Raw genomic sequence first — 56059 nt, 5'->3', positions numbered from 1 at the left:
GTGAGTTTTCATAATGTTATCATACTCAACCTCAGGGAACATTAGTTGTTCATTAAGACCAAAGTTATAGTTTGCACGTCCATCAAAACCTACTTTTGGAAGGCCTCTAAAATCTTTTACTCTAGGAAGAGCAACAGAGATTAGTTTGTCCAAAAATGCATACATATTCTCTTTGCGAAGTGTTACTTTAACACCTACTGGATAGCCTTGTCTTACTTTAAAACCAGCAACTGATTTCTTAGCATTTGCAACAACTGCTTTTTGTCCAGCGATCAAAGAGATGGTATCGACGATATTTTGCAATAACTTAGTGTCTTTACCTTCTTCACCAGCACCAACACTGATAACGATTTTTTCGATTTTAGGTGACAACATAGGATTAGCAATATTAAACTCTTTAACCAATGCTGGACTAACTTCAGCATTAAATTTCTCTTGCAATCTGTTCATTATTTACCCTCTACTTTAGCCACGTTAGAGACATGAATTGGTTTTTCAAGATTTGCAAAACCACCCTTAGGATTACTCTCGCTTGGCTTAATGGCTTTTTTTACTACTTTGCAACCCTCAACAACGACTTGTGAAGTTTTTGGCAAAACTTGAACAACTTTTGCCTCTTTACCTTTATCATCGCCTGCGATTACTTTAACAGTATCGCCTTTTTTAATTTTCATCTTAGTCGCCATTATAGTACCTCCGGTGCCAAAGATACGATTTTCATAAAGTTAGCATAACGAACTTCACGACCTACTGGTCCGAAAATACGTGTACCGATTGGCTCTCTTTTGTTATCAAGAATAACAGCTGCATTTTCATCAAAACGAATCAATGAGCCATTTTCTCTTTGGATCTCTTTTTTTGTTCTTACGATAACCGCTTTAACAACCTGTCCTTTTTTCACTTTACCACTTGGTAAAGCTTTTTTGACAGAAGCGATGATAACATCACCTACTGTTGCATAACGACGTTTACTACCACCAAGAACTTTAATACACATGATCTCTTTAGCACCACTGTTATCAGCAACAGCTAATCTAGTAAAACTTTGTATCATTATTCTACTCCCACTTTTACAATTGCGCTAAGTCTAAAAGACTTTCTTTTTGAAAGTGGTCTGCACTCGATAGCGCTTATTGTATCGCCGATTTTTACTTGGTTGCTCTCGTCATGGACAAGGTATTTTTTGAAACGTTTAACGAACTTGCGATATCTCGGGTGCATTACACGTCTCTCTACCAAAACGGTGATAGTTTTATCACCAGTTTTCTGAACAACTACGCCTTGAATCTCTCGTTTTAAAGCCATTAGTTACCCCTACTTGTTTTGAGCAGAAATTGCCGTATTAATACGTGCGATATCTCTTCTAACTTCTTTAATCTCATTTGGATTAGTAAGTTGCATTGTTTTTAGCTTTTGTCTTAATGTAAACAAAAGAACCTTTTTCTCTTTTAACAACTCTAAAAGCTCTGACGCGCTTTTGCCGTTTAAATCAATATACTTCATTTTCGCTCTCTCGAGTTACAATCTTTGTTTTGAAAGGTAACTTGTGCATTGCAAGTGTTAATGCTTCACGCGCTAACTCTTCAGGAACACCGGCCATTTCAAAAATAATTCTACCAGGCTTAATATTCATAACCCACTTATCAACAGAACCTTTACCTTTACCCATACGTGTTTCAATAGGCTTAGCAGTTAATGGTTTGTCTGGGAATACACGAATCCAAGTCTTAGCTTGACGCTTAACATGTCTTGTATAAGAAATCCTCGCAGCCTCAATTTGGCGTGAATCAATACGTCCAGCTTCAATAGCTTTGAGACCGATTTCACCAAAAGAGATTGATGCGCCACTGCTGGCTTCACCGCGGTTGCGGCCTTTCATCTGCTTTTTATATTTCGTTCTTTTAGGCATTAACATTAGTTTTTACCTCTCTCTTTACGTGCTCTAGGCTTACGTGAATTCTCTTTCTCTGGTGCTTCTTCTTTTTCTGGAGCAAGACCTTTTACAAGAACCTCACCTTTAAAGATCCATACTTTAACACCGATAACACCGTATGTTGTATGTGCTTCAGCAAAACCATAATCGATTTTTGCACGAAGTGTATGAAGTGGAACACGTCCCTCTAGGTACCATTCAGTTCTTGCCATCTCAGCGCCACCAAGACGTCCAGAGACAGAAATTTTAATACCTTTTGCACCTGATTTTTGTGCGCCTTGAATTACTTTTTTCATTGCTCTTCTAAAGGCTACACGACGCTCAAGTTGCATTGCAACGTTTTCTGCACAAAGTTGTGCTGATGCTTGAGGACGTCTCTCTTCTTTAATGTTGACGTTTACATCTTTATCAATCAGTTTGGTCAATTTAACTCTTAATTTTTCAATATCAGAGCCTTTTTTACCAATAATGATACCAGGACGTGCTGCAACAACAGTTACTCTAAGCTTTTTAGCAGTTCGCTCGATCAAAATTTGACTCACGCCTGCATAGTAAAGCTCTTTTTTCAAAAATGTTCTAATTTTGTAATCTTCACCAATGCTTGTCGCTAAGGTTTGTTTACTTGGGAACCAACGTGAATCCCAGTTTCTATTAATACCAAGTCTTAAACCAATCGGATTTACTTTTTGACCCATCTTAGTCTTCCTTCTTTGCAGCTTTTGCTACTTCAACAAATACATGAGAAGTTGGTTTTCTAATGCCACTCGCACTACCTCTTGCTCTTGGCAGAAAACGTTTAAGTACCGGACCTGCGTCAACACGGCAAGAAGCAACAATAACTTCTTGTGGTTCAAATCCACCGTTAGAAACAGCAGAAGCGATCACTTTAGAGATGATTTTTGCACCTTTGTTTGGCATAAACTCTAAACTTGCCATAGCAAGCTCAGCATTCATTCCTTGAACTTCACGCGCAATTAATCTTGCTTTTGTAGGAGATAATCTGATAAATTTTAATATTGCTTTACTCATAGTCTACCTACTTACCAATTTTTTTCTGAACAGAGCCCTTATGACCCTTGAACGTACGAGTTGGTGCGAATTCACCCATTTTATAACCGATGTGGTTCTCTGTTACATAAACTGGAACAAAGTTTCTACCGTTATGGACGTTGAATGTAATACCGATCATATCAGGAATAATAGTACTTCTACGAGACCATGTCTTAATCGGCTTGTTTGATTTTGTCTCTTTTGCTTCAACCGTTTTTTTCAACAAATGAGCATCAACAAAAGGACCTTTTTTTAGCGATCTAGCCATCTATTTTCCTTTTCTTCTAGAAATAATCAGTTTGTCGCTCGCTTTTTTCTTACGAGTTTTTCTACCTTTAGTTGGTTGTCCCCATGGAGTTACTGGATGACGTCCTGAGTTGGTTTTACCCTCACCACCACCGTGTGGGTGATCAACTGGGTTCATTGCAGAACCACGAGTTTGAGGTCTAATACCACGGTGTCTGTTACGACCCGCTTTACCGATAACAACGTTTGCCCACTCTTCATTTCCAACAACACCAACAGTAGCCATACACTCTGCCAATATTTTTCTCATCTCACCACTTGGAAGTCTTACCATTACATATTGAGTCTCTTTACCCATAAGTTGAGCGTAACCACCAGCACTACGTGCCATTTGTCCGCCTTTACCCGGTTTAAGTTCAAGATTGTGTAAGATAGTACCTACAGGGATGCTTTTTAGCTTCATTGCATTACCTGGTTTAATATCAAGTCCTGCTTCTGCTGCTTGGATTTTATCGCCTACTTTTAAGCCTGATGGTTGAAGAATATATCTTTTGTCACCATCAACATAATTAATAAGAGCGATTCTACAGTTTCTGTTTGGATCATATTCAATAGCAGCTACAGTACCTTCGATATCAAATTTAGATCTTTTGAAATCGATAATTCTGTATAGCTTTTTAGCGCCCGCTTCTTTATGACGAGAAGTGATTCTACCATTGTTATTTCTACCAGCCGTTGCAGCAACTTTAACAAGGAGTGAAGGAACACTAGCTTTCGCTGTAATGTCACTTGAATCAAGTCCTGTTAAAAATCTACGACTCGGGGTATATGGTTTATATGATTTTATTGCCATGATTACGCCTCCACATTCTCTAGTTTAGCGCCCTCTGGCAACTGAACATAAAACTTTTTAAAATCATTACGTTTGCCTTCAATGCCTTTAAACTTTTTAACTTTTCCCATAACTCTAAGAGAATTGATTTTTAATGGAGTGAAACCAAAGTATTGTTTTAATACTTCTTTTAAACCAGTTTTTGTCATTCTTACTGAAGTTTGGATAACAACTGTACCATTCTCTTGAAGGCTCAAGCTCTTTTCAGTATAAAGGATTGCCTTAATATCAGTAATATCAGCCATTCTTAGCCCTCTTTTGTGATTGTTTCAAGCACTGATTTTTCTATGATTACCGCATAGAACGCAGTTGCTAAATACGCATTAAGCTCATTCGCTTCAACAAGGTAGCAGTTTTGAATATTTCTAAACGCTAGCAATGTTTTCTCATCAACCAATTCTTTAACGATTAATGCGTCTCTTGTACCAAGTGTTTTCATGATTTTTGATGCATCTTTAGTTTTACCAGATTCAACGCTCAAAGAATCAACAACAAAAAGTGCGTTATTAGCAGCTTTTTCATTCAATGCGAATTCAAGTGCTAATTTTTTTTGTTTTTTGTTAACTTTTAAATCATAATTTTTGTTAGCTTTAGGGCCAAATGCAGCACCACCGCCAACCCATACTGGACTTCTTCTACTACCAGCACGTGCACCACCACGACCTTTTTGAGCCCATGGTTTTTTACCACCACCGCTTACTTCACCTTTTGTTTTGGTGTTCGCAGTGTTTGAACGAAGCGCAGCTTGGTATGATTTGACATAAAGATATAGGTTGTGTGAATGGATCTCTTCAAAACTTGAAGGAAGAGCCAATGCACCAACATTTTCTAATTTTTCATTTAATACGATTGCGCTACTCATTTAACAATCCTTACTTTACCTAATGATCCATTTGCACCAGGAACTGAGCCTTTAACAGCTAAGATACCGTTTTGTGCGTCAAATGAAACGATCTCATTTTTTACTGTAACTTGAGTGTTACCATAGTGACCAGGCATTTTTTTGCCTTTTTGAACACGACCAGGCCATTCACAGTTACCGATTGAACCGGTTGTTCTATGAAAACGGTGACCATGTGCACCAGGACCGCCACCAAAATTGTGACGTTTAATAACACCTGAGAAACCTCTACCTTTAGTTTTCAAAGACACTTTAAGTGTTTTTGCTTCGCCCAAAGGTGCTGTATTTAAATCGCCTGCTTCTGCGTTTGCAACATCCATGGTTACAAAACGATTGAATGCAGCAGAAAGGTTATACTTTTTTTGCTGACCAACAATAGCTTTGTTCATTTTTTTGCCACTCACGTACGAAACTAAAGCGCGTTTATCTGCGTTTACTTCACATACTTTCGCTTCTAAAACTCTGAGTAAAGTGACCGGAACGCTTGGTACTGCGATTGTTCGGCTCATGCCGATTTTTTCAATAATATATTCCATCATTACCCCTTATTTACCCATAGCTCTAACTTCAACATTGACTTCAGGTGCCAAGTCAAGTTTCATGAGTGAATCAACTGTATCCGTAGTCGCAGACACGATGTCGATCATACGTGCATGGATTCTCATCTCAAATTGCTCTCTTGAAGATTTGTTTACGTGCGGAGATCTAAGCACTGTATAGCGCTTGATTTTTGTAGGCATAGGAATTGGTCCGACAATTTCGGCTCCAGTTCGTTTGACAGCTTCAACGATAGCTGCAACAGATCTGTCTAAAACTCTATGGTCATACGCCTTGAGTTTAAGTCTAATTTTTTCCATTTGGTACCCCTGTAAAGAACTTGCCACCTTGAAGATGACCTAATTAAAGGACTGTGATTTTACAACAATAGATAAAGAAAGTCAAGAAATATAGGGGTTTTCACATTATTAATATGTATTTTATTTCCTTTTAATAAGGAAAATAATAAACTATTCCCATTAAATTTTGAAGATTTTCATTAAAAAATTTTACGACTCAAGTGATAAATGTCGTTAAAAAATATTGCTTTTTAACAAATAAAAATGAGGATTTTATGCAAACACTACAAGCGCTTTACGAAACAAATTTCAAAAATAGTCTCTTTTTTGATCGAAAAATTACTATTACCCATAAAAAAACCATTCTTTATGGACCACGAAAAAGCGGAAAAAGTCATCTAATTATTGATCATTTGAGCCATTATGAAAAAGGAAGTTATCTCTATATAGATTTTTTAGATGATCGAGTTGAGCCTCATCTCGTGGCAGAAAACTTACCGCTTTTTGTGCAAAAAAATCGTATAAAGTTATTAGTAATTGAACATTTTGACTTCTCATTTGAACTGCCACGTGTGGATGAAATTCTTATTACGACGAGTTTTTCATCTAATACACTCAAAGGTTATGAGACACTTACGTTGTACCCTCTCGACTTTGAAGAGTTTATCTCATTTGATAAAAAACACTCTAACATCGAACACCTTTTCAATCTTTATGCTAACCATGGGACGTTCCCGCATATTGCACACAGTGTTGAACTGGATTATCAAAGACAAATGCAAATGATGTTGCATCTTATTTTAAATGATACCACTACTTTTTTAATCTATAAACGTCTGTGTGAGCTTCAAAGTACCAAAATCTCTTTATTTCAGATTTACAATTATCTTAAAGCATTTACAAAAATTTCTAAAGACAAACTTTATGCTATCACTTCTGAATTGATTGACCAAAAACTTCTTTTTTTTGTTGAGAAATATAATCAACCCAGTTCTGCTAAAAAAGTCTATTCCATTGATTTTGCACTCAAAGATGCATTGACATTCAAAAAAGATTTTTTGAAACGTTTTGAGAATATGGTTTTTTTAGAACTCATCAAACGGGGTAAAAAAGTCTTCTATGAAGAAGGAATTGATTTTTACTTACCGGAAGAATCTCTTGCTGTGTTATGCGTTGGTTTTGCAACTACCGAAGCTATTGAGATGAAACTTCAAAAGCTTTTGCCCACATTTTGGGCTTTGCATGTAAAGCGCATTGAAGTGGTAACCCTTAGCAGTGAAAGCGCTAAAGATATTGAAGGCTTTAGTTTTTCCATTGCCCCCTTTTGGGAATGGTCGCTACAACTCTAAGACAGGTGTGATAAACTTTTGAATCGTAATGGCATTACCTTTTTTATTGAAATAAAAATGATCTAAAAGCTTACGAATAATAACAAATCCCCTTCCATTGAACTTTTCAGCATTAATGACTATATTTTTGAGCACCATTGTATCAAAGCCTTCACCTTGATCGCTTATCGTGGCTTCAAAAAGTTCTCGCTTACCATTAGGAATAATGCCATAGATAATTTTAATCTTTTTGGCGTGATGGAGCTTTTCAAGACGTAGCATCTCATCATCAAATAAATTTTGCTCTATCAGATAATTCTTGCGCGCCTTATCGACACCGAAACTGCCATGTTCTAAGGCATTCAAAAGAAGCTCTGAGAATGTTAGCATAATCTGACTGGCTGTTTTACTATCGACATGATGGGCTTTTAGATAATTGGCAACACTTTGCAACGCCTCATCAATGGATTCATACGTACTGGCAATACGCAATACCTTAAAGGCTTTAGAGATTTCCAATTTTTGTATATAAATATAGGTAATGTCATCATCACCTTTACCAATGCGTGCGCTCACTTTGTCACGAAAATCCTTAACACAAATAGAGTCGATGAAATCTTCTTTTAAACATGAAGCATAAAGTTTTCCGCCACGAACCAAGCTTTCACTGAGTCCATCACTGTAACAAAGCATTTTAGCAATCGTAACAGAAGGTAGCGTACTTACACGCACACTCTCGGTAAAAATGCTGAGCGGAGGATTGTTGCTACGAATGGATTGAACTTCACCCTCTTCACTGATAATAAAAAAAGCGGGCATACCGCATGAAGCGTATTTGATAACGGATTCGTGAATATCATACTCCACAAGCACGATGCTCATGATCTCTTCATCAAAAAGGTTTTTCTGTAAAAACTTGAGCGTCTTGTTGATCCAAACATCAAACACAAAACCCTCTTCCTCTTCAAGCTCTTCAAAAAAATAGTTCAAAAAGCGGGTAATCGCCATCGCGCTCATAGCCGCAGAGAGCCCTTTACCCATCGCATCAGCTATAAACCCGACGAGTCTTCCATCGTTTGTTTTACGCAAAGAGTAAGTATCGCCACTGAGTGTACTGTGTGGGATGTACGAGATGTCCACACGTAAAAGTTCTTTTTTGCCATTTTTCGTTAGATCGATCTGCTGATAGTAGAGATCGTTTTTGATAACAAAAAGTTCTTTGTTAAATGCTTTTTCAAGGTCTTCTTTTTCGTGGAACATGGCTTAACTCCTCTAATAGACTTCTTTCCTAGCTCTTGAAAATAATAAAGAGTTTGCTTAGAGTGCGTTAATTTTTGAAACTCAAAATTGAGTCATAGCTAAAGCTATAATGATCTTTTTAGTTTTAAAAAGTGATGTGCTATAAGCGATACTCTTTTTTCAATGGGCTAGGAAAGAAGTCTACTATTTTAGCAAATCTACACTAAACTTCGTTTACATATAAGATGGCTTGAAGGAGTTTGAATGTTATGCGGTATTGATGAAGCAGGGCGTGGGTGTTTAGCTGGTCCTTTAGTCGTGGCAGGTGCTATTTTAAAAGAGCCTGTTTCAGGGCTTAACGACTCAAAACTGCTCAGTGAAAAACAACGCGAAACTTTTTTTGAAATACTTCAAAGCAAAGCAGACTTCAAAATCGTCTTTTGTGATCATGCTATGGTTGATACAAAAGGTTTAAGTGCGTGCCTCAAATATGCTATTGAAACAATCAAAGCACATTTTCTGGGACATGATATTTTGATGGATGGAAACTGTAATTTTGGAGTACAGGGCATTACCACTATGGTTAAAGCCGATGCAAAAATCCCTGAAGTCAGTGCCGCAAGTATCTTGGCAAAAGTAAGCCGTGATAGGTACATGTACGAGATTGCTTCCACGTATCCGCACTATGAATTTGAAAAACATAAAGGGTATGGAAGTGCTTTGCATATTGAAAAGATTAAAGCCTTTGGATATTGTGAAATTCACCGCAAAAGCTTCAAACTCAAATCACTTTCACAAGCTACTCTCTTTTAATAATCGTTCTTCCACAATCCACTTACCTCAACAAGTTGATAGCGACAATCAAAATAAAGCTAAGTCAAAGCTTTATTAACCTATTATTTCAATAACAATTATCAAAACATTAACGACCCGTTATCTGTTTGGATGAAAAAAGGAGAAAGAATGGTAGATTTGTCACAAATCAACAAAAACCAAAAAGCGCTGATTACACACATACACGCTCAACACATACTGAAAAAACGTCTTTTATCTTTAGGCCTTAGTATTGGTAAAGAGGTTGAAGTCGTCGAAACGAGCCTTCAAAAAAATACAATTAAAATAGCCCTTGGATTTAGCTCTGTTGCACTTCGTTTTGATGAAGCAAAACTCATCGAAGTAGAGGTAGCGTAATGAACAAAATAGTTATTGCGCTTGTCGGACAACCCAATGTTGGCAAAAGTCATCTTGCCAATGCCATCAGTGGCTCAAACCTCAAAATCGGAAACTTTGCAGGTGTTACGGTTGAAAAAGCCATTGCACGTTTAAGCACAGAAGATTTTGCGATTGAATTTATTGATCTTCCTGGTCTTTACTCATTAGAAGATTTTTCAGCAGATGAAAAAGTGACTAAAGACTTTTTGCTCACTGGCGAGTACGATCTCATTTTGAATGTCATCGATTCCACAAACTTAGAGCGAAACCTTATGCTTACCACGGAGCTTATGGAACTTCAAAAAAAGATGGTTATTGCTTTGAATATGGACGATGAAGCGATTAAAGAAGGCCTAAATATCGACACTGAGATTATGAGTAAAAATCTCTCAATTCCTTGTGTCCGTGTTTCCTCTAAACATAAAACAAACATTGATGCATTGGTCAATCAAATTTTACAGGTAACGAAAAACCCGCTCATTGCACCTAAACTGATATACAGCGATGAAGTGGAAGAACAACTGCAAACAATTGTCCGCTTTTTGGATGACAAACATTTTAAAATGCCCTCCTTTACCAATCGACAAATCGCGATGGGGCTTTTATGGCAAAAAAAAGAGATTTACGCTCTGATGCATGAACAGCCATTGTATGTTGAACTTCACCCTATTCTCAACAATGCTCTTGGACATGTTTACATGTATGCACAAACAGAAGAAATTGAAGAAGTCATCAATCGTCAACATAGTGCTTTTTCAGCAGGCTTATGCGCTGAAGTACTGCATATAACTAAAAACACACGTAAAAATCTAACACAAAAGATCGATACCATTTTGATTCACAAAATTTTTGGTCTTCCTATTTTTATCTTTTTGATGTGGGGACTTTTTCAACTCACGTTTACCTTAGGGCAAATCCCTATGGATTGGATTGAAGCAAGTTTTGGATGGCTTGGTGAAACAGTTGGAAGTACTATTAGTAATGAAGCGCTTAAATCGTTGATCGCAGATGGCATCATCGCAGGTGTTGGTAGTGTCATTATGTTCTTACCAAACATTATGATTCTTTTCTTAGGTATTGCGTTGCTTGAAACAACAGGCTATATGTCAAGAGCTGCCTTTTTATTGGATGGTTTCTTTCATAAATTTGGTTTGCATGGAAAAAGCTTTGTACCGCTCGTTACAGGTTTTGGATGCTCAGTTCCAGCCTACATGTCAGCACGTACACTTAAAAATAAAAAAGACCGCTTGCTGACAATGTTCATCATTGGTTTCATGAGTTGTGGCGCACGTCTTCCTGTTTATGTTCTTTTTGCAGGTGCTTTTTTTGAAGAAGATATGGCGGGTAATGTACTGTTCGCTATCTACATTTCAGGTGCGCTTTTAGGGCTTATCGCCGCTAAAATTTTGCGTGTGAGTGCTTTTAAAGGCGAAGATGAACCATTTGTTATGGAAATGCCAAAATACCGTTTACCAAGCTTAAAATTGTTGTGGTTTGTGGTTTATTCTAAATCAACCATGTATATTAAAAAAGCAGGAACATTTATCTTGATGGCTTCAATGCTTATCTGGTTTATCAGTTCATACCCCAAAAATAGCCTTATTGAGGAAGAGTACACTACTAAAATTGAAGCACTACAACCAAGTGCAAATCTCGATCAACCGGTAATTGAAGAGGAACAAAAAGAGGCTCCTGAAACGATTGATGAAGATAAGAGTGCGTCTATCGAAGATGCGATTAAAGCTTTAGAAAATGAAAAACGCGAAAAATTAATGGAACAAACATACCTTGGTATGATTGGTAAAACCATTGAACCTGCCTTTGCACCGCTTGGTTTCGACTGGAAAATGAGTGTAGCAACCTTTAGTGGACTTGCGGCTAAAGAGGTTATTGTTTCCACATTAGGCGTTCTTTATTCTTTGGGCGATAGTGTGAAAGAAGATGATGGCTCACTTCGTGCAATCATAACAGCCAACATTAGCTTTCCTTCGGCAATGGCATTTATCGTCTTTGTTATGGTCTATCTTCCGTGCCTTGCGGCAACAGCAGTGTTTGCAAAAGAAGCAGAAGAAGCTCGTTATACCGTTTATCTAGTGATTTTCACCTTTGCAACAGCATGGGTTCTAGCATTCATTACATACAGAACTATTTTACTCTTTAGCTAACCGCGATGTGGCTACATTTTAGTAGCCACACCCCTTCATAACCTTCACAAATAGATACGTTTAAGTTGTTCCATATTGGAGCCAAGATTTAAAAGCAGTAAATCAGCAATGACTAAAGCAGCCATTGACTCTGCCACAACGCTACCGCGTACAGCGATGCATGGATCGTGTCTTCCTTTGAGATTGCACGTAAGTTCATTGCCATCTGTATTGATCGTCTCTTGTGAGATAAATATAGAAGGTGTGGGTTTAAAATAGACTTTACAGGTAATGGTATCGCCATTGCTCATACCACCTAAAATGCCTCCGCTGTGATTGGTTATAAACCCTTTAGAAGTGATCGCATCATTATTTTGGGAGCCTTTAAGTGAAGAAGCATGAGAACCTTCACCAATTTCTATACCTTTAACGCCATTAATGCCCATCATTGCTTCGGCTAACAGAGCATCCAACTTATAGTAAATCGGTTCGCCAAGCCCAGCAGGTGCACCAACAATCTGAACAAGTGCCACACCGCCCACAGAATCATGCGCATTTTTAGCCTCTAAAATAGCCTCTTTTTGGGCTTCTTCGACACTGGCATCCAGCGCATAAATCTCACTTTCACTTACACGCGAAAAATCAAAGCTCTTAGCTTCAATGCCACCAATCGCGCAAATACCACTTTGAACTTTAATAGATAAAGATGAAAGAAGTAGCTTAGCAATAGCACCAGCTGCCACACGTGCTGCTGTTTCTCTCGCACTTGAGCGCCCGCCACCACGGTAATCTCTTATGCCGTATTTGTGAAAATAGGTAAAATCCGCATGCCCTGGACGAAAAAGGTCTTTAACACTGTCATAGTCGCCACTTTTTTGGTTTTCATTGAAAATAACCATTGCAATGGGTGTCCCTGTACTTTTGCCTTCAAACACACCGCTTAAGATCTCGATTTTGTCGCCCTCTTTACGTGCAGTAGCGTATTTGTTTTGCCCAGGTTTACGACGGTCGAGTTCGCTTTGAATAAATACCTCATCAATCTCAAGCCCTGCTGGCACACCATCGACTACACAGCCAATAGCTCGTCCATGTGACTCACCAAAGGTCGTAAAACTAAAACGTCTGCCAAAGGTATTGCTACTCATTTGATCTCTTTTTTCAAAATATCTAATGCTAATAAAGCCGCTTTTTGTTGTGCCTCTTTTTTACTCTTGCCACTTGCAATAGAAAGATCACGTCCACGTACACTCACCGCGATTTCAAACTCTTTTTTATGATCGGGACCAAATGAACGTACCAATCGGTACTCTGGCGTCATTCCAAAATGCGCTTGTGTCAATTCCTGAAGGGTTGTTTTATGGTCTCGAAAGATCGCGTCCATATCGATTTTTGGATAGGCTTCTTCTAAAAGTGCTATAGCTAATGCTCTGGCTTTTTCCAGCCCAGCTTCAAGATACAGTGCCCCCATAATCGCCTCAAATGCGTTTGAAAGTAAGGAAGGCTTTTCTCTGCCATTGTTGTTTTCTTCCGCTAATGAGATATAGATGTATTCACCCAAATGAAGTAACCGTGCCAGTTTTTCAAAGCTTTTTTCATTTACCAACGAAGCACGTAACTTGGAGAGTTCACCTTCTGCTACTTGTGTAAATTCATGGTAAAGGTATTCTCCAACAATAAGGTCAAGTACCGCATCACCTAAAAACTCTAAGCGTTCATTGTTGTAGGGTTGTTTGGAGCTTTTGTGCGTAAGTGCCTCGATTATCAGGTTTTGATCTTTAAACTGATAACCCAAACGCTTCTGTAACGCTTCTAGTCTTTTTTGCATTATCTTTCCTTTGTCATTTTTATAACGCTTTTAGGCAAAGCCTAAAAGCTACTTAGCCTATTTTTATTTTGGTCGCTTCTTCTTTAGCGATTCTATCGCACATTTCATTTTCAGCATGCCCATCGTGCCCTCGCACCCAAATACCATGTACTTTATGGTTTTTAGCAACTTCGATGTAACGTTGCCAAAGCTCAGGATTTTTTACTTTCGCAAAATTCTTACGCTTCCAGCCTTCTAACCACTCATTAATACCTTTGATAACATAACTCGAATCGCTAATAAGTGTTACATCGCACGCCTCTTTAAGTGCAGCAAGCCCTTCAATGACGGCTAAAAGTTCCATCTGATTGTTGGTAGCATTTGCCATTCCACCACTTACGATCTTCTCCACACTGCCAAAGCGTAAAATCGCGCAATAGCCTCCAGCGCCAGGATTCCCTAGCGAAGAGCCATCACAGAAAAGAGATATTTTCTTCATCGTCTGCTTTGGTAAGGGTGGTTTGAATCGTTACGGTATTGATGCTTTGGCAATGAGGACATCTGTAAAAATGGATGGGGAAAACTTGTTTACACTCTGAACACAAATACTCAAAACTAAGGCTCGCTTTTGCATAACCAATGCTTTGGAGTTTACCCAAAACATCGACAGCAAAAGGTGCTTCGACTTCTTGCTCCACATAGGGGATGAAGCCTCGTGCCATCGCGATTTGTTGCACAAGAGGATCTTTGCATGTCGTGATGTTGTAAACCATAGGATCAACATACCACAAAAGATCGGTCATATTTTTAAATGTCAGAGTTTCGAAAAAAGAAGCTTCAATTTTAATGCCGTTTTCTTGCATATATTCAAAAAGTTTTCGCTTTAAAAAAGGTGCTTCGCGTGAAAGTTCCAAAAGTTTTTCAACTTTTTGACTCTCTTTAAGGTTGGTTTCTTTTAGGATTTCAAGTGCTTTAAGATAGGTTCTTTGCACATTGACTTTAGCACCCAATTCTTCAAGTGAGTCCAGAACTTCTTCGGCTTTAACATACTCTTGAAGTTGCTCATAGGCGACTGTTAAGTATTTGAGTGATTCTGTGTTTCGAGGGTGCAAGCGTAAAGACTCCAAAAAGACTTCGGAACTGCGACGCAAGAAGCCCGCTTTAAAGTAAGTTTTTCCTAGTGTTGAAAGAAGGTATTGCTTTTCATCTTTGCCCTTAACCCGCTTAAGTGTTACAAGATAAATATTAATCGCTTTTTCATAGTCTCCACTTTTGCCATAAGCATGTGCAAGAAGAGCTAAAGATTCTAACGGGATGGAAGCATCTTCCAAGAGTTTTTTATACTCATTTTCATCCGTCACAATTTCAAATTTTTTGACAAATTTATCAATGCTTTGCTTCTCTTCTTTGTTCTTAAAAACACCCCACCAATAATTGGAAAATGAGATGACAAAAACAATAGCGAATAAAATAATAACACCAAAAAGAGGATCGCGGTATGCTATAAAAAAATTATCCAAAATGTAAACCTTCATCTGTGAAGTTTGAAAAAGTCTATTAGACTCCTTACCTAACACTTAAAAAAGTGATGTGCTATAAGCAATACTCTTTTTTCAATGTGTTATGCAAGTAGTCTATTATACCAAACTTGATATAATAAGACCATGATAGATAAAACATCCATAGAAAACCTCAAACAACGTCTTGATATTGTCGATGTCGTAGGCTCTTACTTAGAGCTGAAAAAAAATGGCGCCAACTATAAATGCGTCTGCCCTTTTCACAACGATACCAGCCCAAGTCTTGTGGTCAGCCCCTCGAAGCAGATCTACCACTGTTTTGCGTGTGGCGCTGGAGGGGACAGCATCAAATTTGTGATGGAGTACGAAAAGCTCTCTTACCCAGAAACCATCGAAAAACTGGCAAACATGGTTAACTTTTCTCTCTCTTATACCACGAACGATGGCATTAAAAAAGAAGATCGAAAGTTGATGGAAACGCTCAATCTTTTCTACGTCAAACAGCTAGACAAAACACTTTTTGCAAAAGAGTACCTTACCAAAAGAGGCATATCTGAGGCTTCTATTGAGAAGTTTGAGATAGGCTATGCACCGGCTTCTTTTGCAACGCTTGACTTTCTAAGCAGTCGCGGATACGCCATGAGCGAAAGCATGGAGTATGGCGTTGCTGGCATGGGAGAGAGCAATCAACCTTATGCACGTTTTATTGAACGGGTCACTTTTCCTATTTACTCTCCAAGTAACAGACTTGTGGGTTTTGGGGGCAGAACGCTTAGTAATCATCCTGCTAAGTATGTCAATTCACCACAAACTAAGCACTTTAACAAGTCCCAACTGCTCTATGGCTACCAGCTTGCTAAAGAGAATATTTATAAACAAAAAACCATTATTATCACCGAGGGCTATCTTGATGTCATTATGCTCCACCAAGCAGGATTTACCCACGCTGTTGCGACCCTTGGAACAGCACTGACCAATGAACATATTCCGCTCATAACAAGGGGGGATCCTGAGGTCATAGTAGCCTATGATGGCGATGATGCGGGCATTAACGCAGCACTTAAAGCGTCCATGTTGCTCAGTACACATGGCATAAAGGGCGGTGTCGTTCTTTTTAGTGGGGGAATGGACCCTGCAGACATGGTTCAAAATAATCTTATAGATGCTCTTAACCATCTTTTTAGAACGCCTCAGCCCTTTATCGAGTTCGCACTAGAACGCATGGTTAAAAAGTACAATCTCAAAGATCCTTTGGCAAAACAACAAGCCTTAATTGAGGCAATGGGCTATCTTAAAACACTTCCTCAAGCGGTTCAGGAAAGTTATACGGGTATGCTCTCTGAAAAATTGGGGCTTCATCACAATTTGGTTAAAATCCAAAGCCACCATAAACCTCAACGACTCGATAAAAAAGAGCGTGCTTTTGAAGATATGTTGGAACTTACCATCATAAAAACGATTTTGAGTGAACCCAGTCTTATTGACACGGTACTCGATACTATCGATAGTTCCATGTTCAAAACGCATCAAGAGGAGTTTTCGCTTCTTTTGGAAAATCAGTTTGAACACCCCAAACTTAGGCGAATTACATTGTGGGAAGATATTAAAGTCTATGATGAAAAAGAACTCATCGCTTCGATGATCGCATTTTTGTATCATTACTACAACGAAAAATTCCAAGAAATAAAAACGGCAAAAGAACTCAGTTACGATAAAAAACAGTTTTTGATCCGTAAAATTCAAGAAAAAATGATGAAATTAAAACAAGGTGAATTGGTTCCATATGAAAGCATTAGTACTCTATAGCGGCGGGCTTGATAGCATGCTCGCCATGAAACTCCTGACACAACAAGGCATTGAAGTTATTGCCTTACACATCAACATTGGCTTTGGTGTCAAAGAAGACCGTTTCGACGTTCTTAAACGTCGTGCTGCCATTGCAGGTGCAACACTTGAGGTGATCGATGTTCGCGATGAATATCTCTTAAATGTTCTTTTTAGCCCTAAATACGGCTATGGCAAACAATTCAATCCGTGTATTGACTGTCATGGATTTATGTTCACAGTAGCAAAATCGCTTCTGCCACGCTATGGTGCTTCATTCATTGCGACAGGTGAAGTTGTGGGGCAACGCCCCATGAGTCAAAACAAAGATGCCCTAAGATTGGTGAAAAAAATCGCTAATGACATTGACGAAGACCTCATTCTTCGTCCACTTTGTGCCCTTGTGATGGAAGAGACAAAGCCTGAGCGTGAAGGTTGGGTGGATCGAAGCAAACTTTTAGGCTTTAATGGGCGTGGTCGCAATGCTCAACTGGCTCTCGCCAAAGAATTGGGCTGGGAAGATTATCCTACACCAGCGGGAGGTTGTTTGCTTACAGATGTGCAATTTACGGTTCGGTTACGTGATTTTGTGGCACACGATAGCTTTGCGAAAGAAGATATCGAAGTACTCAAAAATGGCAGACACTTTAGACTACCAGATGGTGCAAAATTGGTTGTAGGTCGCAATGAAACTGAAAATGATTTTATAGATACCCTTAAAAATCCTAAATTTGATCTTTTACACGTAAGCGGCGAGATGAATGCACCATCTTCGCTGCTTTCAAAGAATGCTTCAAGTTCAGATGAAAATCTTGCATGTCGCATCATTTTAAGCTTTACCAAAGCGCTTCCTGAAAACACATATGACCTTTGTATAGGTGAAAAAATCTTGTCTGCATCACCTTACGCTACAAAAGAGGAAGCTAAAAAATATCTTATATAGTTTTTTAAAGATAATTTTTGTACTATTTATTATAAGAAATTGAAATTATGAGGATTACGAGATGGGCTTATCAAACAAAATGATTTTTTTAATCGTTGACGATTCAAAGATATCACGCAAATGGCTTATTGAGATGATCCCAAAAAAAATAGTTGAGAATGCTGAGATTATTGAAGGGTGCAATGGAGAAGAAGCTATTGCACTGTATGACCAACATCGTCCTGATGTTGTTTTTTTAGACATCACTATGCCTGTTGTTGATGGCTTTGAAGCCTTGGAACGTATTCGCGTTATCAACCCTGATGCGCTTGTCGTAATGATCTCAGCGGATCGCCAGAAAACCACGAAAGAAAAAGTTTTAGCACTTGGCGCTTCAGCCATCATCTCTAAACCTGTGGACGAGCAAGAATTCCGAACAACCCTTTTAAAGTTGGTATTTTAAATGACAAAACACTATTTCAATCCGCAGCAAGAAGATGTTCTCAAAGAACTGATCAATGTCTCTTTCGGACTCTCAGCCTCTTTAATTGGCGATATGCTCGACAATCATGCAAAACTTCATATTCCTGAAATTTCAAGCATCGATATTCATAATTTAGATGACAAAATCATCGAAGTTTTAGAAGAAGAATTTGAGTTTTACATAACAAAACAGCGCTTTTTAGGCTCATTTAACGGTGAAGTTCTCTTTGTCTTTAATAACTACTCTGCGCGTGCATTTTGTAATCTTCTCCTCAAACAAGAGGTAACCGATGAGGGCGATATTAAATCTTCCATTATGGAACTCACCAATATCATAACATCTGCTTGTATTGGTAAGTTTTGTGAAATTATTCACGGAGAAACAATTTTCAAAGTTCCGTCTATTGAAAAGCGAGAAATCTCTGAAATGGATAAGTACGACAAGATTGAAGGGTATGACAATGTTATTGTTATTAAAACAGCCCTCGATATTGAAAAAGAGAATATCTTGGGACATATGTTTATTCTTCTCAACAACGAAATGTTAGAACATTTAAAAAGTACGATTGATAAGCTATAGTCATGATAAATTGCGAAAAAATTATTGATTCAATTCATGTAGGTATTTTAACCATCGATGCTGATCTTAATATCTATTATGCCAACAAATGGTTTGCAGTACATTGTGACATTGATGTAGAAAAAACGATAGGAAACAATCTGCTCTCTTTATTTGAGTTAAACGACGAGCGCCTCAAATCGCTTAAACGTCACATCAAAACTGCACTTACATTAGGCGGACCTTCTTTTTTTACAGCAGATTCCAATCACTATCTTTTCCCGATGAAAAATTCTATTACGACCAAATCCATCTTTGAGTTTATGCAACAAGATGTCACGATCATACCTTACAATATTGCTCAAAAACAAGTAACCGTACTTATTTACGATCAAACAAGCCTTATGGAAGAAAAAGCACGATGCAACAAAGAGAGTGAAGAACTGGCACGCGCCATGAAAATTGCCAATGCAACCATTAAAAAACTTGAAACGGCAAAAAATAAACTGGTTAAGCAACAAGATATGATTTACAAGCAAGCGCATTACGACCACTTAACCTCTTTAGCAAATCGTACATTACTCAACCAAAGACTTCAACTCTTAATTGAAAATAGCCAAAGCAGTGGTAAAAAATTTGGTGTTCTCTTTTTAGACTTGGATAATTTTAAAGAAATTAACGACTCATTGGGTCATGATGTTGGTGATATGATTTTGATTCATGTGTCAAAAACCCTACTCCTTGCTACACGCAAAACCGATACGGTTGCACGCTTTGGTGGCGATGAGTTTATTATCTTGGTTGATGATATTTCAGAAGAAAAAAGCTTAGCCTATATTGCCGAAAAACTTGTCAAAGCCATACAGCAGCCTATGAGAGTACGTAACCTTGATATTAGCGTTACCACAAGCATTGGTATTAGCCTTTTCCCAAATCATGGAACAGATTTTAACCAACTGATTAAAAATGCTGACCTTGCACTTTATGCCGCAAAAGCTGAGGGTCGTAACACCTATAAAATTCACAATCAATCAAAATAAATTAAAAATCTGTGCTCATGCACCTTAACAAAAGGTCATGAGCTTTTGTTATTAGAATTTTTGTAAAAGAAGCACCAAGGATGCGCAGGCTTTCTGTCCAAGATTACCCAGTGTTAACGTAGTTTTTCAAGGAAACTTCGTTTTGAGCTTTGCTCTAAAATGTGTCAAGAGTTCTTCAACTCTATCAAAATCAAAAGAACTCTATATCATCATCATGATTAACGGCTAAACTCTTCTCTTCAAAAATAGCTTCAATCTGAATACACGAACTTAAAAGCGATGAGTCAAGATAGTGAATATCGCGTGCGACTTGTGTTATAAAGACATTTTCTCGCCATGAAGAAAGATCATGTAAAAGATTAAGCAACATCGCCGAGAGTCGTTTTGATTTTTCAGGATCAAATTGCTCTTCTGTAAGTGTCCCTAAAAAGTTAATCAATGTTTGAACAGCAAAGCCAAGATGTTCAAAATCCATCAACTCTTCTAAGATAGTTGCGTACTCTTGAAAATTCTCATAAATCACCGCTAAAGTATGTTTGGATGGCTCTTTTTCAAAGACTAAAATCGCTTTATCCGTTTCATCATTGATCATTTCAAGACCATCAATTTTAGGAAGAAAGGAGATAGCGGTACTATTAATATAATCAACAGCACTTAAAACATTGTCATGTGTTTTAGAGAGGATTTTTTTTGCTTCATCACTGACTTCCACAGCGCCATTATCACGTTTAATTTCTTTATCGAGCTGGAAAGTAAGCATGTCATTTGATAAAATATACTTCGCATTGGCAAAATGTTTGAGTAAGATATTTTTAATGATATTGCTACGAAGTGGTTTGACATGTAAAAGCATCATATAGAGCTTTTCCTCACTCTCTTCCACCACAATTTCACATTCATACGCATGTTTTAAAAGCCACAAACTAAAGCCATAAACGAGGCGTACACAATCACTCAGATTGATAATATTTTTTTCACCATTAAGCCAATAGTCCCAATATTGTGCCAAGGCTTCTTCATCTTCAATACGAAAAGTAATGCTACGATGAAAAACATGTGCATTAAAAGGGTTAAGTGCTTTAGGAAATTTATGAATATGTTGATTGCGCAGTGCAATGATGCGCAAATACTGCTTGATACGTTGTAAAAAGTGATCAGAGTCTAATGGTTTAGTAAGATAATCCTCTGCCCCTAAGGAGAGCATCTTGTGTTTTGACGATTCATCATCAAGTGCACTAAGGGCAATAATCATGCTCTTTTTATTCACTTGCTTGATGTATTTTGTTGCCTCAAATCCATCAAGATTTGGCATCATAATATCCATAAAGATCAGATCAAAACGGTTTTTAACACACATTTCTACAGCGACTTGACCATCTTCAGCTTCATAAACTTCGATGTCCTCAACCTCTTCAAGTAGAAGATTGAGCGTGAGCCTGTTGTTATCATTATCATCAACAATCAATACTTTATACATTTCTTTGTTCCTTTAATCGCTTTGTTAAAATAAATTTTGCGCCACCAAGCGTGGATGAATCTTCAATCTTATACTCAAATTTTAGCCCTTCACACAATAATTTTACAAAGTGAAGCCCAATACCCGTACCCTTCTTTTCAATACCACTAGGACCTGAAGAACTTTGGGTATAAAGCTCAAAGATTTCCTCTTTATCTTTAACGCCTTTACCATCATCTTGCACAATAATTTCAATCTTTTCACTATCTGAAATCAAAAAAATCTCAACAAGTGTATGCCCGTATTTAAGGGCATTTGAGATGATGTTAGAGAGAATTTGTTTGAAACGGTACTCATCACTTGTAAGAAATGGGTCATTCCCATCACTTTGGAAAAGCATCGTGCGTTTATGCTCTAACGCTAAAGCCCCATGCTTTTCAATCACATCTAAAATGCTCTCTTTAACATTAAAAAGTGTCAAATTGTAGTGCAACTTTTGATGGCGTAATTTTCCAAGATCTAAAATATTGGTCACATTTTCCAACATAGAAGAAGCACTTTTGTATATCTGTTCCAAAAGATACAGACGTTTTGCCTTAGGCACTTCATCAATGTGTGGCATGTGTTTGTAAAGATACTGTGCAAAGTTTAAAATAGCATTGAGTGGTGTTTTAAGCTCATGCGTAAAGAGAATCAGAAACGCATCCTTTGCTTCAGCAAGCTGCTCTTGTTCCATTGCTTTCTGCTTAATATCATTGGCAATGCGTTCTTGCTTTAAGAACTCTGTAATATCATGACGAATAGCAAGATACTGAAGAATTTTACCCGTATTCTCATCTTTAAAAGGAATAATAATTGTCTCAGCCCAAAAATCACTTCCATCTTTGTTACGATTGATAATATGAGCGCGCCACACATCGCCCCGAGTTATCGTTCCCCACATCCCTTCAAACACCTCAATAGGCGTGCTCGGATGTTTGATAATACGATGATTTTGTCCCATCAGCTCTTCAAAACTGTATCCTGTCACTTTGATGAAGTTTTCATTCACATACGTTATATTGCCATTGACATCGGTTTGTGAAACAATAGCAAAATCAATAAGTTTTTGAAAATAGTGACGTTCAGCTAGATAAATATCATCGCTGAGCGCTTTAATACTTGACTTAAAATGATCGAGCGCTGCCCATCGCTCACTTTTCATACTAAAGTACCGGTCACACTTAAGCATCAAAATTTCATCAAGCATTATAAGATTATCGGTTTGAAGAAAAAGGATCATTTGAACCATAGGATAATGAAAACGTACTTCTTGCAATGCAGGGAGATAAACACTTTCATTAGCAGAAGAGAGTGATCCAAAGATAAGATCTATCTTCTCTTCAGCCATAATTTTAGCTATGGCATAGGGAACAATACTGACATGTAAACGATTACATAACTTTCTAGCGGCATTGACAAAGGTCGCATCGTAAGCCATTTCGCCAATTAAAAGTACCGAAATAGAACGTGGTTGATAAAAATAGTGTTCTGCCATTACGCCACTCCTTAAGATAACATCTTTACAATTGTCTGTGCGATCTCACCCAGTGGTAATGTAGTGTCAACACCACCTAATCGGATTGCCTCTTTAGGCATACCAAATACCACGCAACTCTCTTCAGACTGAGCGATGGTCTTAGCACCTGCTTCATGCATATGCATTAAGCCTTTGGCGCCATCACTTCCCATCCCTGTTAAAATTGCTCCAACCGCATTACTTCCTGCAACTTTTGCCACAGAGTTAAACAGTACATCCACACTGGGGCAGTGTCCACTCACTTTCTGCCCTAATCCAATTTCTATAAAATAGCTAGCTCCCGAGCGCCTCAGCACCATATGTTTGCTACCTTGTGCGATATACACGGTTCCCTTTTGCAAAAACTCACCATTACGCGCCATTTTAACATCCATAGAGCATAACTGATTGAGTCTCAACGCAAACGGTTCAAGAAAACTTTGCGGCATATGTTGGACGACAAGCACCGCTGGAGCATTTTTAGGAAGTCCTCCAAGCACAACCTTCAGTGCTTCAGTGCCTCCTGTACTCGCACCAATAGCAATCACTTTATGGGTTGTCTCTGCAAGGCTTGAAAAATTGGTTCTATTCTTTTGCTGTGGAATCTTCTTTTGAACCTTTGCCAAAGAAGCATTTGCCACCTTTTGAATCAACTCCTCTTTGATCTCATCTTTACCATCGTATATATGCGAATGTGGTTTTGACACATAGTCTACAGCGCCTGATTCAAGAGCATCCAGCGTTGTCTTTGCACTGTTCCGTGTCAAAGAAGAGACCATGACCACAGGTGTCGGATAGTGCATCATCAGCTTTTGTAAGAAGGTAACACCATCCATACGTGGCATCTCAACATCCAAGCAGATGACATCAGGCTTTAACTCCACTATCATATCCCGTGCGATGTATGCATCTGCCGCTAAGCCAACAACCTGCATCCGCGGGTCGCTCTCTAAAATTTCACGAAGGATGTGCCTTGCTGTGGCGCTATCGTCCACAATCAGAACACGAATCATTCCATGATCTCATTTTGGACGTATTTAAGAATGATACGGTTTACATCACTGATCATCATAATACGTCTGCCATTATTGCCTCCAGTATCTTCTGCTTTAATGGGTATACCCCACTCCCTTAACACCTCTTTAGCAATCAAAATATTTTTTTGTCCAATCAGTTGTCCTTCTGAATTAGCGCGATGAATATTTGCACCTCCAAAAATTTTTGCTTCCATATTGCGCCTTAAACACCCAATATTCTCCATGTTCTCAATCAGTTTTGGAATCGCAACATTGCCGTATTTTGGGCTTTCCAATCCATTGCCATTCCATAAAGGAAGCAGATAATGGTTCATCCCACCGATGAGTTCAACTTTGTCGTATAGACAAACTCCCACGCATGAGCCAAGCACAGTGACAATTTCAGTTGGTTTGATGCCAACAAAAATTTCACCCACATGGATAAATTTACGGGGCAACATCAAAACTCTTTCATCTCTTGTGTGTCATCAAACATAAACTCATTGGCACTTTCACTCATCAGGGCTTCTGCCTTTCCCTGATCCTGAAGTTTCATACAAACCGTAAACGTTGTCTCGTTTTGCGATGAAATATAATCAACCGATCCATCCAAAGACTCAGCAAGAGAACTTACAATGCTGAGTCCTAAACCCAAACCATCCACAGAGGTTCTGGCTTTACTCTCGCGCACTCCCACTTTTTTAAAGCGGCTAAAAATCTCTTTTTTGTACTCTTTTTCAATCACATCACCCACATTACTCACGCTGATGCACAATGATTCATTATTATCTATTGATGCTACGATACTTACTTTCGTGTTAGGAAAAGAGTACTCACATGCATTGGAAATCAAGTTGGAAAAGATAGTATGTAGCTTTTTGGAATCACTGACAATTAAACGATCCAAGCTCACATTGACTTCAAAATGAAGCGCTTTTTCCTCAATGAGATAATCAAATGACTCTTTAATTTCTTCAATTAAAAGACGCAAATCAATCTCACTCCAATAGTTTGCAATCTCGCCTGCTTCAATTTCAGCAGCCGTAAAAATGTTATTAAGCTGAAAATTAAGCTTACGCAATTCCATATCCAAAAGTTGTTTCATTGTCTGCGTTTTGGGAGAATCTACATTTTTACGCATCATTGAAGAGAGGTTCAAAAGCGAGCTGAGTGGATTGTTAAAAACATTTTTAATCAAGGAAAGGAACTCTCCTTTAATGGAGTCATGCTCTTTCATTTTTTCATTAAGAACATAAAGCTTTTTGGTCAAAAATGCCATCTCGTCCAGTGTGGTGTTTTTCTGGTCAAATCTTCGCTTGACCTCTTCGAGTAAAACTGCATCACTGATATCATCAAAATTTCTTTTTTGGCTCATGTTATACCTTTTGATAAATTGAAGCACTTCTGGGTTTAAACTCTCTTTTCATATCGGTAAGGGCTTCAGAACTTCCGATAAACAAATATCCTTCTTTCGATAACATCGTATGGAAACGCTCAACTAACGTAGATTGCGTTGGCTTATCAAAATAAATCATCACGTTGCGGCAAAAAATGATGTCAAACTCTTTTTGAGCAAACAAACCATAATTTCCTGTCACAAGGTTAAATTCCCTAAAAATAATCTGTTTTTTCAGCATATCGTTAATGCGGTAACACGCTTCATTTTCAACCCTAACAGGTGAAAAATATTTGCGTAAATACTTCTCATCTAAAGACATACATGCTTTGTGTGTGTAAATGCCTGAGAGTGCAGTTTTAAGCACTTTGGGTGAAACATCTGTTGCTAAAATCTTTATATCGTATTGAGTAAAATTGGGTATATGCTCGGCTAAAAACATAGCAAGGCTGTAAGGCTCTTCTCCTGTAGAACATGCCGCAGACCAAATACGAAGCCGTCCTTTCGTATGCGCCAAAATAGAAGAAAGATGGGATTTTAAAAACTCCCACTGTTTTTGTTCTCTAAAAAAAGAGGTGACATTGGTTGAGATTAAAGAAGAGAGATACTCAAGTTCCACCCCTCTTTTATCTGCGACCAAGTAGTCATAATACTCTCCAAAACTCTCAAGTCCTAATTGAGTAACACGTTTTGCAAGCCTTGCTTGAACCAGATAGATCTTGTGATCTCCCAAAGAAATGCCAATATGCTGATAAATAAAAGCTTGTAAAAGCGTAAATTCTTTACGTTTTAAAACAAGCCGTTCCATCAGTACAACTCTTCTACATTGAGAATCAAGGCGATTTCACCATTGCCCATTACCGCGCCACCACTCACGCCTTCTGTTTTGGCCAAAAATCCGCCCAGTGTCTTAATAACCACTTGCTGTCTACCAACCAATTCATCAACCAAAAGTGCAAATTTACCTCTAACGTTTTCAATGCAAACCAATGTGGATTCCCAAGGAGAGGGAGCATTGTCATCCAATTCAAGTACACGACTTAAGCGAACAATCGGTAAAAGATCCGAGCGTAGTTGTACAAACTCTTCTTTGCCTCCTGCGCTGTGGACATTTTCCTGCTGTGGTCTAAAAGACTCGGTAATGCAAAGGGTCGGGATGATAAAAATCTTCTCGTTGGAACGAACGATCATGCCGTCGATAATCGCTAATGTCAGAGGCAATACTATGCAAAATGTTGTTCCCCTGCCCTCTTCTGAGTTAATATCAATTTTACCACGAACGGCTTCAATGGCTGTTTTAACAACATCAAGACCAACACCACGTCCTGAAATATCACTGATGACATCAGCGGTAGAAAAACCAGGTTGCATAATAAGCCCATAAATTTGGGCTTCGCTCAGCTCTTCATCTTTTGTAATAATCCCTTTTTCAAGGGCTTTTTGGTAGACCTTAGCTTTGTTGATGCCACGTCCATCGTCTCTTACTTCAATGATAATATTACCACCACGGTGATACGCTTTAAGCGTCACAATGCCTTCTTCACTTTTACCCGCTTTGAGGCGCTCTTCAGGGCTTGCTTCAATACCATGATCAATGGCATTGCGAATGATGTGAACCAATGGATCAGAGAGTGCTTCAACCATCGTTTTATCGATCTCTGTCTCTTCACCATCCAACATTAAATGAATCGGTTTATTGACCTTTTTTGAAGAGTCCCTCACCACGCGTTTCATTTTATCAAAGGTGTCACGAATCGGAATCATCCGCAAAGACATCACACGGTTTTGAATCAATCGCGTAATCTTAGAGAGATTCTCAATCGTCTTGGTGACTTCCGCATCTTGAATCGCTTTTATTTTGGTATTTTCTCCCAAATAATTCTGCGCAATGACAAGCTCCCCAATAGAATCAAAAAGCTCATCAAGCTTTAGTGCGTCAATTTTGAGAAAGTTTTTAGAAACAATCGTGCTTTTTTTAGGCTCTTCTTTCTCTTCGGGCTGTTCACTCTTAGGCACTTCAACAGCGCTGAGCACTTCACGAGGTTTTGCTTTGAGCTCTTCAATGGAAAACTCTTCTTCATCTAAAAAAGCAAAAACATCCGCAATACTGTCCACATCTTTTTCGCTGGCAACATAAAGGCTCACCTCTTTGATGGCATTGCGTTCTACATCAAATAGTTCTTCATCCAAATGCTCAGGAATGCTCCAACATGAAGTTAAGATTCTTCCTTCATGGGAAAGATTTTTGAAAAATAAAAAGTGGTCAAATCCACGCAGATAAATATCTTCATCTAACTTCAAAATAATTTTATAAAGGACTTCATTTGCCTGCAACTTATTTAACAACGCTTCTGTTGGACATATTGTAGGTGCTTGAAAAAATGTATCGTTGCCAAACTCTATACTGAGATCATTGTTTGAGTTGTTCTCAGGTTCTTGTGTATCGTTTAGATGCAAAAGAATCTTTTGAATTTTTGCCAAACATGGTGCGTACTCCAAAGGGAGTTCAGATTGCTCTTCCACTTCAAGACAGAGTGTCTCTTTAATAACATTGACACTCTCCAAGAAAAGATCAACATCTGTACTGCTTGGAATCACATCACTGTTTCTAAAATAATCGAGCACGTCTTCAAAATGATGAACAAACTCACCAAGGTGTGAAAAATTAAAGGCATTAGCACTGCCTTTAAGCGTATGTACACCTCTAAAAATCTCATTGAGAAGCGCTTTGTTGCTAGGAGATTCCTCGTAGTTTAAAATATCGACATCCATCTTTTCGATGATCTCATTCGCCTCTTCGATAAAAATCTGTCTTAGTTTTTCTCTACTCATGTGCTATCCAATTCATCATGCCATAAGACTCTAAATTGAGTTCCATCGACTCTATAAAATCGATCTTGATGGCAGGTTTTTTGCGTTTAACCCAAAACAGTAGCGAAAAAAGTGCAGAAGTTGAGGGTGTTCCATCTTTTGAGCGTAGCAAAACAATCTCCTCAATATAATCCAAACGATCTTTAATAAATTCTTGAAGCGTTTTCACCTCTTCTAAATCCATCTCAATATCGAGTTCTAGCACATCGCCATCTATATACATCGTACACCCTTATTTAGAAAGAGTTCCGAAAGAACTCTTAACACGTTTTCAAAGCAAAGCTTCGAAACCTACGTTAACACTAGGCAATCTTTAGCAGAAAGCCCACGCACTTTTGGTGCTTCTCTTCTTGTTGTGTAAGAAGATTAAAGATATTTCACGCTACGCTTTACATGTAAAATTAAAACTCTTTTAAATCATCTTCGTCTAAAGGGAATACCTCTTCATTACTGCGTTTGTTTGATGCTGATGATGAAAATGTAGGCTTATTTTTCTTCGGAGCCATGCTCAAACGTTTCGGTGGCATACTTAAACTAGAGCTTGAAACACGCTTCGCGGATGCTGCTTTAGCACTCTCTTTACCCATATCAAAACCTGCAAGCGCTGCGATCTCGGCAACACTCTCAAGCATTGAAAGAGCCTGTGCATTGAGCTCTTCTGCAGCTGCAGCTGTCTCTTCTGAAGCTGAAGCATTTTGTTGTGTAATTTGATCGACTGATCCCATCGCTGTAGCGATTTGATTCATTCCCTCTGCTTGCTCTTTTGCAGAAATAGCAATCTCGCCAATAAGATCTGAAGTCTTTTTCACACCCGACAAAATTTCAGCAAATGACGCTTTGGTGCGATTTGCGACTTCCGTTCCCGTTTTCACTTGGTCAATGCTTGCTTCAATAATACTGGTAATCTCTTTAGCAGCTCCCGCACTACGCTCTGCAAGATTCTTAACCTCTTCCGCAACGACGGCAAATCCAAGACCATGCTCACCTGCACGTGCCGCTTCTACCGCTGCATTAAGGGCTAGAAGGTTAGTTTGAAATGCAATTTCATCAATAGTTTTAATAATTTTTGCAATTTTTTGAGAAGAATCGGTAATCTTCTCCATCGCGACCATAAGGTCGGCAACTTGTTGATTGCCCTGACGAGCCGCATCATTGGAGTGTTGTGCTAAAAGGTTGGCTTCACGGCTGTTATCCGCATTTTGATTGTTACTTGCTGTTGCTTGCTCTATGGTTGCACTTACTTCTTCAACACTGCTGGCTTGGCTACTTGCACCTTCTGCCAATGAAACAGAAGCTGAGCTGATCTGCTCACTTGCACTCACCACTTGTGCTGTTCCCTCAGAGAGTGATTTCACAGAATCAACCACGACTTTCACAATACTTCTAATTAAAAAGATCGCAAGAAGTACACTGATAATCAAGCCTACAATAACACCCATAATCATAATCCATGAAGCGTTATCCAGTGTACTGCTTGATTCATTGGCAATATCTGTGATGGTACTAAAACCTTCATCAATGATCGCATCAATAGCAGCATTCAACTCTGTTCCAATTTTAGCACGAACTTTTTGTTCATCACTGGTCTCTTGCATGACACTTACAAAACCTTTGAGCGAAGTCTCATAGACTTTAACAGAAGCTTCCATAGCACCTAAATAGCCCAAATTGACGCTATCTGTAGTTTGAGCTTTAAGTGCGCTAATATGCTTGTAAATAGTATCAAACTTTTGAATAGCGCCATCTAGCAAAGCGGGGTCACGCAACACTTGAGCACGTTGTCCATAAACTCTAGAATACGTGGCAATATCTAAAATATCTCCCAATTTTTCCAGTTTTTCATAACGTTGTTTTAAGACGGCTGGAGCAACTCTCTCATTCATTTCTTTAGCAAATTGTTCTTCTTGCGATGTACGGTATTCATCAGTACTTTTAAGAAAAATACCTGCATTGCTCACTGTTGCAGCATCAAGGGTTTTCTTTTTCGCAAGGGTTTTTTCACTACGCTCAACGGAAGCCATATACTCAACCAATGATTTAGCCGCAAGTTTTTCTTGATCTAAAAGTTTTTTAAGATTGTATTTTTTACCCAACTCTTCTGCTTTGAGCAAATTAGCTTGCAACTCTGTAAAATTTTTCTTTGCTTTTACCAAAGATACTTCATCATCAAGGTCTGAAAAAGCTTGAATGTTGTAACGTCCTGCACTGACGTTTTGTAAAATATCATTGGCAATACTGACTTCAGGAACATAAATCTGTGATAAACGACCCGCGGCGGAAGAAGCTGTGCGCATGTTGATAATACCTGTAAGTCCAATCACTAAAACAATGACTATTAAAAAACCAAATCCTAATGAGATCCTAACCCCTAATGTTGCGTTTTTCATCACTTCTCCTTTGCTTTATCACTAACTGTTTTACTGAGATTTTGTACCATATTTAACTCTTCTTCACCAAAAAGAGCGAGAAGATCTAATATCATCACGACTTTTTGTTTATACTGCGCCATACTTTTAATAAATTTAGTATCGATATGCCCGCCAAATTCAGGAGGAAGGCTCAAATGTTCATCATCTACATTAATGACTTCTTCCACTTTATCAACGATAAAACCAATGAGTTTCTCTTCTAATTTGATAATCACAATAGCAGTGTACATATGTGGAGGAATAGAAGGCATGTCAAATTTAAGACGCATATCTACCACGGGAATAATATTGCCTCTTAAATTCATTACACCTTGAATAAACTTAGGTGTTTTGGGGACAGGTGTGGTTTTCATCATTGCGATGATCTCTTTTACATCAGAGATATGCACCCCATACACTTCATCTTCTAAATAGAAAGTCAAGAAACGATTACTCGTCCGCTCCGTTCGTTTGGTTGGTTCCATTTTTATAACCCCAATACCATGTTAATTGCTTTGACAAGTTTGTCATCGCTAAAAGGTTTTACCATCCATCCCGTAACACCGATGGCTTTGCCGCGTGCTTTCATCTCAGGTGAACTCTCTGTTGTGAGAATTAAAATAGGTCTGTTTTTAAATTTTTCATGGGTTTTAAGTTCTTCGGCAAGTTCTAAACCACTCATTTGAGCCATATTAATATCGCTGATGAGTAAATCATAATCTTCACTTCCACTTAAAAGGGCATCGCGTAACTCTGCGGGATTAAGATAAGTAGCAAACTGGATGATCCCTTTATTGACCATCTCCTCCAACGCCATTTGCGCTGTTGCGAGAATTGTTTTAGAATCGTCCACTAAAATCACTCGTTTACTCACGTCATCTCCTTTCAATCTTCAAGGCTTTAAAATATTTTAAAATTATTTAAAATGTCACTCCTGCAAATATAACTTAAAAAATATTAAAAATGTGTTAACAATGACGAAAAAAAGGCTTTTGCGATAAGGAATTGATTTTGCTTTTATACTTCAAGCAAAGGAGTAACTATGAAACTGCATCTCACACCTGATTGTATTACCATTTATGTTGCAGAAAACTCATCACACTATACACATGTAAAGCATGTATTAACCCATTTAGTAGGTCGTTCTTTTTGGGTCAATGAAATGCTCATTAACTTTAATCTACCCGAATACACTCAAACACGCAAAGCTTTTTTAAAATCTTTATACCACACGTGTGCTTTTACATCTAAAACCCATAACGTAGCTTTTTTGCAAAAGCTTCTCTTGGCTTCTCACAAACCTATCAAGTTAGTGAAAAAAAAGCTCAAACAGCCTATACGTCACATCCCAACAATAGGTTCTAATCCCTATCGTTTACTCAATGCCCATGAAACAGAAAGCTTAGAGAGCATTCGCCAAAAATACCTTACCCTCGCAAAGACGTTTCATCCTGATAGCATCGCATCCAAAGACGAAAATACTCTCAAAAATTCTATAACAAAATTTCAGCAAATTCAAGAAGCCTATGCGATCATTAAAGCAGAAAAGCAAAGAAACTATGCCGCATAAGAGCCAATCTTTAAGTTTCTCTTGGTAAAATACTTCTTCTTCAAATGGGGTGTTAGCTCAGCTGGGAGAGCGCAACGCTGGCAGCGTTGAGGTCAGGGGTTCGATCCCCCTACACTCCACCACGTATTTTAGGGCTTCCAAGCCACTTCCCAAACCTTTAACAAATCCTCATCCACTCACAAAATTTCCCCAACTCAATCTTTTTGCTTCTTGAGATGATCCCCATACTTTAAATTCTAATACACCCGCGTCACAATTCGCGTCACAGAATTAAAAGGTTAATAGTTATTTTTTGGAGTTTTGCTAAGCTTTACATGTAAAGCTTTTGTGGCTTAAAAGGTTTACATGTAAAAGTTAAAAGTTTATCTCTGTGGAAATTTTATAATTTCACCTTTAATATTTTTAAAGCATTCTCTGATTTTTTTTGCATATTGTTTATCATTTGTATTTTTTAAATACTTTACAACTTCAAAAAGTTCATGTGTATTAACAAGTACAATATCACTTCGTTTTGCAGAATCTATAGCTTTTTGCGTAAAAAATTCTTTTCTCTCATTTGGATGCGTTAGTCTGAAAGGATTTCCAAATAAAACACCTTTTGCATGTTCTTTGATTTCATCTCTTTCAAAGTCATCTAAAATATTTGATTCAAGTTGTCTAAATTTTGTTATTGCTATTGCTGAGTTATCCTTGCCCTCAGCCTCACCAATAAATCTTCCTTCTTCTGATTCAAAGATAATATCAAATTCAGATTTTCCATCATCATAATTTTCAGCTTTAAATCCTATAATTTGCAAAGCATCTATGATGGCGTATTCTAAAGGTTTTCCGTTTTCATATAATAATTTTTTAGACAATAAATTTTTTTCTAGCGCTACTCTATTTTTTTCAATTTGTGATTGGATATTTACAATTTGTTCTTCAAGTTTTACAATTTCATCTAAATATTTTTGCTCTATGGATAGTTGAAATTGGGCTTCATTTATCCAATCAGGTGGCGGAGTATTTTCACTAGATGATTTTAATGATTTATCAATAGCAACAATTTGATTCAAAAGTGATTTACCAAATTGAATGGCTTTTGAAGTCCATATAGGAGTTTTTCCATCAGAATGTAGCCCAGTAAAGTCATCTGGTAATTTTATTGGTGGTAATAGTAATATCACTCCGCCATTTTTATTAGTTATTATTGCTCCAACGGTTTTATTACCACTTTTTGTAATTATAAGTGGTTTTGCAGTTTCATGTTCAAAATAAAGATCATAATCACAGAATTTTTTTACAGTTTCCCAATATGATTTTAAAAAATCACCATCTTGGGTAAGTTTTACATTTTGACCTTTAGCAATTTTTTTATCTTTAAAATTGACTGGCAACATTTCAAAACTATTTATTTCATTCACATGTCTAGTTGATTTTTGACTTCTCCCTGTTCCAGAAAGACTATAGTGAGTATTTACAAACACATTTTCTGGAGTATTTATAAATATAAAAACTGTTTTGCCATTTTCAAAAGAAGATTTTATTTCTGTATACCAGTGCTTTATAGAAGCTATACATTGTACAGAACTCTCATCTGACAAATTTGGTTTACCATTATATTGACCCCCCTGTTATATAATCTGTTTGATAAACTAATTTTGGCTCAAATAAAATAATATCTGCATCTAGTAATGATGTATTAGAATGAAAGCCTTTATATTGAAAAATATCTTTTGTTGGTAGTTGAAAACCAACAGTAAAAATTGTTTTTTGTGCCATACTATGCCTAAAAATTTAGATTTTATATATTGTACAAAATTTATTAAGAAAAGGAGTCAGGGTTAAACTTTTAACTTTTTGCCATATTTGCTCCTCTTTGATCTTTACATGTAAAGCATTGTCTAACTTATACTCCCATCGCTTACCCTATTTTCTTTCGATCAAACTTTGCACATTCCGTTACAATAAAATCAACGATCCAGTCAACACCTTCGTCTTCTCGCTCGCCCAATAGCGTTATATTTTTTGTGTGCGGATACGTCCAGCGTCCAAGTGTTGCGAGGGAGTATCCACGCTCTTTTGCTTCTTCCAGTTTTGCTTTTCTCACGGCATCCCAAATGACCATCGTAGGCTTTTCAAAAGCTGCGGCAATATGCGATGGACCCGTATCGAACCCAACGTACACATCGCATGCCCAGATGAGTGCCATCATCTCTCTCACAGTTGTATGTTCGGGTGTGAAAAGGGGCAATGCTTTGTGGTTAAATTTATCATGGCCTACTTGAAAAAAACTCACATGATTCTTAAGCTTTTCGATAAGTTGCAACCATTTATTGAGATACCAATTGCTCTCTTTTAAAGGAGCAGAATTTCCATAAGGGCAAAGTGCTACCAAGGGACGAGGCAAATGGCTTAACATCTCAAGTGCCGTCTGTTTTTCTTCTTTGGTGAGGTACAAATCGCCGTGTAATTTTCGAGGGTTCAAACCCCAAGAAGCGCAGATGTTTTCTGTAATGTGACCAAGTTGGGGAAAGTTATCGATCTCTCTTGCGATATGTCGCATGATTTTCAGGTCAATCGCATCCGCGTTCACGATCTCTTTAATATAAGGATTTTCATCCAAAATGGGATAGTGCCGTTCATTTAAAGCGATGCTCTCCTCTGTATAATAATGAGGCGCCGTTAAAATCTTAAGAGGCCTTCCAATGCGGAGCGAAAAAGCTTCGATCAACCGTGTGTAAACGACCATCGTTCCTAGTGCTGACCAACTGGGGATGGCAAGGTCACATCCATACTGCGCTGCGTATTTTTTGCTAAAATAGAAAGGCTCCGTTTTTAAAAAACGCTTAGGCATCTTTAACCACAACGGGCATCATCGGGCTTAGACCAAAGGGGTCACTGTAACCGTAGGCTCTAAAATTGGAAAACTCGCCATCAAAAAATTCTGTTCTGAGTTGTGCTCTCCAAGGGCGAATAGGCGTTGCATTTTCATCTTCATAGTAAAATTCTTCTGCATTAAAAAGCTCTTGCACGACATACCTGCTAGCATCTTTGCAAAAAACTTCTTCCATTATTTCCAGTGAGGGCTGAATGTAAACGCCTTGCGTATGAAAATTGTCAATCGGTTTGAGTACCAAATGCTTTTCATCTTTGAAGGCGTCGCATATCTCTTGAATGCTTTTAAACTCACTCATTAACCGAGTTTTGAGGGTAATGCTTTTTAAAATTTCAACATCCTGAGCGTCTAATCCAAAATCGCCCGCTTTGAGGTTTGAAAGTAATGTCAAAAAGCGTTTATCGCCGATCGTCCAGCACCAAGGATTGGGGAAAAAGAGATCGGATGCCTTTGCATAAAGCTTCGTGTAATTCACAAAGACATCGCTGTTATGTTCCCAAATGCGTGGTATGACGATGTTAAAGACACCATCAAATTCTTCATTGTCCCACATGGGTTTGTTCGAGGAAGAGATACCCGCATCTTTGGCATACACCACTTTGGCGTCTATGCCATGCTTGTTCAAACTCTTTTCAAGATACTTATAGTGCTCAAAGTAGTGAACACTTAAGCCTAGATGGTTGACCGCCAAGGCAATTTTAGTACCTGCAAATCTTTGTTTGAGAAAGTTGGCTAACTTCTGCTCAAAGCCATCGGCAAAAATTTCAAAAGGGTAGTCAAAGTTTTTAGAAAAAAGCTTAGGAAAAAGCTCAACAAAACCTATGTGCCCTGGTAAAAAGAAGTTCAATTCGATCAACCTAACTTCATCTCCATGGATGTGAAAGTCTGCACACCCCACAAAATCTTCTTTAGACACCTCAACTTTAGGTAAAAACCACCCTCGCGCATAAACACTCTCTTGATACTCTTTGGAGCTTAAAAGCTTGATGAGTGTGGGCAAGATCGTCTCTTTGATCTTTGAGGCTATGCGAGACTTTAAAAAATAAGGCGCTGTTGAGAGGGTATATAATTTCCCCGATTGTTCTTGAAAATCTTTTTGATACTGTTTATAGCGTGCTTGCGTAAAATGGTTATGGTAAAAAGCTTTATATTCGTTTTGCATTACTCTTCCAATGTTATGAAATAGGGTTTGTTATTTTTGTCTAAAAGCTTGGCTAAATCATCGCGTTTGACTTTACCCAAGTCTGTTCGTGGGATTTTCTCTTCAAAATAGATTTTTTTGGGTATTTTGTAACTGTACAAGGGCGTTTCATCGACTTTGTATTTGATTTTGAGCAGATGGTATATCTCTTGGGTTAACTGCTTTTTATCGGATGTTGTATGGGGTACCACTACAAGCCCAATTTGATGGTAAGACATTTCATCACTCAAAGAACATACTCCTACATCTTTGATGCCAGCGTGTGAGAGAACAATGTTTTCCAGTTCGGTTGGGAAAATTTTTAGACCATCAATGCTAATGGTATCTTTGATGCGCCCAAGAACTTGAATCAAACCATTCTCATGCACTTTTCCTACATCGCCACTTCGGAACCACCCATCACTAAAGCCATCATCACCTCGTCCAAGGTACCCCTTCATCACATTAGGCCCTTTGATGAGAATTTCACCTTCACCATGCAGATTGGGATTGTCAATTTTAATCGCAACGCCACGAGCGGGGCTACCTGTTAAATGCTCATACCCCACATTGTGCCTGCATACATTGACAATGCAACGACTCGCTTCGGTTGAGCCATAATAGGTACCAAAACGAAGATGAGGAAGCAGGTCTAAAAGCTCCATGATAACCTCTCTTCGCATCGGTGTTACATTGGCAAGGATGTAGCGAAGATTTTGCCCAACGACAGCAAATCTCGTTTTATACTCTTTTAAAATTTTCATGATAATGCCAGGAGTAAGCAAGACACCTGTAATATTTTCACGCTCAATGACATCAAATAATAGCTCAAAACTCTCATCGTTCATTTGCGCATAAAACCCTGGCAAAAGATGTATGGAGTTACCCAACATCAAGCATGCGTGAAAATGCCCCAACCCTCCTGTGGAGCCTAAAGGCATAAAGATGACCTCTTTCTCCTTTTGTTCTCGCATCTGCGCAACATCGATAAGTGTTTGCGTTACAAAAAGAATGTTCGCTTGGGTTGTTTGCACCGCTTTTGGGGTCGATGTTGTACCACTGGTGAACATGATGTAAGCAACCTCAGACCTATCATCGCTCTTTACATGTAAAGGTTTGCAGTCTTGGTACTCTAGTTGATTGATAATCACACAACCGTCTAAATACTCTTTAAAAGTAGTACTGATAATGGCTTTGGCATTGCAATGTTTCGCGGCAAAAATAATGTACTCATTTTCCCGCTCAGGATATATATGCACACAAATTGCGCCCATATTTAAAAGTGCCATGTATGCTAAGAGATGCTGACTTTTTTGCTCCAAATGCACCAGCACATGGTCACCTTTTTGGATTCCTTTTGCGCTTAAAAATGTTCCTAACTTTTGAATATCCATGTAAAAAGAGTGGAACGTCCACTGTTGAGCATCTTCTGTTATAAAAAACGCATCGGGCGACTGTTGCGCCCACTTTTGTACATAATCAATGATTGAGTGCATCTACATCCTTGCTTGTGTAAATTCTTGAAGCGTAAGAATCAAAGGGTCAAACAGTGTAACACCTAAGAGATACTCTTGAATATCATGTGGAGCCTCTTTTTTAAGGGCCTCCACAATAATGGGAAGCTCCGTACATCCCAAGAGCAATCTTTTTGCCCCATAATCTTTTAAAGCTTGAAAAACCTTAATGGCATTAAGCAGCGTTGCATGTTTGTCAAAGCTTTTTACACCTTCAATCGCTAATGCTAAATTCTTTTGATACGCCGATAGATCTGGGATTTTATCCATGGAGTAAATATGATCGCTGTCTCCATAGACACCTACGGAAGCGGCAAAATTAGTTTGCAGAGCAATGCACTTAAGCTTTCCAAACGCACTACTTCTTTTTTCAACAGATTTTTTGAATGAATGAAACCGTATGGTTCGATCTTTATGGACACTGTGTTGGTAGAAATGTTTTAGCACCCTTTCCATATAAGGATGTGCACTGTTGCACAAAACAATCAAGTCAATACTTTTATGCGATGGACACTGAGGAATAGCGTGTTCGAGTGCTGCATACAGACTCATTACAATATCAAGATCAGAATCGCGTTTAGGAACAAAACACGCTTGAAAAAGTGTAACAGAATACTCATCTTCTAAAAAAGACAAACACGCTTTCATACCAAATGCACCAGCCAATGGGCCCATGCCTCCCAAAAGAAGCAGATGCCTATCGCTTCCGCCTCCTAAGGGAATATACGTGAGTAACCCTGAGCTAAAACATTGATCGGCAAGGTCTTGATTTGCCTGTTTCATCAGCACAGCATCGTCATAGAGGCTATCTATATAAACATCTAAATAGCTCATAATATCTTCTGAATTATTGAATAATGTTGTATTAAACGCTAAAGTTGGGCATTGAGACATTAAAGTACTCATCGCTATCAATCTTTACCAAATTTTTTTGATATGGCTTCAAAAGCAACTAAAATGAGATCAATATAGGTATCAATAACCTCAGTGATCAACTCTTTGGTTATTTTCTCACCCGAAGCCTCTTCGTATTTTTGGATGGAATTGAGTACGGCTAAGAAGTGATGAATTTCTGTTTCATACTCGTTATGCACATCAATATAACGTATGGCATCTTCCAGTGCATTCCCCTCCAAGTGGTAAAAGTTCTCCATACTGTATTTGAATGTTTGGTAACTGTACGCATACTCAGCATGATTGTAAAACTCAGAGACCATATTGATACATAAGGCATAAGGAATCGTATTTAAAAGCATACTGCGATAAACCCATGACGAAAAAGCATTTGCCTCTTTGGTATCATAGCAACTTAGTTTCCACTCATCATTTTTGAGCATAGCATAGGCAAACTCATCGTACAATCTGCCATGTGAAATCGCATCAAATCCAAGCCCTAAATCTTCATGGCTTGTACTCGAATTAAACGCTGAAGCTTCTAAATAATCCATCTTTTGTGCAGGATTTTTACACTCAAAACCCAAAGTATTAAGTCTGCAAGAAAGCCCATAAATAGGGAGCATCTTTAAATGAGTCGCTTTCCAACCATTTAGAAAAGAACTCAGTGTTTTATTGGGGTATTTTTTAGAGCATACCTTTTTGAAAATCGCTTCTATTTTGGCGAAACTCTCTTTTTTGCTGGACATCGTCGTTGCAATAGTCTCTTTAATAACGCTCGGTGGTAGCATATCTATGACATCTTGCATTGTCTCTAACATTGACCTCTTAACCAAAAGACTCATTCTAACTCCTTGTGATAATGTAATAAATTCCAACAATTTTAAAATAGCTCAGATCCTTACATGTATATGCTTTTTCTCATACACTGTAAAAATTATAAACCATACGCGTCACAGTTTGCGTCACAACTTTTATTTTTGGTGACGTTAACTGTGACACGCTTCTTGTAGGATTGTTATATCCCAACTTTAAAGGAGCGAACATGGTTTACATCAACAAAAATGGTGCATTAACGCAGCTTAAAGCGTTAGTGCAAAAAGGTGCCGATCTACGCACTAATGAGCCTTTGGAACTTACGCAAGAGATGGCATTAGGACTTTTTCAAAAAAGGCTTTTTTTAGAAGAAATCCTTGAAGAGAGCATCGCCTTTAATAAAAAGTTGTCATGGGATTGTGACCATAAAATGCTCAAACTCACCACCACAGCAGAGGAGCTCATTAAAGTTTTTACCCTACGCAGTGAGGTCTATGCGACAAAAGGGTATCAACGCGAATTTAAAGATGAAATTGAAGGGCTTAATTTTGATACCTACGATACACACTCTGCTATTTTTTACTACCAAAGTGAGCAAGAAATAACGGGTTCCATTCGGCTTATTTTTGATGAAAAACAGTTTCTCCCCACTGAAAAAAATGTTTCATTGGACTATTTAAGAGAGCATAAGCTGGTGGAGTTATCGAGGCAAGTGGTGAAACAAGATGGTAAAGGATTAGGGTTAGAGTTTAAGAACTTTTACAAGGGCATCTATGAGCTTACACTCCAAAATCCCGAAAAGGTCAATCTCATTTTAGCCGCCATCACCAGCGACCATTATAATTTGTATGCTAAATTTGGTGGTATGAACATCGAAAAAGAGTTAGATGCTTATGGAAACCTCGATAAAGCTATTTTAGTACTTTCATGGGACATTAGAGACGTGTCTAACTTTTTCAAAAAATGCTTTTTAAGATAACCTAACTAACAGGGGTGAGTTTACACCCCACAAAGGGAATTGTCTCAATGATTTTGTATTCTAATTTGGCTCTGGTTCTGTAAATAAGCGTTCGAAGGGTACTTCGGCTAATAGGACTATTGGGCCAAATGAAGTATTCTAATTCTGTAAATGAGATGACTTTCCCTTTGGCTTCAATCAAGATTTTTAAGAGTAAATTCTCGTTTATACTGAGTTTAATGGGAATAGTGTTGTAAAATAGTTGCTCACCGTGAAGATCATAACTGTAATTACTTCCCAAAGGAGTGAGGTAAGCATCTACAACCGTGCCCTCTGCCATAGTTTTTTTATGCAAGCCTAGCAATATGGTTGATTTCAACTCTTCGCGTTTAAAAGGCTTAATCAAATAGCCAATGGGATTGGTTTTAACCGCTCTACTAATGGTTTCATCATCGGCAAACGCGGTGAGATAGATGATAGGAATATGCGCGATTCTTTGAATCTCTTCAGCCGTTTCGATACCATCTTTGCTATGGTTTAAGTGTATATCCATGATGATAATATCGGGTCTATTGTTCTTAATGCAAGCTATTGCATCGTCCGCATTGGTAACGCACGCGATTACTTCATGCCCCAATTTTACCAGAGCATTTTTAATATCCAGTGCAACGATAGATTCATCTTCAACAATCAACAATTTTGTTTTAATCATGCACACTCCATGTAATTTCGACGTGAACACCTTGACTCGAATCGACACGCATCTCCCCTTTGAGTTGCTGGAGTGCAAGCGTTTCAACTAAAACCAATCCTAGTGAATGAAACGTCTGATTTTGATTGTATCCTATGCCATCATCATATACGCATAAATGGTACCGCTCTTTGACTTGATTCAAAAGAATATGAATACTCCCCTTCCCATTGGGGAAAGCGTACTTAAAAGCATTGGTCATGAGCTCGTTTAAAATCAATCCGCAATACATTGCTTGATCAATTTTAAGATCGGTTTTAATATCAAAATGAATGGCGACATCTTTTTCATAGCTCTCTTCTAACTCTTCCATCAAAAGCGAAAAATAGTCGTAGGTATTTACATGTAAAATGGTCTCTTGTTTGTATAAAAGATCGTGCAGATGGCTCATGGCATTGATTCTGTTGTACACCGTTTGTAAAATATCTTGCAATTTTTCATCGCTTATTTCGTCTTTTTGCAAGCGTACAAGCGAGACAATCATCTGCATATTGTTCTTTACTCTATGGTTGAGCTCTTTAAGCAGTAACTCTTTTTCATCAAGCGCAACATTGAGGTTTTTCGTTTTTTCAATGACTTTAAGCTCGAGGCGTTGTTGCTCATTTTTTTGCTGATGAATCAGTGTTTCATTGGCGATCTCTTTATCTTTTTGAAGCTGTTTAATGCGATCGGCTAAGGCAATGGAAAAGATAAGTGCTTCTAAGACAATGCAGAGTTCAACAAAGTAACGCACATGCTCATAAATATTAAAAATACCTGCACTGGAGAGAAACATAAAGAAAAATGCTATTAAAATCGTAACCCACCCAAAGAGAATAAAATAGGCTTGTCTATTTTTCTTCAAAGCCGCATAAATGGCTACGATGAAAAGATAGACCAAAAGAGAGATAAAAAAGAGATTGCGATACGGATGTAACGCATTGGTCAGTAAAATGGTAAAGAGGAAAAGTGAAAAGACAATGAGATAGATGTTGAGTATTTTGTTCAGCAATGGATACTGTTTGATGCGTAAAAAAGAGCGCGAAAAAAAGGCTAATGCAACTATTGGGAAGGCGACAATAAAAGGCGATAACCCAATGAGGCGTATAACCCACTCTTGATTTAAAAGATAAATATTGGCAATTCCCACATAAATGCCATGATGTACCATAACACCCACAATATACAGTACATAGTAGAAATAGCTCATGTCTTTGGTAAAAAAGAAAAGAGAAAGATTGTAAATCGCAAGAATGCTGATGGCTCCAAAAAAGAGTGCTAAGCAGAGTTGATGGATAATCTCTTTTTCATAAAAACGTTCACTCTCCCATAGATTCAATTTCACAATAAGCGTTGTAATATAAGAGTGCACTTTCAGATAAAAAGTGTGCGATGTATGTGGCAAGAGAGAAATCTTAAAAATAGGATTGATCGTTTTACGCTCATTGTCCATGTAAAAAAGTCCCTCTTTGAGAGGTGTTGACAAAGATGGATCAAAAAATTCTATTTGAGAAGTGATGGTGTTGTCATACTCAAGAATTTTTTCAAGAAGCACATCTGTTGTATTTGTCAGTGTAAATTTTACCCAAACATCAAAATCAGGCGCATAGCCAAACCCTAAAAGTTTTTTCTCATTTTGGCTCAATGTAATCGCATTTTTTTCAAAATCAGCAATGGTTATAGAGCGTGTCTTATCGATGTAAATTTCACTGTGTGGAAGAAGATCGTAAAAAGGCGTTTGAGCATCAATACTCAAAGTGCTCGCATTTACAAGCGATGCAAGAAACATGACAATCATAAATCGTAAACATATCAGTTTCAAAGATGCCCTTTCATGTGATGACAATACTCTATATTCATTCCATACCAAACGTATAATTTCTCTTTAATGCTCTATTCTATCGAATTTTTAGCCTTGTTCGATATATCGGAAAAAAGAGTGATTCTATAAACAATATAGTCTTTTCTTATTTAATTTATAGGTAACACAGGAGTATACTTAGCAATAGAATTTATTCTTTTTAGGAGATATTACAGATGAAAGAGCCTTCACATACTATTATCACGATTAGTCGCCAAATTGGAAGCGGTGGCGCATATATTGGACAAAAATTGGCTAAACAACTTAACATCGGCTATGTTGATCGTGAAATTATCGCTCAAGTGGCCAAAGAGTTTTCGCTTCTTGAAGAGGATTTAGAATCAATTGATGAAAAGACGCCCTCTTTTTGGCAATCCATCTTCCAATCAACCATTTGCAGTCCCGATGTCTATCTTCCACCACAACTCTTTGTCCCATCGGAAGAGGCAATTTTCAAAGTCGAAACAAAAATCATTCAAGGTATTGCACAAGAGAAGTCGGCAATCATTATTGGACGATGTGGTTCACACATTTTACGCGAGTATCCAAATCATTTGAGCATTTTTTTACATGCTGATGGTGATTTTCGTCAAAAACGTATTCAAGAACTTTACCATACTTCAAAAAAAGAAGCTGCAATTATGATGGAACAAAGCGATGGTGAACGAGCGCGTTATCACCAGCTTTTAATAGGAACACCATGGAGTGATGCGTTGCAGTACGATCTTTGTCTCAACACTTCAAAAATAGGAATTGATAACACGATAGCACTGATTTGTGAAACGATTCAATACAAAAACCAAAAGAGGGCTTAAGCCTCTTTTGGTTTTGTTTTACGTGTTCGTTTTGGCTTAGAAGGTGGTGTCACTTCGCTTTCAACCATAGCCTCTTGTGCCATTTTTGCACTTCTTTTTTTAGAAGGCTGATAGAGCATATGATGCCACAGTGAAAAACCAACAAGCGCTACACCAGCACCAATGTGAAGGTTTTTCATGATCTTAGACTTCATTCCAAACGAAGTGCCTACCACAATCGCCATCGACGCAGTCATACCAATCTTAGCAGCCTCTTTTTTTGTCTCTAAATCCCATGATTTAAAGCTTGGTAGCTTTAGCTCTTTTTTTATCAAATTTTCGTTTTGCATTTTTTCCTGTCTCATACGTTAACGCCAAGGTTAAGACCGCGGCAATTCCAAGGGGAAAGAGAAGAGGCATAAATATCCTTTATGATATAAGTTATCATAATTATAAAACCTCTCCCCTAAGACTCAGCTTAGCTTTTTTCGATACGAATTTTTTGCATGGAATTGAGTAATAATCCAATTGTAGTGCCATTGTGCAAAAAGGCCGTTTTCACGGGACTAAGTAAGCCAACAGCCGCACCGATTAAGATACAACTGTTAATGCCCACGGTTGCATTAAAGTTACTGTTGATGCGCGCCATTGTTTTATTGGCAAGTGTTTTCGCTTCCACAACCGCTTCAATGTCATCTTTGAGCAAACTAATGTCTGCCGTTGCTTTTGCGATATCCGCACCTTTGTACATACTGATGCCGACATTGGCGTTCATGAGAGCCGGTGCGTCATTAATACCATCGCCGACAAAGGCAACATGTTTACCACTCTCTTTGAGCGCTTGGACGATGCTCGATTTATCGGTCGGTAAAAGCCTTGCATATACCGTGTCTATACCCAGTTCTTGGGCTAAAGCTTGTGCTTTGTCTTCCACATCACCTGTGAGCATGACGATCTCTTTAGCCCCTAACTGTCTTAGTTTCATAAGCGCTTCTTTGGCATTTTCACGTACACGATCCATCATGCCTATGGTGCCTAAAAGCTTGTTGTCATATGCGATGTAGAGCAAAATCTTGCCATTTTCCAAACATGCCTCTATCTTGGCTTCATGCTCACGAAAGGAGACCTGCTCATCCTCTTCTAAAAAGTGGCGACTGCCTATAATCGCTTCTTTCCCGTTGACCTGTGTGCGAACCCCATGCGCTACGATAAACTCAACTTCTTCATGGTGCATGTGGACGAAACCGCGCTCTTTAGCGGCTTTCACAACGGCTTCAGCGACGGGATGAAAGTAGTGCTCTTCCGCACTTGCCGTGAGATTTAAAATGGCATCTTCGCTCCATGCGGCATCAAATGAGCAAATCTCTACCACTTCAAGCTCGCCATGGGTAAGTGTGCCCGTTTTATCAAAAATAAACGTATCGACATGAGAAAGTGCTTCCAAAGCTTTCGCCCCCTTGATTAGAATGCCATGGTGCCCAGCAATAGAGAGTGAGTTTTTAAATGCAACTGGCGTAGCGAGCTTTAACGCACATGAGTAGTCTGCTTGCAGTACCGCTGCCACACTTGCCATATCACGACGCATCAGGTACGAAAGTCCAGCCATGCCTAACGTCACAGGAACGAGTTTATCGGCTAAATGGGTTGCTTTAAGACCAATAGCGGACTTTTCATCCAGTGAACTTTTGATGTAGTGTCTAATGCGTTGCGTCGCCGTGTCATCTCCAACCTGCTCCGCCCAGATGCGAATGCGCCCCGCTTCGACAATCGTGCCCGATATAACACGTCCACCGCGCTCTTTTTTCACAGGCTCCGCTTCACCGGTCATCGACACTTGGTTAATGGACGCCGTTCCATCGATGATGTGCCCATCAATAGGTATTGTATCGCCAGCGCCGACAATGACGATATCACCGACTTTCACCTCTGAGGTGCTGATGCGTCTTTCGGTTCGTTTACCATGCTCTTCAACTTCGATCCATGCCTCTTCAACATTGGGTTTAGCGAGTTCTTTGATGAGATCATCACTTTTATGCACCGTTGTCTCTTCGATGTATTCGCCGATTTCAAGCATTACATTGGTACTGTTCGCCGCACTGTAATCTCTACGTGCTAAGGAGACACCCACTGCCATCGCTTCAAGGACTTTAGAGGTTAAACCTTCGCTAAAAAGCTCCACCATTCCCTCTTTTAAAAGGGGTAAACTTGCAAGTGTACTGATAGCCAGTTTAACATTGGGCTGAGGAATAAATGGCTGAAATACCAGCGCAAGACCCGAACGCACCATGCCTTTTATACTTGGCTTTTCATCGTGGTCATTAAAACACGCATTAATAGAGGTATCGCAAATCTGATACTTTGAGATATCAAGCGTTTGCAAATGCTCTAAAAGAACGTTTGCGTCTAATTGGTCTCCTTCAAAAACGACAGAGCCAATTTTAGGGTTAATGCGAACCTCGTTTACGCCTTTAATTTTTTTAAGATCAACTGCGAGACTATGCGCATTGACCTTTTTTAGGGCATTGCTCACATAACGCAACCGCTTGGGCGTTTGGTGAATCAGGCGTGTTTTATGCATAAATTTACGCTTCTTTAGCCGCTAGCTCAGCTTTAGCATCTTCAAAACGCTCTTTCATCTCTTCAATGCCCGCTTGGAACATTTCAGTCCCTTTCGCAATGGTTTTAAAAAGATTTTTCTGCGCTTTTTCGTTGGTAAGCAGATACGCTCCCACAGCCCCAATAAGGGCACCAACGACAAACTGTTTAGTGTTAAATACACCAAACATGTTTTCAGGATTGCTTAACATGCCACCCTCGTTTTTGGTCTCAGTTGAAGGCTCACCGCCAATGTAAGGGTTTTTATCCAGTGAATTCAATAGTTCCATTATTTTTCATCCTCTTCTGTCTCTTTTACATACGTTTTAGAATAAAGTTTTTCAACACCATAAATTCCTACAACCCCTACCGTTAGTGAGCCCAAAACACCCAACCAGCTATTGCGGCCAAGCGCATTCGCCGCAGCAATCGCACTTCCTGTAGCAATGCCCCCTTGAACGGACAGCTTGAGGCTTTGTTTAATCGCTTCTTCTTTGCTAAGTTCTGCTTGTTTGTACTTTGTATATGAAAGAGCCGTGGCTACCATACCAGCGGCTAATGCACCACTGACAATGTTGCCTGTTACACTACGAGGTGTACCTGTGTTAATCGCTACTATAGGTGTCATTGTAGCTCCTCTTTTTTAGGTTTCGTGCTAATACTTTTTTTAGATTTAATGCACTCAATAGTTCCATCAAAGCCTTTTTTAACCTCTTCTGCAACTTCTTTGGCTTTGCAAACACCTTGCTCAAAACCTTCTTTCAACTCTTTTTTCTTGCCAAATGCAATAACAGCCGTAGCTCCCACAAGTGCGCCTACGATAAATGGTAACATCGTTTTCTCCTTTTTATATAGTAGAGTTCTTATAGAACTCTATAACACGCTTTTAAAGCAAAGCTCTAAAAGCTACGTTAACACTGGGTTCATTTCGGCAGTGAGCCCACGCACCTTTGGTGCTTTGAGAACATGTTTACAGATCGTTTGATACACTCTCATGCTCAGTTTCTTCGTCATCTGCCTGCATCATTCCACCCAAAACACCTGCTCCAACAGCCCCTAAAAGGGCACCTGCCACAAATGAAAAATTGGAGCTTAAAAGTTTGGTAATTTCCTCTTGGTTGATTTCACCTTTAGCAATTTTTTGTGCCATTTGGCTAAACTCCCCCCATTGTCCCATCATCCCCTCAAACGCTACCATCGGGTTTCCTTCGGCTGTAGGCTGAGGAGTGGCACATGAGACCACTGCATTTCGAAATGCTGGAAGATGGTTGTTAAAAGAAGCTGCTTGGAGTCTGTAAAAAAGGTCTTGAACTTCAGGATGCGCTGTGACATGGACAAGAAGCTCATTGTAGCGTTGAAGGGTTTGAATCTCAGACGCAACGCCAAGCTCACAACACTCACGAAGGGTTTTAGGGATACTAATATGGTTTGGCATATTGCGAACGAGCGTGACATTATGCACTTGTGCAATGGCAATGAGCGCTTCTTGGTGAGTCTGTTCTGCTTGAATAATCTGTAAAAAAGGAGAAACTTCTCCCAATGTCTCGACCACCGCAGAATAAATTTCATACGCTTTTACCTCGCCGTCGTATGCGCACTGTAACACCTCTTCCAGACTTGAAATTTCAGTGACGTTTTGAGTCGTTTTCATATCAGACGATCTCCTTTGCAAGTTTGTCGATGATGGCAATGATTTCATCCAGTTCTTTACCCGCAACTAAATTTTCCCACAGATGGTCAGGAAAAATAGCATGGTCATATTCGATGGTTAAAGAGCCAATAATTTTGTTGATCTTAATTGATTTGATCCCATTAATACGAGCAGGCAATGCCTCAATGTCTTCAACACCGACATGATGCTTGTGCTCTTTAATACGAGGACTCACACGCAAACGAATTCGCCCTTTAATGTGATGAACAATGGAAAAATAACCTCCAAGTTCAATGAGTTTTTCTGCGGTAACGTTCATTTGTATCCTTTTGTAGCCCTATTTTAAAGTATCAGCATAAGTATTGGCTTAATATTTTTTAAGAATTATTATCAGTTTGAGATATCTATTGATTGTTCTTCATTCTGGCATTTTTCACACATGCCATACAAAACTAAGGTGTGGTGCATACCATGAAAATTATGTTTTGCTAAAATAGCGGACTGCTCTTCTTTGATAGCAGCATCGTAAAAACGTGTAATGCTACCGCACTTCAGGCAAACTAAATGGTCGTGATGGACTGCTCGTTTGAGCTTATATTTTTTCATCTTATTAGGCTGGCTTACCACCATGCTCACAATGTCTAAGCTTTCAAAAAATGTCAAAATCTTATAGACAGTCGCCAGAGAGATACGGACATGATGTTCATCGCATAATGTTGCTTGTATCTGTTCAGCACTGAGGTAGGTATCGCACAAAAAGAGTGCAAGAAGCAGGGATTCGCGTTTGCTAGAGTAGCGAATCCCTGCTTCTTGCATGAGGCGCTGAAAATGGGTATAAAAATGTTCAAAAGAAGAAGAGCAAAAATTCTCTTGCTCTTCTAAAGGCTTCTCTAACAAGCGAAACCTTTAAAACTTATACGCGATATGCGCTTTAAGTGCATCATAACTATCTGCATCATTGTCGTTGCGTATGGATGCATAGACCACTTTTGCTTCAAGATTTTTAATGATCTCATACCCCACACTGAGGTTAAGCTCTTTCTCTTTAATGTGTGTACTTGAGGTACTATCAAAGTATTTTGTTTCCCCATAAATAGCGCCTAATTTGACACCTTCTATCTCGTACTCTGCACTCATGTAAGGTGTTTTAGCATCTTGATCAAAGGTGTGGTTATGCTCTTCAAATGGCAACTGATCGCCAAACGTTCCTAAGCCTGCCATGCCGTCTTTATCGGCTTTCATGTAGCCTAATGCAAGGTTCGCGCCTAAGAATTCAACCCCTTGCTCTACTTGTGTGAAAGCCCCATCGGGTGTCTCTGCGACATCACTGTTGATCGATACATAGTGAAGAACCGTTTTGGTTTTTACCTCATCAGTTGGTTCAAATGAAAGTGTTGTTTTCAATCCCACTGCATTTAAAAGATTTTCGCCATAGTAGATGTATGGATTAAGCTCAACCCACGAAGCAGGTGTGTATTTAGCATCAATCATGTAAATACCATCGTTGCCATTGAGTTTGCTAAAGCTATTAGAAACCTCATCGATATCAATGACAGCATATTTTCGTGCCCATGCCATGCTTAGGACAAGATTTTCAACCCCTTTAAATTCAAACGTCGCACCCTCAATATAATCGGTCAACCAATTGAAGTCAACATCTTGGCGACCCAAGACCACTTTGCCCATACCTTCATGCTCAATTTTCACATAAGCCTTGGAAAGATACGCTTGATTTTCAATGTTCTGTTTATAGTCATCGTCATTTTTTTCGCTGGTTTTTGCACTGCCCCAACCTGCAACTCCTACACTTATACCATGCAGTGGTGCTGTTTCAAACCCTACATTTAGGTATCCATTCGAAAATCCACTGTTAGCAGTTTCACCTTTTGCATCGTTGTGTTGCCCAAACCAACCGACTGTACCTGTGATTTCACCTTGTGTAAAAACCTCTTCTAAATTCGTTGCTTCTGCAGCAACCCCAATAGAACTTCCTAAAATAAGTGCCGCAACAATGCGTGAGTAACCAAATTTCATTCATTATCTCCTTTTTATTATTGATAATTGTTATCGAATAATAAACAAAAAGAGCTTAATGTTTTATAACGTGATACTTATTATCAAAATAATAGCAAGTTGGAGTGCTCGTGGAGGTGTAGAATTGATAAACAATTAGAGAGTAAACATGATTTGGGAGAGAATAACAATAGCAACCATAAATGCAAACATACTATGATGATAAATCGTCTTGATTTTTTGCTTTTTCTCACCCATAAAGCGGTGCATAATAAGCGGTGCTGCAAAGAACATTGCTATGACAATCAGCCCTAATGTCATTTTGAGATGCAAAAGTGCATTGGTAGGCTCAAAATATGCGTAGGCTAAAAAGAGACCGCTTAAGAGCAAAAACGTGTTGTTGATTTTGCCAATTGACCGTATACGAGGAGAAAGAGCATTTTCCATTGCCTCAAATTGGGCAGAATCTAGAGCAAAACGTGCACGTGGTAAGATAAAAGTGCGAAAATAGATACATCCAATAAACAGTATTGCTGAGGCTATGTGTATTAGCTTTGCCACAATCAGAAACATCATCGTATTTCCTTAAAAGAATTTTGTTGAGTATAATCTATTTTACACTTTTTTGAAGCTATTTTTTGCCTATTTTTTCGTCATAACTCGCTTATTTCTCTTCTTCCACCACAAGTAACATCCACTCAAAACAAAAAGGGTTGTAACACCCCCCAAGAAAGAGAGCACTATACGATGGGGCAATCCCCAAATACTCCCTTTATGAAGCCCCTCAAGCCATTGTGTCAACGTGTCTCCACTGGCTTTTCCCGTAGGAATAAATGACGCTTTAAGTGCCCCAGAGTTACTATCAAAATAGACGGTGGTTTCACCATGATCAACCCCTATATCACGCGAACTTCGTACGCTGTAGCTGTAAATGCCTTTGAGAGCATTGTACATAATGGAAGACTCTTCATAAATCTCAAGTACCTCTTTTGCGGCAAACTCTCGCATCAAAACTCGCCCTCTTTCACGCGCTTCCATCCATCCTATTTTTGGTTTTATGCGTGGTTTTCTCAGCTCTTTTATTTGATCGTGTTCGGTTTGAAAGCTCATCGCCGAGCCTAAAAGGCGTTCATGGAAATCATGTATATTTAAAGCAACGGAAGACCATGCCATCACGAACAAGAAAGGCAAAAACCAAAGCCCTGCTGTTTTGTGTAACAGATAACTTTTAGCTCTAATATCTCCTTTAAAACGCCATTTCCAGCTCTTTCTCCACTGCGTTAAAAAGGAAGCATTCCACTTTGGTAACGTAATCCACACCCCGCATACAAGCACCACCAACCAAAGTAGAGCGGCCATACCCATGATAAAAACACCTATATTTCCCAAGGCGAGTGAATAGTGCAGTTTATACATAAACGGAATCGTGTTGGTCAGCCCTTGTGTGATGTCACCCCACATTCGCATCCCTTTAATCTCACCCGAATAAGGATCAACATACACTTCATTGTGTTCAATGGGTTTAGCCATATTTTTAGGCACTAAAAAATAGTGCCAACTGCTTTCATGGCTCAAAGAGAGGCTTACCCAACTTACTGTTGCTCCTACAACTTCTGCCTCAATTCTGGCTATATGGCTAAGAGGGTCATTAGGCTGTGCTTCTAGACTCAAAGGTGTGCTTATTTGCCATGGATTGATCTTGGCATCAAGAGCATGGTAAAAAGCGATTACAGAGCCACTTAGGGCTGCTACTAGGATAAAAAATCCTATAGCAACGCCTAAATAACTGTGCCATTTCAAACTTTGTTTTTCGTTCATGGTGTTCTTTTATGGTCTAAAAGGTGTATTTCAATGACAACTTCGCATTGATAGGTGCACCATATGCTAACTGATTATAGAAACCAAATTGGGTGTAGTACTCTTTGTCCAACACATTGTTTACATTGAGTTGCGCGGAGAACTGTTTGGTGAACTCATAACGCGCCATCAGATTTACGATGATATAAGGATCTTGTTGCAAGATAACACTTCGACCAATAGAATCTGTTGTCGCAACATAACGTCTACTCTCCCAATTCATACCTGCACCTACAGAGAGTTTATTAAGCTCGCCTGGGAGTCTGTATTTTGTGAACAGTTTCAATGTTTTTCGTGGATGGTTTGTGTTGACATCTTTGCCATCAGAATCCTCTGCAACAAACTGTGACCAACCAAGGCTGACATCCCAATCAGGTAAAAGTTTTCCAGCAATATCAATCTCATATCCTTGGCTTTTAGCCCCATTAACAGCTTCATATGCAACTTCAGCTGTTGTTCCTGTGACAAAATTACCTGTCGCTTGTGCTAAATTATCTTGGTGAATTTCAAAAAGTGCTAATGAGCCATTTAAAGCGCCATTCAAGAACTCACCTTTAATACCCACTTCATACGTTTCACCACGTAAAGGGTCAAGATACTTTCCATTGACGTTGCGTTCTGATTGAGGTTTGAAGATGTCCGTATAACTTGCATAGAGTGAATAATTTTCATTAAGGTCGTAAATAATTCCAGCATACGGAACAACTACCCCATTGTGCTCATAACCGTAAGAATCCGTCGATGAAGCAGATAACCCTGAAATTTGCCAGTTGGTTAGCCTACTTCCTAAAATAAATTTGAGTTGATCAGTAATCGTAAGGCGTGCTGCGGTATAGACACCTAACTCTTTTTTGTCATACTTTTCATAAAATTTTGTAGTTCCCCACACTGGCTCTGAATACGAACCATTCCAATTATTAAAATTTCCAACACTATCAAAACTGGTAATCTCTTTGTTATCTGCTGAAAATTTTTGCTCGCTGTAACGTCCTCCCACGATAAACTCATGTTCCCGTTCAAAGAGGGTAAAAGGTGCACTGATGTTCAGATAACCATCGTATTGCTTTCGATCCGTCATATAGCTTGCTGGCAACGCAGAAAGACCTAGTCCACTGTTGATGTCAGATGAACCGTAAAGGTATAAGAGCTTTGTGTCGGAAGTATTTTTCATATAACTTAGACCACTTTTGATCTTTACATTATTTGCAAAAGTGTGTTCTAAATCTGTAAAGTAGGTAGCTTGCGTAGAATCCCAATAGGTCCAATCTGCAGCGGTTGTTTTAGAAGTACCCCAGTTGGTTCGCACCCCATTGCTATACCATGCTGGAAGCCCGCCCCATGTACTGCCTTGCGGTGAATTTTCTTGGTAACTCATTCCGATATCAAACAGTGTGCTATCACTCAAATCGGCCTCAACAACACCGTAAAAAACCTTTTTATCATCACTCAAAAGATCCACATAGGATTGACTTTGTTGATTCATTCCTACAACGCGTGCTCGCACACTTCCACTCTCATTCACCGGTGCTGAGACATCAATGCTCTCTCGGTAATTATCCCAACTACCGGCACTCGCTTCAACACTGCCTTTAACGGTTTTACTCTCTGCACGTTTTCGTACAAAGTTGATCGAAGCCGATGGATCGCCTGTACCATTTAGAAGTCCTGTTGCCCCACGTACCACTTCAACTCGATCATAAATAATCGTATCAATCTGCTCTCTACCATCGCCCCAGCTATCTTTTGTACCACTGGGGATTCCATCGATTTGAACACCATTAATTTGAAAGCCTCTCGCGAAATAAACATAACGGGAACTGTCATACTCTTCAACACTTAAGCCCGTAACGCTGTTAACAACATCATTCATGGATTCTAATTTTTGATCTTCCATACGCTCTTTTGTTACTACACTCATGGATTGAGGCGTATCGCGTAATGAGAGTGCTAGACCGGTTGCACTTTTAGATTGGGCTATTGTATACGATTTAGTCTCTTCGGTTGATACTTGAGCGGCATTAATCGTGATAGCATCCAATGCTACTTCAGACTCACTTTGGGGTTTGATAACCATCATGTCACCCTCGATGGAAGCCTCTAAACCACTCCCTTTAAGCAATTGAGCAAGTGCTTCTTTTAAGCTCATAGCCCCTTTAAGGGCAGGTGCTTTTTTGCCTTCCAGCAGTTTTGAGTCTGCAACCAGTTGTAATTTAGACTGTTTGGCAAATTCTCCAAGGGCAGAACTAAGACTTTGGGAGGCAATGTTGAGTTGCAAAGAGGGCATGCTCTCCGCTAAGAGAGGGGACGTAAATGCTAAAGTTGATGCTAAAGCAATGGAAAGGTGACGAAATTTCATAACGGGTCTTTCTCCTAATTTGATAATTGTTTTCATATAAGAGAAGACGTAAGAAAAATTATAAACCTGACATCGGTTATCAAAAAAGATATATTTTTGGCTATTTTCGTTCAACCACCACGACATGCGCCTCTTGAGAAACTTTCACAGGCAACGCTTTAGGTAAAAGTTCTAAAAAACTTCCAAAACGCTCAATCTCAAAACTACCTGAGATCGGCATGGAAGCAAGCTCAACAGAAGCAAGAAGTGCGGGCTTAGCACCGTAACGCTCAAACTCGAACAATGCATCGCCTAAAGAGGTTTTATCAAACACCAGCCTACCACTACGCCAAGGGGCAATGGAGTCATTTTGCATCTTTGTGTTAGAGAGCACAAACCCTCGCTCATCTAAGGTTATCTGATCTTTCGCCTGCAACGAGGCAAGTTTAATGATATCCCCATCAAAAGGGCGTTTGTAAGAGACATCTACACTGCCCTCTTCAACACTAATGCGCACGTCATCTTCCACATGACGCACTTCAAAAATGGTTCCTGTGACACGCACTTGAACATTTTTTGCATCCACAAAAAAAGGACGCTCAGCATCTTTACTCACATGCAGTGCGATTTGTCCTTGATGCAGTTTGATGAGACGTTTGTGAGCGTAGTACTCAATGGTAGCATTGCTATCGGTGTCTAAAAAGAGCTTTGTACCATCACTGAGTGTATATTCGCGCATCGCACCTATGGGTGTCGTAACATTTTGTGCTAATTCTAGACGTGTTGAAAAGGCATTCCACTGAAAAATACCCACGGCTATACACACCAATGCCGCAACACAGGCATAGCCCCACCAAGGCTTAGCTCTCTTGTTACAGGGTTTTGGAGCAAGCTCATCGATTTCTTCCCATAATCCTTCAAAGGCTTGGTATGCTTTTTGATGGGCTGAGTTTACGCGCAACCATGTTTCAAACGCATTTTTTTCAGACGCACTCATGCCTTCTTGCGCTTTAACAAACCAAGAAGCCGCCATTTCATCGATCCACGCTTGGCTCATAGCTCCTCCTTTTGCATGGCATCCACACTCTGTTTGCATGCCAAAAGCGCTTTGATGATGTGCTTTTCAACCGCATTTTTACTAATGCCCATCATTTCGGCAATCTCTTTGTGCGAGTAACCGTCAAATTTATGGAGTTTAAACGCTTCTTTACAGCGTGGAGGTAAAGCATTGATGGTTTGATGCAGGGTTTTCATGCGGTTAGAAGAGAGCAGATGCTCCAAAGGCTCTTCATGCTCGTGACTCACGTGTTCTGCTTCATGCAATGCCACAGAGGTAAAATGTTTGTTTTTACGCCACTCATCAATGATGATACGTTTAGCCGTCTGGTACAAAAAAGCACGCGGCTCTAACACCGCGTCTGCTCTCTCGCCCATAGCACTGATACGAAGATACGTCTCTTGCACCACATCTTTGGCAGCTTCCGTGTCACGCAAGGTTCTGCTAAAGTAGCCTACCAATTCTTTGTAGTAGCGTTCAAACATCACAATTATCTAAGTTTAAAAGCAATAGGTAAAATAACCGTACTCAAACTTTTAGGCTTTGGCAACTGGTCACCTTTAAGCTTTAGCGCAGCCTCTAATGCGGCATCATCGAGCATCCCTCTTCCTGAACTTTCATGAATCGTTGCACTGACCAACCGTCCATTGATGTCAATCACCAATGCTACTTGCACCACACCATTCCAACCCATACGACGTGCCGTGCTTGGGTATAT

Annotated in this window: 65 protein-coding genes, 1 tRNA gene and 1 pseudogene (2 of these 67 cut by a window edge); 13 read left to right on the top strand and 54 right to left on the bottom strand. The window is 39.0% G+C overall.

The window, feature by feature from the left end; genetic code table 11:
- From rplE to rpsJ, 14 genes and pseudogenes are all read right to left on the bottom strand, one after another.
- Nucleotides 1–450, bottom strand: partial view of a 50S ribosomal protein L5 gene (gene rplE / locus V7Q04_RS12775; RefSeq protein ID WP_333805575.1) — the 5' portion only. Its footprint begins 96 nt before the window's first position; only the first 450 of its 546 coding nucleotides appear in the window; it begins with the start codon at nucleotides 448–450; the stop codon falls past the left edge of the window.
- Nucleotides 450–686, bottom strand: a complete 237-nt coding sequence (rplX, locus tag V7Q04_RS12770; RefSeq protein ID WP_025345770.1) for a 50S ribosomal protein L24 — start codon at nucleotides 684–686, stop codon at nucleotides 450–452. Before rplX ends, rplE begins: the two co-directional genes overlap by 1 nt.
- On the bottom strand, nucleotides 686–1054 hold the full coding sequence (gene rplN / locus V7Q04_RS12765; protein WP_012857721.1) for a 50S ribosomal protein L14: 369 nt from the start codon (nucleotides 1052–1054) through the stop codon (nucleotides 686–688). Before rplN ends, rplX begins: the two co-directional genes overlap by 1 nt.
- Entirely contained in the window at nucleotides 1054–1305 is a 252-nt protein-coding gene (rpsQ, locus tag V7Q04_RS12760; protein ID WP_041959198.1) for a 30S ribosomal protein S17, read from the bottom strand. The genes rplN and rpsQ overlap by 1 nt, the downstream gene beginning before the upstream one ends.
- A 9-nt stretch (nucleotides 1306–1314) precedes the next feature.
- Nucleotides 1315–1503 (bottom strand): 50S ribosomal protein L29, encoded by a 189-nt coding sequence (gene rpmC / locus V7Q04_RS12755; RefSeq protein WP_037960715.1) that lies wholly within the window; start codon nucleotides 1501–1503, stop codon nucleotides 1315–1317.
- A complete protein-coding gene (gene rplP, locus V7Q04_RS12750) occupies nucleotides 1490–1915 on the bottom strand; it encodes a 50S ribosomal protein L16 (RefSeq protein ID WP_333805569.1) in 426 nt (141 codons plus the stop codon). Before rplP ends, rpmC begins: the two co-directional genes overlap by 14 nt.
- Nucleotides 1915–2628: a 30S ribosomal protein S3 gene (rpsC, locus tag V7Q04_RS12745; RefSeq protein WP_025345773.1), complete on the bottom strand. Its 714-nt coding sequence runs from the start codon at nucleotides 2626–2628 to the stop codon at nucleotides 1915–1917. Before rpsC ends, rplP begins: the two co-directional genes overlap by 1 nt.
- 4 nt (nucleotides 2629–2632) lie before the next feature.
- Nucleotides 2633–2962: pseudogene (rplV, locus tag V7Q04_RS12740) on the bottom strand (50S ribosomal protein L22); the annotation flags it as partial.
- Between the two features lie 7 nt (nucleotides 2963–2969).
- Nucleotides 2970–3251 carry a 30S ribosomal protein S19 gene (gene rpsS, locus V7Q04_RS12735; RefSeq protein WP_067177783.1) on the bottom strand — a complete coding sequence of 94 codons (282 nt, stop codon included), beginning with the start codon at nucleotides 3249–3251 and terminating at the stop codon, nucleotides 2970–2972.
- On the bottom strand, nucleotides 3252–4082 hold the full coding sequence (gene rplB, locus V7Q04_RS12730; RefSeq protein WP_333805568.1) for a 50S ribosomal protein L2: 831 nt from the start codon (nucleotides 4080–4082) through the stop codon (nucleotides 3252–3254).
- A 2-nt stretch (nucleotides 4083–4084) separates the two neighbouring features.
- Nucleotides 4085–4366: a 50S ribosomal protein L23 gene (locus V7Q04_RS12725; protein ID WP_333805567.1), complete on the bottom strand. Its 282-nt coding sequence runs from the start codon at nucleotides 4364–4366 to the stop codon at nucleotides 4085–4087.
- Between the two features lie 2 nt (nucleotides 4367–4368).
- Nucleotides 4369–4983, bottom strand: coding sequence for a 50S ribosomal protein L4 (gene rplD / locus V7Q04_RS12720; RefSeq protein ID WP_333805566.1), 615 nt, complete (start codon nucleotides 4981–4983; stop codon nucleotides 4369–4371).
- On the bottom strand, nucleotides 4980–5558 hold the full coding sequence (rplC, locus tag V7Q04_RS12715; RefSeq protein WP_333805609.1) for a 50S ribosomal protein L3: 579 nt from the start codon (nucleotides 5556–5558) through the stop codon (nucleotides 4980–4982). The genes rplD and rplC overlap by 4 nt, the downstream gene beginning before the upstream one ends.
- A gap of 9 nt (nucleotides 5559–5567) precedes the next feature.
- A complete protein-coding gene (gene rpsJ / locus V7Q04_RS12710; RefSeq protein WP_025345780.1) occupies nucleotides 5568–5879 on the bottom strand; it encodes a 30S ribosomal protein S10 in 312 nt (103 codons plus the stop codon).
- 254 nt (nucleotides 5880–6133) lie between these two features.
- On the opposite strand from rpsJ, the gene V7Q04_RS12705 reads away from it, so the two are divergent.
- Nucleotides 6134–7207 carry an ATP-binding protein gene (locus V7Q04_RS12705; RefSeq protein WP_333805564.1) on the top strand — a complete coding sequence of 358 codons (1074 nt, stop codon included), beginning with the start codon at nucleotides 6134–6136 and terminating at the stop codon, nucleotides 7205–7207.
- Here the strand turns inward: V7Q04_RS12705 and V7Q04_RS12700 are convergent.
- Nucleotides 7196–8446, bottom strand: coding sequence for an ATP-binding SpoIIE family protein phosphatase (locus V7Q04_RS12700; RefSeq protein ID WP_333805563.1), 1251 nt, complete (start codon nucleotides 8444–8446; stop codon nucleotides 7196–7198). The two genes, V7Q04_RS12705 and V7Q04_RS12700, sit on opposite strands and share 12 nt — an antisense overlap.
- 243 nt (nucleotides 8447–8689) lie before the next feature.
- Between V7Q04_RS12700 and V7Q04_RS12695 the strand changes: the two genes are divergently transcribed.
- The 3 genes from V7Q04_RS12695 (at nucleotide 8690) to feoB (ending at nucleotide 11802) form a co-directional block, all read left to right on the top strand.
- Entirely contained in the window at nucleotides 8690–9238 is a 549-nt protein-coding gene (locus V7Q04_RS12695) for a ribonuclease HII (protein ID WP_333805562.1), read from the top strand.
- A gap of 150 nt (nucleotides 9239–9388) precedes the next feature.
- The gene (locus tag V7Q04_RS12690; protein WP_333805561.1) at nucleotides 9389–9616 is read left to right on the top strand and encodes a FeoA family protein; all 228 of its coding nucleotides are present in this window, start codon (nucleotides 9389–9391) and stop codon (nucleotides 9614–9616) included.
- Complete coding sequence (gene feoB, locus V7Q04_RS12685) at nucleotides 9616–11802, top strand: ferrous iron transport protein B (protein WP_333805560.1); 2187 nt, start codon at nucleotides 9616–9618, stop codon at nucleotides 11800–11802. Before V7Q04_RS12690 ends, feoB begins: the two co-directional genes overlap by 1 nt.
- 44 nt (nucleotides 11803–11846) lie before the next feature.
- Here feoB and aroC read toward each other — a convergent pair whose 3' ends face one another.
- Genes aroC through V7Q04_RS12665 form a run of 4 tightly spaced genes read right to left on the bottom strand, consistent with a single transcriptional unit; the run spans nucleotide 11847 to nucleotide 15105 of the window.
- Nucleotides 11847–12926, bottom strand: a complete 1080-nt coding sequence (gene aroC, locus V7Q04_RS12680) for a chorismate synthase (RefSeq protein ID WP_333805559.1) — start codon at nucleotides 12924–12926, stop codon at nucleotides 11847–11849.
- Entirely contained in the window at nucleotides 12923–13606 is a 684-nt protein-coding gene (gene rnc, locus V7Q04_RS12675) for a ribonuclease III (RefSeq protein WP_333805558.1), read from the bottom strand. Before rnc ends, aroC begins: the two co-directional genes overlap by 4 nt.
- A gap of 52 nt (nucleotides 13607–13658) precedes the next feature.
- Nucleotides 13659–14084, bottom strand: a complete 426-nt coding sequence (rnhA, locus tag V7Q04_RS12670; protein WP_333805557.1) for a ribonuclease HI — start codon at nucleotides 14082–14084, stop codon at nucleotides 13659–13661.
- Nucleotides 14059–15105, bottom strand: coding sequence for a tetratricopeptide repeat protein (locus V7Q04_RS12665; RefSeq protein WP_333805555.1), 1047 nt, complete (start codon nucleotides 15103–15105; stop codon nucleotides 14059–14061). Before V7Q04_RS12665 ends, rnhA begins: the two co-directional genes overlap by 26 nt.
- Before the next feature lie 144 nt (nucleotides 15106–15249).
- On the opposite strand from V7Q04_RS12665, the gene dnaG reads away from it, so the two are divergent.
- The 5 genes from dnaG to V7Q04_RS12640 all read left to right on the top strand — a co-directional run bounded on the left by dnaG (nucleotide 15250) and on the right by V7Q04_RS12640 (nucleotide 19933).
- Nucleotides 15250–16911: a DNA primase gene (gene dnaG / locus V7Q04_RS12660; protein WP_333805554.1), complete on the top strand. Its 1662-nt coding sequence runs from the start codon at nucleotides 15250–15252 to the stop codon at nucleotides 16909–16911.
- On the top strand, nucleotides 16889–17872 hold the full coding sequence (locus V7Q04_RS12655; RefSeq protein WP_333805553.1) for an argininosuccinate synthase domain-containing protein: 984 nt from the start codon (nucleotides 16889–16891) through the stop codon (nucleotides 17870–17872). The genes dnaG and V7Q04_RS12655 overlap by 23 nt, the downstream gene beginning before the upstream one ends.
- A gap of 61 nt (nucleotides 17873–17933) precedes the next feature.
- Entirely contained in the window at nucleotides 17934–18314 is a 381-nt protein-coding gene (locus V7Q04_RS12650; RefSeq protein ID WP_333805552.1) for a response regulator, read from the top strand.
- Complete coding sequence (locus V7Q04_RS12645) at nucleotides 18315–18914, top strand: chemotaxis protein CheC (RefSeq protein ID WP_333805550.1); 600 nt, start codon at nucleotides 18315–18317, stop codon at nucleotides 18912–18914. It abuts the gene before it with no gap.
- A gap of 2 nt (nucleotides 18915–18916) precedes the next feature.
- Nucleotides 18917–19933 carry a diguanylate cyclase domain-containing protein gene (locus V7Q04_RS12640; RefSeq protein ID WP_333805549.1) on the top strand — a complete coding sequence of 339 codons (1017 nt, stop codon included), beginning with the start codon at nucleotides 18917–18919 and terminating at the stop codon, nucleotides 19931–19933.
- A 190-nt stretch (nucleotides 19934–20123) separates the two neighbouring features.
- Here the strand turns inward: V7Q04_RS12640 and V7Q04_RS12635 are convergent, their stop codons facing one another.
- From V7Q04_RS12635 to V7Q04_RS12585, 11 genes are all read right to left on the bottom strand, one after another.
- Nucleotides 20124–21410 (bottom strand): response regulator transcription factor, encoded by a 1287-nt coding sequence (locus V7Q04_RS12635; protein ID WP_333805548.1) that lies wholly within the window; start codon nucleotides 21408–21410, stop codon nucleotides 20124–20126.
- The gene (locus V7Q04_RS12630) at nucleotides 21403–22926 is read right to left on the bottom strand and encodes a PAS domain-containing sensor histidine kinase (protein ID WP_333805546.1); all 1524 of its coding nucleotides are present in this window, start codon (nucleotides 22924–22926) and stop codon (nucleotides 21403–21405) included. The genes V7Q04_RS12635 and V7Q04_RS12630 overlap by 8 nt, the downstream gene beginning before the upstream one ends.
- A gap of 11 nt (nucleotides 22927–22937) precedes the next feature.
- Entirely contained in the window at nucleotides 22938–23960 is a 1023-nt protein-coding gene (locus V7Q04_RS12625; RefSeq protein ID WP_333805545.1) for a protein-glutamate methylesterase/protein-glutamine glutaminase, read from the bottom strand.
- On the bottom strand, nucleotides 23957–24424 hold the full coding sequence (locus tag V7Q04_RS12620) for a chemotaxis protein CheD (RefSeq protein ID WP_333805544.1): 468 nt from the start codon (nucleotides 24422–24424) through the stop codon (nucleotides 23957–23959). The genes V7Q04_RS12625 and V7Q04_RS12620 overlap by 4 nt, the downstream gene beginning before the upstream one ends.
- Complete coding sequence (locus V7Q04_RS12615; RefSeq protein ID WP_333805543.1) at nucleotides 24424–25338, bottom strand: sensor histidine kinase; 915 nt, start codon at nucleotides 25336–25338, stop codon at nucleotides 24424–24426. Before V7Q04_RS12615 ends, V7Q04_RS12620 begins: the two co-directional genes overlap by 1 nt.
- Nucleotide 25339: 1 nt before the next feature.
- Nucleotides 25340–26167, bottom strand: a complete 828-nt coding sequence (locus V7Q04_RS12610; RefSeq protein ID WP_333805542.1) for a CheR family methyltransferase — start codon at nucleotides 26165–26167, stop codon at nucleotides 25340–25342.
- Nucleotides 26167–28191, bottom strand: a complete 2025-nt coding sequence (locus V7Q04_RS12605) for a chemotaxis protein CheA (protein WP_333805541.1) — start codon at nucleotides 28189–28191, stop codon at nucleotides 26167–26169. Before V7Q04_RS12605 ends, V7Q04_RS12610 begins: the two co-directional genes overlap by 1 nt.
- Nucleotides 28184–28453: a hypothetical protein gene (locus V7Q04_RS12600; RefSeq protein ID WP_333805540.1), complete on the bottom strand. Its 270-nt coding sequence runs from the start codon at nucleotides 28451–28453 to the stop codon at nucleotides 28184–28186. The genes V7Q04_RS12605 and V7Q04_RS12600 overlap by 8 nt, the downstream gene beginning before the upstream one ends.
- 178 nt (nucleotides 28454–28631) lie before the next feature.
- Nucleotides 28632–30617, bottom strand: coding sequence for a methyl-accepting chemotaxis protein (locus tag V7Q04_RS12595; RefSeq protein ID WP_333805539.1), 1986 nt, complete (start codon nucleotides 30615–30617; stop codon nucleotides 28632–28634).
- Entirely contained in the window at nucleotides 30617–31123 is a 507-nt protein-coding gene (locus V7Q04_RS12590) for a chemotaxis protein CheW (protein ID WP_333805538.1), read from the bottom strand. Before V7Q04_RS12590 ends, V7Q04_RS12595 begins: the two co-directional genes overlap by 1 nt.
- Nucleotides 31124–31125: 2 nt before the next feature.
- Nucleotides 31126–31512 carry a response regulator gene (locus V7Q04_RS12585; RefSeq protein WP_333805536.1) on the bottom strand — a complete coding sequence of 129 codons (387 nt, stop codon included), beginning with the start codon at nucleotides 31510–31512 and terminating at the stop codon, nucleotides 31126–31128.
- Nucleotides 31513–31680: 168 nt separating this feature from the next.
- On the opposite strand from V7Q04_RS12585, the gene V7Q04_RS12580 reads away from it, so the two are divergent.
- On the top strand, nucleotides 31681–32208 hold the full coding sequence (locus V7Q04_RS12580; RefSeq protein WP_333805534.1) for a J domain-containing protein: 528 nt from the start codon (nucleotides 31681–31683) through the stop codon (nucleotides 32206–32208).
- A gap of 46 nt (nucleotides 32209–32254) precedes the next feature.
- Nucleotides 32255–32330: transfer RNA gene (locus V7Q04_RS12575), tRNA-Ala, on the top strand.
- A 240-nt stretch (nucleotides 32331–32570) separates the two neighbouring features.
- Here the strand turns inward: V7Q04_RS12575 and V7Q04_RS12570 are convergent.
- The 7 genes from V7Q04_RS12570 to V7Q04_RS12540 form a co-directional block, all read right to left on the bottom strand.
- The gene (locus tag V7Q04_RS12570) at nucleotides 32571–33791 is read right to left on the bottom strand and encodes a coiled-coil domain-containing protein (RefSeq protein ID WP_333805533.1); all 1221 of its coding nucleotides are present in this window, start codon (nucleotides 33789–33791) and stop codon (nucleotides 32571–32573) included.
- Nucleotides 33792–33804: 13 nt separating this feature from the next.
- Nucleotides 33805–33969, bottom strand: coding sequence for a hypothetical protein (locus V7Q04_RS12565; RefSeq protein WP_333805532.1), 165 nt, complete (start codon nucleotides 33967–33969; stop codon nucleotides 33805–33807).
- Between the two features lie 142 nt (nucleotides 33970–34111).
- Nucleotides 34112–35044 (bottom strand): glycosyltransferase family 9 protein, encoded by a 933-nt coding sequence (locus tag V7Q04_RS12560; RefSeq protein WP_333805531.1) that lies wholly within the window; start codon nucleotides 35042–35044, stop codon nucleotides 34112–34114.
- Nucleotides 35037–36248 (bottom strand): hypothetical protein, encoded by a 1212-nt coding sequence (locus tag V7Q04_RS12555; RefSeq protein ID WP_333805530.1) that lies wholly within the window; start codon nucleotides 36246–36248, stop codon nucleotides 35037–35039. The genes V7Q04_RS12560 and V7Q04_RS12555 overlap by 8 nt, the downstream gene beginning before the upstream one ends.
- A complete protein-coding gene (locus tag V7Q04_RS12550) occupies nucleotides 36248–37762 on the bottom strand; it encodes a class I adenylate-forming enzyme family protein (protein ID WP_333805529.1) in 1515 nt (504 codons plus the stop codon). Before V7Q04_RS12550 ends, V7Q04_RS12555 begins: the two co-directional genes overlap by 1 nt.
- On the bottom strand, nucleotides 37763–38686 hold the full coding sequence (locus V7Q04_RS12545) for an aspartate/glutamate racemase family protein (RefSeq protein WP_333805528.1): 924 nt from the start codon (nucleotides 38684–38686) through the stop codon (nucleotides 37763–37765).
- A gap of 5 nt (nucleotides 38687–38691) precedes the next feature.
- Entirely contained in the window at nucleotides 38692–39519 is an 828-nt protein-coding gene (locus tag V7Q04_RS12540) for a hypothetical protein (RefSeq protein ID WP_333805527.1), read from the bottom strand.
- A 200-nt stretch (nucleotides 39520–39719) separates the two neighbouring features.
- Here V7Q04_RS12540 and V7Q04_RS12535 point away from each other — a divergent pair, with 200 nt between their 5' ends.
- Nucleotides 39720–40469 (top strand): N-acyl amino acid synthase FeeM domain-containing protein, encoded by a 750-nt coding sequence (locus V7Q04_RS12535; protein WP_333805526.1) that lies wholly within the window; start codon nucleotides 39720–39722, stop codon nucleotides 40467–40469.
- Between the two features lies 1 nt (nucleotide 40470).
- Here the strand turns inward: V7Q04_RS12535 and V7Q04_RS12530 are convergent, their stop codons facing one another.
- Together V7Q04_RS12530 and V7Q04_RS12525 are read right to left on the bottom strand one after the other, a co-directional pair.
- Nucleotides 40471–41160, bottom strand: coding sequence for a response regulator (locus V7Q04_RS12530; RefSeq protein ID WP_333805525.1), 690 nt, complete (start codon nucleotides 41158–41160; stop codon nucleotides 40471–40473).
- Nucleotides 41153–43000, bottom strand: a complete 1848-nt coding sequence (locus tag V7Q04_RS12525) for a 7TM diverse intracellular signaling domain-containing protein (protein ID WP_333805524.1) — start codon at nucleotides 42998–43000, stop codon at nucleotides 41153–41155. Before V7Q04_RS12525 ends, V7Q04_RS12530 begins: the two co-directional genes overlap by 8 nt.
- Nucleotides 43001–43215: 215 nt before the next feature.
- On the opposite strand from V7Q04_RS12525, the gene V7Q04_RS12520 reads away from it, so the two are divergent.
- Nucleotides 43216–43854, top strand: coding sequence for a cytidylate kinase-like family protein (locus V7Q04_RS12520; RefSeq protein ID WP_333805523.1), 639 nt, complete (start codon nucleotides 43216–43218; stop codon nucleotides 43852–43854).
- Here the strand turns inward: V7Q04_RS12520 and V7Q04_RS12515 are convergent.
- From V7Q04_RS12515 to V7Q04_RS12445, 15 genes are all read right to left on the bottom strand, one after another.
- On the bottom strand, nucleotides 43851–44183 hold the full coding sequence (locus V7Q04_RS12515; RefSeq protein WP_333805522.1) for a hypothetical protein: 333 nt from the start codon (nucleotides 44181–44183) through the stop codon (nucleotides 43851–43853). The genes V7Q04_RS12520 and V7Q04_RS12515 overlap by 4 nt on opposite strands.
- Before the next feature lie 128 nt (nucleotides 44184–44311).
- Nucleotides 44312–46411, bottom strand: a complete 2100-nt coding sequence (locus V7Q04_RS12510; RefSeq protein ID WP_333805521.1) for a heavy metal translocating P-type ATPase — start codon at nucleotides 46409–46411, stop codon at nucleotides 44312–44314.
- Nucleotides 46412–46415: 4 nt separating this feature from the next.
- Nucleotides 46416–46718: a YtxH domain-containing protein gene (locus V7Q04_RS12505; RefSeq protein ID WP_333805520.1), complete on the bottom strand. Its 303-nt coding sequence runs from the start codon at nucleotides 46716–46718 to the stop codon at nucleotides 46416–46418.
- Nucleotides 46718–47056 carry a hypothetical protein gene (locus V7Q04_RS12500; protein WP_333805519.1) on the bottom strand — a complete coding sequence of 113 codons (339 nt, stop codon included), beginning with the start codon at nucleotides 47054–47056 and terminating at the stop codon, nucleotides 46718–46720. The genes V7Q04_RS12505 and V7Q04_RS12500 overlap by 1 nt, the downstream gene beginning before the upstream one ends.
- Nucleotides 47053–47262 carry a hypothetical protein gene (locus V7Q04_RS12495; protein ID WP_333805518.1) on the bottom strand — a complete coding sequence of 70 codons (210 nt, stop codon included), beginning with the start codon at nucleotides 47260–47262 and terminating at the stop codon, nucleotides 47053–47055. The genes V7Q04_RS12500 and V7Q04_RS12495 overlap by 4 nt, the downstream gene beginning before the upstream one ends.
- A gap of 136 nt (nucleotides 47263–47398) precedes the next feature.
- Entirely contained in the window at nucleotides 47399–48079 is a 681-nt protein-coding gene (locus tag V7Q04_RS12490; RefSeq protein WP_333805516.1) for a ferritin family protein, read from the bottom strand.
- Nucleotide 48080: 1 nt separating this feature from the next.
- Nucleotides 48081–48398 carry an HMA2 domain-containing protein gene (locus V7Q04_RS12485; protein ID WP_333805515.1) on the bottom strand — a complete coding sequence of 106 codons (318 nt, stop codon included), beginning with the start codon at nucleotides 48396–48398 and terminating at the stop codon, nucleotides 48081–48083.
- Nucleotides 48399–48469: 71 nt separating this feature from the next.
- A complete protein-coding gene (locus tag V7Q04_RS12480; protein ID WP_333805514.1) occupies nucleotides 48470–48976 on the bottom strand; it encodes a Fur family transcriptional regulator in 507 nt (168 codons plus the stop codon).
- 9 nt (nucleotides 48977–48985) lie between these two features.
- Nucleotides 48986–50113, bottom strand: coding sequence for an Opr family porin (locus V7Q04_RS12475; protein ID WP_333805512.1), 1128 nt, complete (start codon nucleotides 50111–50113; stop codon nucleotides 48986–48988).
- 135 nt (nucleotides 50114–50248) lie between these two features.
- A complete protein-coding gene (locus V7Q04_RS12470; protein ID WP_333805511.1) occupies nucleotides 50249–50668 on the bottom strand; it encodes a hypothetical protein in 420 nt (139 codons plus the stop codon).
- A 66-nt stretch (nucleotides 50669–50734) separates the two neighbouring features.
- Nucleotides 50735–51910, bottom strand: a complete 1176-nt coding sequence (locus V7Q04_RS12465; RefSeq protein WP_333805510.1) for a PepSY-associated TM helix domain-containing protein — start codon at nucleotides 51908–51910, stop codon at nucleotides 50735–50737.
- Nucleotides 51911–51926: 16 nt separating this feature from the next.
- Nucleotides 51927–54305, bottom strand: coding sequence for a TonB-dependent siderophore receptor (locus V7Q04_RS12460; RefSeq protein ID WP_333805509.1), 2379 nt, complete (start codon nucleotides 54303–54305; stop codon nucleotides 51927–51929).
- Nucleotides 54306–54405: 100 nt separating this feature from the next.
- A complete protein-coding gene (locus V7Q04_RS12455) occupies nucleotides 54406–55341 on the bottom strand; it encodes a FecR family protein (protein ID WP_333805507.1) in 936 nt (311 codons plus the stop codon).
- Nucleotides 55338–55826: an RNA polymerase sigma factor gene (locus V7Q04_RS12450; protein WP_333805506.1), complete on the bottom strand. Its 489-nt coding sequence runs from the start codon at nucleotides 55824–55826 to the stop codon at nucleotides 55338–55340. The genes V7Q04_RS12455 and V7Q04_RS12450 overlap by 4 nt, the downstream gene beginning before the upstream one ends.
- A gap of 5 nt (nucleotides 55827–55831) precedes the next feature.
- Nucleotides 55832–56059, bottom strand: the end of a protein-coding gene (locus V7Q04_RS12445) for an energy transducer TonB (RefSeq protein WP_333805505.1). The gene runs 462 nt beyond the window's last position; 228 of the gene's 690 nt are visible here — the last part of the coding sequence; its start codon lies off the right edge, out of view — the gene reads right to left on this strand; it ends in the stop codon at nucleotides 55832–55834.

This window comes from Sulfurospirillum sp. (genome assembly GCF_036802865.1).
Lineage (GTDB): Bacteria > Campylobacterota > Campylobacteria > Campylobacterales > Sulfurospirillaceae > Sulfurospirillum.
The sequence above is the reverse complement of the archived record's forward strand: the minus strand, read 5'-3'. Positions and strand labels throughout refer to the sequence as shown.

Excerpts from the sequence above, each read along its gene's own strand:
- V7Q04_RS12620 (WP_333805544.1), bottom strand. The coding sequence starts at position 24,424 with ATGTTGCCCCGTAAATTTATCCATGTGGGTGAAATTTTTGTTGGCATC.
- V7Q04_RS12565 (WP_333805532.1), bottom strand. The coding sequence starts at position 33,969 with ATGGCACAAAAAACAATTTTTACTGTTGGTTTTCAACTACCAACAAAA.
- V7Q04_RS12500 (WP_333805519.1), bottom strand. The coding sequence starts at position 47,056 with ATGACACCTATAGTAGCGATTAACACAGGTACACCTCGTAGTGTAACA.
- V7Q04_RS12490 (WP_333805516.1), bottom strand. The coding sequence starts at position 48,079 with ATGAAAACGACTCAAAACGTCACTGAAATTTCAAGTCTGGAAGAGGTG.
- V7Q04_RS12630 (WP_333805546.1), bottom strand. The coding sequence starts at position 22,926 with ATGGCAGAACACTATTTTTATCAACCACGTTCTATTTCGGTACTTTTA.
- feoB (WP_333805560.1), top strand. The coding sequence starts at position 9,616 with ATGAACAAAATAGTTATTGCGCTTGTCGGACAACCCAATGTTGGCAAA.
- V7Q04_RS12595 (WP_333805539.1), bottom strand. The coding sequence starts at position 30,617 with ATGAAAAACGCAACATTAGGGGTTAGGATCTCATTAGGATTTGGTTTT.
- V7Q04_RS12580 (WP_333805534.1), top strand. The coding sequence starts at position 31,681 with ATGAAACTGCATCTCACACCTGATTGTATTACCATTTATGTTGCAGAA.
- V7Q04_RS12520 (WP_333805523.1), top strand. The coding sequence starts at position 43,216 with ATGAAAGAGCCTTCACATACTATTATCACGATTAGTCGCCAAATTGGA.
- rplX (WP_025345770.1), bottom strand. The coding sequence starts at position 686 with ATGGCGACTAAGATGAAAATTAAAAAAGGCGATACTGTTAAAGTAATC.
- V7Q04_RS12560 (WP_333805531.1), bottom strand. The coding sequence starts at position 35,044 with ATGCCTAAGCGTTTTTTAAAAACGGAGCCTTTCTATTTTAGCAAAAAA.
- V7Q04_RS12610 (WP_333805542.1), bottom strand. The coding sequence starts at position 26,167 with ATGGAACGGCTTGTTTTAAAACGTAAAGAATTTACGCTTTTACAAGCT.
- V7Q04_RS12650 (WP_333805552.1), top strand. The coding sequence starts at position 17,934 with ATGGGCTTATCAAACAAAATGATTTTTTTAATCGTTGACGATTCAAAG.
- V7Q04_RS12495 (WP_333805518.1), bottom strand. The coding sequence starts at position 47,262 with ATGTTACCATTTATCGTAGGCGCACTTGTGGGAGCTACGGCTGTTATT.
- V7Q04_RS12455 (WP_333805507.1), bottom strand. The coding sequence starts at position 55,341 with ATGAGCCAAGCGTGGATCGATGAAATGGCGGCTTCTTGGTTTGTTAAA.
- V7Q04_RS12655 (WP_333805553.1), top strand. The coding sequence starts at position 16,889 with ATGAAAGCATTAGTACTCTATAGCGGCGGGCTTGATAGCATGCTCGCC.
- V7Q04_RS12705 (WP_333805564.1), top strand. The coding sequence starts at position 6,134 with ATGCAAACACTACAAGCGCTTTACGAAACAAATTTCAAAAATAGTCTC.
- V7Q04_RS12475 (WP_333805512.1), bottom strand. The coding sequence starts at position 50,113 with ATGAAATTTGGTTACTCACGCATTGTTGCGGCACTTATTTTAGGAAGT.
- V7Q04_RS12700 (WP_333805563.1), bottom strand. The coding sequence starts at position 8,446 with ATGTTCCACGAAAAAGAAGACCTTGAAAAAGCATTTAACAAAGAACTT.
- V7Q04_RS12510 (WP_333805521.1), bottom strand. The coding sequence starts at position 46,411 with ATGCATAAAACACGCCTGATTCACCAAACGCCCAAGCGGTTGCGTTAT.
- V7Q04_RS12470 (WP_333805511.1), bottom strand. The coding sequence starts at position 50,668 with ATGATGTTTCTGATTGTGGCAAAGCTAATACACATAGCCTCAGCAATA.
- V7Q04_RS12690 (WP_333805561.1), top strand. The coding sequence starts at position 9,389 with ATGGTAGATTTGTCACAAATCAACAAAAACCAAAAAGCGCTGATTACA.
- V7Q04_RS12465 (WP_333805510.1), bottom strand. The coding sequence starts at position 51,910 with ATGAACGAAAAACAAAGTTTGAAATGGCACAGTTATTTAGGCGTTGCT.
- V7Q04_RS12640 (WP_333805549.1), top strand. The coding sequence starts at position 18,917 with ATGATAAATTGCGAAAAAATTATTGATTCAATTCATGTAGGTATTTTA.
- rpsJ (WP_025345780.1), bottom strand. The coding sequence starts at position 5,879 with ATGGAAAAAATTAGACTTAAACTCAAGGCGTATGACCATAGAGTTTTA.
- V7Q04_RS12515 (WP_333805522.1), bottom strand. The coding sequence starts at position 44,183 with ATGCAAAACGAAAATTTGATAAAAAAAGAGCTAAAGCTACCAAGCTTT.
- V7Q04_RS12635 (WP_333805548.1), bottom strand. The coding sequence starts at position 21,410 with ATGTATAAAGTATTGATTGTTGATGATAATGATAACAACAGGCTCACG.
- rplP (WP_333805569.1), bottom strand. The coding sequence starts at position 1,915 with ATGTTAATGCCTAAAAGAACGAAATATAAAAAGCAGATGAAAGGCCGC.
- V7Q04_RS12615 (WP_333805543.1), bottom strand. The coding sequence starts at position 25,338 with ATGAGCCAAAAAAGAAATTTTGATGATATCAGTGATGCAGTTTTACTC.
- V7Q04_RS12590 (WP_333805538.1), bottom strand. The coding sequence starts at position 31,123 with ATGGAACCAACCAAACGAACGGAGCGGACGAGTAATCGTTTCTTGACT.
- rpmC (WP_037960715.1), bottom strand. The coding sequence starts at position 1,503 with ATGAAGTATATTGATTTAAACGGCAAAAGCGCGTCAGAGCTTTTAGAG.
- rplD (WP_333805566.1), bottom strand. The coding sequence starts at position 4,983 with ATGAGTAGCGCAATCGTATTAAATGAAAAATTAGAAAATGTTGGTGCA.
- V7Q04_RS12645 (WP_333805550.1), top strand. The coding sequence starts at position 18,315 with ATGACAAAACACTATTTCAATCCGCAGCAAGAAGATGTTCTCAAAGAA.
- rplC (WP_333805609.1), bottom strand. The coding sequence starts at position 5,558 with ATGGAATATATTATTGAAAAAATCGGCATGAGCCGAACAATCGCAGTA.
- V7Q04_RS12545 (WP_333805528.1), bottom strand. The coding sequence starts at position 38,686 with ATGAGTACTTTAATGTCTCAATGCCCAACTTTAGCGTTTAATACAACA.
- V7Q04_RS12600 (WP_333805540.1), bottom strand. The coding sequence starts at position 28,453 with ATGTATATAGATGGCGATGTGCTAGAACTCGATATTGAGATGGATTTA.
- rpsC (WP_025345773.1), bottom strand. The coding sequence starts at position 2,628 with ATGGGTCAAAAAGTAAATCCGATTGGTTTAAGACTTGGTATTAATAGA.
- rplN (WP_012857721.1), bottom strand. The coding sequence starts at position 1,054 with ATGATACAAAGTTTTACTAGATTAGCTGTTGCTGATAACAGTGGTGCT.
- V7Q04_RS12450 (WP_333805506.1), bottom strand. The coding sequence starts at position 55,826 with ATGTTTGAACGCTACTACAAAGAATTGGTAGGCTACTTTAGCAGAACC.
- rnc (WP_333805558.1), bottom strand. The coding sequence starts at position 13,606 with ATGCAAAAAAGACTAGAAGCGTTACAGAAGCGTTTGGGTTATCAGTTT.
- V7Q04_RS12535 (WP_333805526.1), top strand. The coding sequence starts at position 39,720 with ATGGTTTACATCAACAAAAATGGTGCATTAACGCAGCTTAAAGCGTTA.
- V7Q04_RS12485 (WP_333805515.1), bottom strand. The coding sequence starts at position 48,398 with ATGAACGTTACCGCAGAAAAACTCATTGAACTTGGAGGTTATTTTTCC.
- V7Q04_RS12625 (WP_333805545.1), bottom strand. The coding sequence starts at position 23,960 with ATGATTCGTGTTCTGATTGTGGACGATAGCGCCACAGCAAGGCACATC.
- V7Q04_RS12725 (WP_333805567.1), bottom strand. The coding sequence starts at position 4,366 with ATGGCTGATATTACTGATATTAAGGCAATCCTTTATACTGAAAAGAGC.
- rnhA (WP_333805557.1), bottom strand. The coding sequence starts at position 14,084 with ATGAAGAAAATATCTCTTTTCTGTGATGGCTCTTCGCTAGGGAATCCT.
- rpsS (WP_067177783.1), bottom strand. The coding sequence starts at position 3,251 with ATGGCTAGATCGCTAAAAAAAGGTCCTTTTGTTGATGCTCATTTGTTG.
- V7Q04_RS12540 (WP_333805527.1), bottom strand. The coding sequence starts at position 39,519 with ATGAGTCTTTTGGTTAAGAGGTCAATGTTAGAGACAATGCAAGATGTC.
- V7Q04_RS12530 (WP_333805525.1), bottom strand. The coding sequence starts at position 41,160 with ATGATTAAAACAAAATTGTTGATTGTTGAAGATGAATCTATCGTTGCA.
- V7Q04_RS12550 (WP_333805529.1), bottom strand. The coding sequence starts at position 37,762 with ATGCACTCAATCATTGATTATGTACAAAAGTGGGCGCAACAGTCGCCC.
- dnaG (WP_333805554.1), top strand. The coding sequence starts at position 15,250 with ATGATAGATAAAACATCCATAGAAAACCTCAAACAACGTCTTGATATT.
- V7Q04_RS12555 (WP_333805530.1), bottom strand. The coding sequence starts at position 36,248 with ATGCAAAACGAATATAAAGCTTTTTACCATAACCATTTTACGCAAGCA.
- V7Q04_RS12605 (WP_333805541.1), bottom strand. The coding sequence starts at position 28,191 with ATGAGTAGAGAAAAACTAAGACAGATTTTTATCGAAGAGGCGAATGAG.
- rplB (WP_333805568.1), bottom strand. The coding sequence starts at position 4,082 with ATGGCAATAAAATCATATAAACCATATACCCCGAGTCGTAGATTTTTA.
- V7Q04_RS12505 (WP_333805520.1), bottom strand. The coding sequence starts at position 46,718 with ATGGAACTATTGAATTCACTGGATAAAAACCCTTACATTGGCGGTGAG.
- V7Q04_RS12460 (WP_333805509.1), bottom strand. The coding sequence starts at position 54,305 with ATGAAATTTCGTCACCTTTCCATTGCTTTAGCATCAACTTTAGCATTT.
- aroC (WP_333805559.1), bottom strand. The coding sequence starts at position 12,926 with ATGAGTAGCAATACCTTTGGCAGACGTTTTAGTTTTACGACCTTTGGT.
- V7Q04_RS12695 (WP_333805562.1), top strand. The coding sequence starts at position 8,690 with ATGTTATGCGGTATTGATGAAGCAGGGCGTGGGTGTTTAGCTGGTCCT.
- rpsQ (WP_041959198.1), bottom strand. The coding sequence starts at position 1,305 with ATGGCTTTAAAACGAGAGATTCAAGGCGTAGTTGTTCAGAAAACTGGT.